This window comes from Sulfobacillus thermosulfidooxidans DSM 9293 (genome assembly GCF_900176145.1).
Classification (GTDB): Bacteria; Bacillota; Sulfobacillia; order Sulfobacillales; family Sulfobacillaceae; genus Sulfobacillus; species Sulfobacillus thermosulfidooxidans.
The window spans coordinates 1430407-1488077 of the sequence record NZ_FWWY01000001.1 but is presented as its reverse complement, the minus strand read 5'-3'; the positions used below and the strand labels follow the sequence as shown (position 1 = coordinate 1488077).

The following is a 57671-nucleotide window of genomic DNA, read 5'->3' as shown; positions in this document are numbered from 1 at the left end:
CTTTCCATCCACTGTGTGGTTAAACGGGGCAAAGCTTCAAGACGTTCCCGAAAGGGTCCCGGGGCGTCCTTCAGCCAATTGACTGCAGGACGCATCACATCCACCATCGTTTTATCACCGATCTGTGCTTTGCCCCGGGTCTCGATGTTGCTCACAAGAGCCTCTATCCATGAAATTACCCCATCGTCATCGATGACATCCTCTTGGCTTGGCAACTCCCCAGCAGCTTTTAACAAGCCCGAACCCCACAAAGCCCCCGATGCACCACCGACTGTACTAAGTAAGGTCATTCCCACTTGTTTGCTCATCTCTTGGAGGTGAGGGACAGAAAGCTCGCCACTAGGCCACAAAGTGCGCACTTTATTCAAGCCGCGGACCAGATTGGTCCCGTGATCCCCATCGCCAATGGCCCGATCGAGATCATTTAATGTGTCGGTATAAGCACTCACTTGATCGGCAAAACACATCCATAGTTGCCTAAATTGATCACTGGTCATGTCTAACCCCCTGCCGCCATGCTGGGGTATCACAAGCTGCCAACAACCACTGTGTCATATCTCCCGTTAATCGCAAAACGCTAAGCGAAGCGCCCGCCATATCAAGGGAGGTCATATATTCTCCCATCATCACAAACTTTGGGTTGACTTGCACTTGGTGAAACCACTGAGCCACATCTTTAGCGAAAACCGCTAACTCCACAAGGGGCGTAGCTCCCATGCCGTTAATGATACATGCTATATCCTCGCCGGGTTTTAACGCCAGATCCGAAGCAATTTGGTGAAGAATCTCATCCGCTAACTCTCGTGCTGGCTTAACCTTTTGTCGGTGCGTGCCAGGTTCCCCATGGATACCAATTCCCATTTCCATCTCGTCATCCGTTAAAGTAAAACTCGGTTGCATAGCCGCAGGAACGGTACACGGGGTGAGGGCGAAGCCCATCGACCGCACATTATGGATCACCTGCTCTGCCCCGTCCCGGACAGATTCTAAGGGAGCACCTGATTCCGCCAGTGCTCCCGCGATTTTGTGCACAAAAATAGTTCCCGCAATGCCTCGTCGTCCCGTGGTATATAAGGAGTCTTCGACCGCCACATCATCATTCACCACCACGGTCTGGGTTTGTATCCCTTCCTCGGCAGCCAAGTCTTGGGCAATCTCAAAGTTCATCACATCACCAGTATAATTTTTCACCACCAAGAGAACTCCTGCCCCGTGATTAGCGGCGCGAATCCCTTCAAGAATTTGATCGGGTGTCGGGGAGGTAAAAACTTCGCCTGCCACGGCCGCATCCAACATCCCATAGCCAACGTATCCGCCGTGAGCGGGTTCATGCCCTGAACCGCCTCCAGACACAATGCCGACTTTGCTGGCACCTTTGGGTTCTACCCGGGCCAAAACATGGGTGCCGGGAACACGCTGAAGATATTGGGGAAAAGCCCACACCAATCCATCAAGTGCATCATCCACAATGTTTTCGACCTGATCCAGGAGTTTTTTCATTGTTTGCCCCCCTATTCGCCATCATTTCCGTCAATCCAGTTTTGGGCCCGGCTGACCGCTTTGTGCCATCCCCGGTATAATCGCTCCCGGGTAGATTCATCCATCACCGGAGAAAATTCCGCATCCAAATGCCATGCCGCAGTGAGAGGCTCAAAACCCGGCCAGACACCTGTTGCTAGTCCCGCCAGAAAAGCGGCGCCCATGGCTGTCGTCTCTGTCACCTGGGGACGTTGCACAAGAATTCCCAAGATATCAGCTTGAAACTGCGCTAAAAATTGGTTGGCAATAGCACCGCCATCGACCCGCAAAGCCGAAATCGAGCGGTGGCTATCTTTTTGCATCACATCTAAAACATCCCGGGTTTGATACGCAATAGATTCCAACGCGGCGCGAACAATATGAGCACGGTTACTACCCCGGGTTAAGCCCACAATGGTTCCTCTCGCATAACTGTCCCAGTAGGGTGCACCTAATCCTACAAAGGCCGGCACCACATACACGCCATCGGTACTATCCACCGACAAGGCCAGGGCTTCGGTTTCCTTAGCCGTATGAATTAATTGTAATTCATCCCGCAGCCACTGCACGACGGCGCCAGTGATAAAAATAGATCCTTCAAGAGCATAAGTGATTTGCCCACCGATGCCCCAAGCAATCGTTGTGAGCAAGCCGTGATCGGATACAACCGGTGTTGTGCCGGTGTTCATCAATAGAAACGATCCAGTCCCATAAGTATTTTTGACAGAACCTGGGTTAAAACAGCCTTGGCCGAATAACGCCGCTTGTTGATCTCCAGCAATGCCGGCAATGGGTATGTTGTGGCCGAACCAATGCGTGCTGGTATAGGCACAAATCCCCGACGAATTGACGACGGTAGGACACATCGAGGATGGAATGTTCAAAATCTTTAATAAATCCTCATCCCACGACAACTCATGAATGTTATACAACAAGGTCCTGGAAGCATTAGAATAATCGGTCACATGCGCCGCACCATCGGTTAATTTGTAAATTAACCAGCTGTCAACTGTGCCAAAAACCAGTTCTCCTTTTGCCGCCAAATCTCTCGCACCAGGGACATGATCTAAAATCCAAGCGACTTTCGTACCCGAAAAATAGGCATCAATAACGAGACCCGTCTTTTTTCGAAATGTGTCACTGAGATTTTGTTCACGCAACGTGTCACAATATCCAGCCGTTCGACGGCACTGCCAAACAATCGCGTTATAAATTGGCTGACCGGTATTTTTATTCCAGACAATCGTTGTCTCCCGTTGATTAGTAATGCCGATCGCCTGAATCTGAGAGATCGGAACTTGAGACTTGTTGAGGCATTCTTGTATGGCTTGCCATTGCGAGTGCCAAATATCATCGGGATCATGCTCCACCCAGCCCGGTTGCGGATAAATTTGGCGAAATTCTTTCTGGCCAACGGCAACAACTTGACCGGCTTGATCAAATAAAATGGCACGACTACTGGTGGTCCCTTGATCCAACGCTAAAACATAGGGGTGATGCATGAAAATTTTATCCTCCTAAAATTCGCTCTTTCTAAGATTCTCTCTTTCCTAGATTCTCTCTTTGGTTTATTCGTAAGTCTTAACATTTTTCGACACAGAGAATTTGCCGGCCGTGGATGACTTTCATCATTCTTTTTTCATCTTCGAACATCTCATATTCCTTACCTTTTAAAAATTCTTTCAATTAACTGATAACTGACCATGCCAACATGAATAACCATGCTTCTCCATGCACATCAACGGGAAGGCATTATGCAATTCAAGTGAAGCAGAGATGAGAAAGAGGAAGTGGCCCGTGCTTCAGCAACAAGAATTACATCAACCTGCCAAACGGAAATGAAGAGGAGCCAGTTCTATCAATACTGAAAAGGACATAAGATTCCCAATAGATGTCATCGTGTGTTGAGATAGAGTTATTATGATTTTGATGTCGCTTCGAGGATCTCCGACAATGACTGTTCGCAATCCATCACTTGAGTCCCGTCATCCGTCTCATAATCTATCGTGACGATGTCATGATATTGGGCTCCGAGCGACAAAACTTGAAGAATACTTTTGCCATTTGCCGTCTTTCCATGACACGACACATGGACCATAAAAGGAAAGGACGCGAATGTTTTCACTAATTGCGCTGCCACTCGGGCAAGTAGAGTCCGATATTGTGTGTAAAAGGGGCTTAAAAATTTCAAAGCCATTGCGTTTCCTTGGTAGATTTGAAAGCGACACAACTCACAAATCTTAGGAGGATCACGCAATGGCTCATTATCAGATTACACTGGATGATCAAACAATCCAAGCCCTAGTCGGACAAAAGGATCAGGCCTTCGCGCTTTTGTTGCAACAGGTCTTAAATCAGGTGTTAGAAGCCGAAGTGACGGAACATCTTCAAGCCGACCGGTACGAGCGGACCGAAGACCGGCGCGGATATCGCAACGGCTCACGGAGCCGGCAACTCACGACGCGCGTCGGCACGTTGACGCTGGAGGTCCCGCGGACGCGGGACGGGGAGTTCAGTCCCACACTCTTTGAGCGGTACCAGCGGCATGAAAAAGCTCTCGTCCTCACTCTGATGGAAATGGTGGTGAATGGGGTGTCAACCCGCAAAATCCGGCGCGTGACCGAAGAGCTCTGTGGCACCGAATTTTCGAAGTCTACGGTGTCGGACCTGGCGAAAGGCTTAGAGGCGGCCGTCCAGCAATGGCGAACCCGATCCCTCGCGGAGACGCAGTACCCGTTCCTGATTGTGGATGCCTTGGTCTTGAAAATCCGTGAGAACGGGGCCGTGCGGCCCCGGAGCGGGTGTGTGGTGACCGGCATTAATGCGGCGGGGTACCGAGAAATTCTCGGGTTTTGGATCGGGGATAGCGAATCGAAGCAGACGTGGACGGCCGTGTTTACCGACCTCAAGGATCGAGGCTTAACGGGCGTCGACCTGGTGGTGTCGGATGACCACCGCGGGCTGCGGCAGGCTATCGAACAGCAATTCCAAGGGGCGAGTTGGCAGCGCTGCCAAACGCACCTCACGCGGAATATCCTCGATGCCGCGCCCAAAGCGGTGCAGGAGGAGCTGCACGGCCGCCTCCGCGCGCTCTTCGAAGCCCCCGACCGGGCCACCGTCGACACCTTGTGGACCAAACTGCTCGAGGACTTTGCCGAGCGGGCTCCCCGCGCCGTGGCGATTCTGGAGAACGGGCTCGAGGACGCGCTGGCGGTGTTGCAACTCCCCGAGTCGCTGCGCCAGCGATTACGCACCACGAATGGCGTCGAGCGGCTCAATGCCGAGATCCGGCGCCGAGAACGGGTGATTCGGATTTTTCCGAACCGGGAGTCGGCGATCCGCCTGGTGGGCGCGCTGTTGCTCGAGCAGCATGAGGTGTGGACCACTGGTAAGCGGTATCTGAATCTCGAGCCTTACTGGCAAGCGAAACGATCTCAAGCGGCGGCGGATGGGCCGCCTCATGCGGGACCAGCGGTTGTCGCCTAACGACTCGCCAACCAAGGGAACGCTTTTACACACAAATTAGGACTTGACCCTCGGGCATGAAGTCCGTCGCTGGCCATTATGGTATATTTTCGTTGAACCATATTCACAAGCACCCCTTATAAAATGTCGAAATCGGAACGATGAAATTATGTAAGATAAGAGTTTTCTTCCTGCCAGTCTCTCGCACTGAAAACCATCATATTTCCGCTAATAAGGAAGCGGTACCATGTTTATGCTTAACCCTTCTCCATTCTATTATGAGGTGAGTTATTGTTCTATTAAGAAAAACACCAAGAATTAATCGTCGAGATCATAGTCCCCTTATCTAAGCCATAGGAAAATCCATGTTAACTATTGACATCATCAAAACAAAACGGAAATCAAAGGAGGAGATGCCGTGCGGTATCATGCCGAAGTGCTGTCTTCAGGTGTCACCCAAGGACCTTGGATGTTTGTCTTGGATACCGTAGAAGAGAGTCAAGCATCCACAAGCTCTGACTGGAAAAAAGCTCATGCCCGAGCTATTGCCACCCTCGAAGAACTCAGCACGACAATAGCTCAAACCCACGAAAAAGACATCATTGAAGCCCAAATACTCATGTTGCAAGACCCTACGTGGTTGAGCCGGGTTGAGGAGCTTTCTCGCACCTTCGATCCCAAGACCGCTATCTGGCAATCGGCCGAAGAATTTGCCTCCTCTCTTGACCAAATCGCCGATCCCTATTTGCAACAACGCGCACAAGATATTCGAGACGTTGCCGTCCTGTGGATCCAAAGCCTCACAAACCATCAGACCGTAAGCATAGAGCCGCAGACAATCGTTGTCACAGACAAGATCACAGTGCAAGACGTTTTAAGCTGGGCACAAGTTCCTGTTCTTGGCATCATTGTCGAAGAGGGAAGTGCTCTCATGCATGCATCATTGATTGCTCAAAATATGGGGATTCCCGTGGTTAAACTGCCTTCGGCAATAAAGATTTTGTCCCGTCAGTCCATGCATCCTCAAATCTTGTTAAATGCCGATGAAGGTTATATCGAGCTTTTTGATGAATCCAGCACCGGTCCTAAAGAAGACCCTCATCAAAATAGTCCTACTCCCCTCTATATTGGTCCCGTCATCATTCAAGGGCAATCTTTTGAAATCATGGCCAATGTATCCTCCGTGTTAGAAGTTAACCGGGCCCGGGATTACGGCGCTGATGGGATCGGTCTAGTGCGCACCGAATTCTTTTTCGAGGCGGCTGACCACCTCCTATCCCTTGACGAACAAGTGGATTTGTACCGGCTTGTGTTAAAGAACAGCCCAGGTCCCGTCATTTTCCGCACCATAGACATCGGCAGTGACAAACCCTTGGCCTTTTTGCCCTTAAAGCCTGAGGCCAATCCTGCCTTGGGCCAGCGGGGAGTAAGAATCTACTCCCAATATCCCGAGTTATTGAAAACACAACTTCAAGCCATGCTTCGAGCACAAGATGGCGAGCAACCTGTTTCCATCATGTTTCCCATGATCAGCACCCTCGAGGAATGGCAATTTTGCTGGAACATGGCACACGAGGTGATCAACGCGTGCAATCGGCCCGTTTCATCCATGCGTCTTGGCATTATGCTGGAAGTTCCTTCTCTCCTCTTTCTCATCCCCGAACTCGCTCAACATCATGTCCAGTTTGCCTCCTTGGGTAGCAACGATCTGTATCAATATGTGCTAGCCAAAGGCCGTGAACAGTCTACTGATCATTCAAGCTCTGGAGCATTCAGCTTTGCCCGCGCCGTGGCTTATGCCAGTGTAAAGGCCCAAGCCCACAACCTTCCCTTAAGCGTCTGTGGGCAACTGGCCCAGGAGCCTAGGTGGGCTTTGTTATTCGCCGGTCTCCACATGACTCGCTTAAGCATGGCAAGTCCTCAAATTCCCCATATTAAAGCATATCTCCGTGATCATATGGCGAACCTATCGGTATTAGAAAGCCAAGTAAAAGACGCTCTATCCTCGTTATCTTCTTTTACAACCTGGATGACTTCGTAATCTTGACCCACATGTCCGGTTTAAAGCATCACCATTTTTATCATATGCGCCGTAAACAGATCCTCTGGCCCGAGTCCTTGGCAATACCCCGTGTCGACTTGTTCGTCGCCGCTTAAGTCGATCAGCCACTACATACAAATCAAAACATATGTTTGTTATACTAAAAAAGGCGATTTTGGCAACCGACCAGGCGCCAATCGCCATTGCGTAGCGCTCAAGGGAACGTTAAGGCGCACTCCGTCTGAATCCCGCCTATGTTGCGGGTTCGATAAGCTGTGGCGATTTTAGAACACCACGGCCATAGTCTCACAATCCGTCGACGAAAGCCGCCGTGGTTCCCCGAGAATCTTTGGCCTTTAACCCTTGACACTTCCTGCCGTCAAGCCCGACTCAATTCGCTGCTGCAAAAACAGCACAATGAGGGCAATAGGCAATGACGCAATCACCACGCCGGCATAAATTTGGCCGTAATGCACGTAGTAGGCATTACGGAAGTTGACCAGGGCTAAGGGGACTGTATCCATATTGGGACTTTGAATAAAAGACAAGGCAAATAAAAAGTCATTCCACGATAACAGAAACCCCAAAATCGCCGCCGTAAAAATCCCCGGCAACGCGATGGGTGCAAAGACTTTCAGAATAGTTTGGGTAATCGAAGCCCCATCCACCATAGCCGCTTCTTCAATGTCGACAGGAATTTGACTAAAAAATGCGGTCAAAATCCATGTAGTTATCGGTAAGGACAAAATAAGATACGGGAGAATCAAACTTTGGTAGGTGTTTAGCCAGTGTAAATGCCGAAAAACTAAAAATAACGGGCCAACCATAGCAATTTGCGGGAAGAATGAGACCAATAACACAAAACCTAAAATCATCGCCTTGCCTTTGATCGGCATACGCGCTAAGCCATAGGCTGCCATAGATCCCAGGATCACGGAGATAATGGTCGTCATTCCGGCTACAAACATGCTATTAAGAAGGGGGCGCAAGAAATTTTCTACCGCAAAAATGGCCCGGTAATGGACAAAAGTCCACTGTTGGGGCAATAAACTGGATGTCGGTTGGTTGAGGGCGATGCTTGATTCCATCGACGACTTGAACACCCAGTAAAAGGGAAACAGCGAATACAAAATGATAAACACGATAAGAAGATTAAATCCCGCCCGTCCGAACCAGGTTCTCATGTCATGAATCCTCCCCGCTGCCGCAAGATTCGCACGTAAAAGGCGGCCAATAACAAGGCCAGAAGACTAATGACCACCGCAACCGCCGCACCAAAGCCAAAATTCAAGGACACCATGTATTTGTACCAGTCATAGTACGCGATGACTTCGGTACTTTGTCCAGGGCCTCCACCGGTCATCACAAACACGGTATCAAAGACCAACATGGCGCTTAAGGTTCGAAAGATCAGCGCCACTAAAATCGCCGGGCGTAAGAGCGGCAAGGTTAAAGCCCAAAATGCCTGCCAACTGCTAGCCCCGTCAATTTTGGCACTTTCGTAGATTTCTTGGGGAATCGTCTGCAACCCAGCTAAGAGCAACAGGGCAATAAACGGGGTGTTCTTCCACATATCACTTAAGATGATGGGAACCCACGCCAATGTCGGCGAGTTAAACCAGACCAGTTGCGATCCCGGCAAGTGCAACGCCCCTAAGGCAAAATCCACAAAACCTGAACGGGTATCAAAAAACATTTTCCACAACAACGCGGAGACGGCGGTGGGAATCGCCCAAGGAATTAATATCGAGGCACGCACCAGGCCCCGGGCTTTAAATTTGCGGTGAACCACCAGCGCCAAAATCATACCCGCAATGAATTCCAGTGTGACGGAAATCACCACAAAAATGCCCGTTCTGAGCAAATCGCCCCAAAAATTTGGGTCGCTCAATAATTGTTGGTAATTTTGGAACCCGATAAAATGCTGGGTGCCTGGTTCTGTCAACACATCAAAACGTGTTGACAGAACCAGGTTATACAGCAAGGGGTAAATCGCAATCAAAGCCAGAGCTAAAACCGCAGGTAACACCAATAGATAGCCGACACGCCGGCGCTTGGCGAGATACGACGTTTTGGCCCGGGATTTGGGAAGATGAGGTTCAGGTTTAACCGCGACTTTAGCTGCCATGACCACTCACGATAGCTTCAACAGCCTTTTGCGCTTGGTCGAGTGCCTGTTTCGGAGTTTCTTGCCCGGAGTATACCGCCGACAAGGCTTCTTGAATTTTCGCCGAAATCTGCGGATATAACGGGGTGACAGGACGAGGCGTAGCGTCGGCATACACCGCCTCTTCTTGTTTAAACCATGGCGCTTGACTGATTAACGAGGATGTATAAGCATCCGTACGAGCTGGCGGGTCTCCCGAAATTAATGCCCGTTGGGTCATGGTTTTAGCCGAAGTCAAAAACTTCACCAGTTCCCAGGCTTGTTTGGGGTATTTCGTGTTTTTGTTAATGACTAAGACATCGCCCCCTAATGAGGCTGTTGGCTTGCCGCCTTGCACTGGTGGCGGAGCAAATCCCACTTCATTCTTTACCGCTGATCCTTTTTGTTCGGCCAAAGGATATAAATACGGCCAGTTCGTGGCAAATACCGCATCGCCTGATAAGAACGCTTGTTGGACATTGCCTTCTTCCCAGCTTGTCACAGCTTGCGGAGAGAGTCCCGTCTTTATGGCATTATCTAGCCATGTCAAAGCGCGGATATTTTGTGGGGAGTTTAATACGGGTTGCCCTTTGGCATTTAAAAATTCGCCGCCAAATCCTCCAGACACATCTTGGAACACCGTCACGGCGCCCTCATATTTGTTCCCTTCAAATGCCAGCCCGATTAGTTTCGGATTCTTTTGCATGGCCGCTTTGGCGTCCGAAACTAATTGGCTAAAGGTTTTGGGTGGTGTTTTAACGAGATCCGTTCGGTAATATAATCCTTCCACATTAATAAACCAAGGAATCGCATAGAGTTTTCCTTGGTATTCCCCGGCTTTCACCATTCCCGGAAAGAAATGGCTGAGATTGGGATGAAATTGATTAAGAGGCAGAATCCATTTGGCCGCAGCAAATGTGGGAGGCCATATCACATCGGAAGTAATGACATCTGGGGTACTAGAACCCGAGGTTAAATCTGTAACCAAGGTCTGATAAGCATCATTCGATGATGCCGAGAGGGTTTCGATCTGCACATGAATATTGGGATGCAATTTTTCAAATTCGTTCACGGCTTTTTGCGTTGCTTGCGCTTCTGTGCCCAGTCCCTGTGTCGCAAAAACGAGATTAACCGTCTTCGAGGCCGTGGCTTGCGATGAACCACATCCAGCCAGAGTTCCCGTTAACAACAAGGCACTAAACACGCCAAGACCTGCACGCCCTACACGTTTGGATGGGACCATATTGCGTTCCTCCTCTTTTCTTGAACGATAATTAAATATTCGTTATTGTCAGTTTATTCACTACAAATCAGGTTTATCGATTTAGTAATTAGTATTTTGAAAACTTGGTGTATTATGGCATACTTTTGGTTATAATTCAATCGTTTCACTGAAACGTTTAACTCTTTGTGGAGGGATCTTATGTCGCAATCCTCGCGGCGGGCACGGATTGGCGATGTTGCCAAGTTAGCGGGAGTGTCTATCGCTACAGTCTCCTATGTGCTAAATAATCAAGGACACTTTTCTCAAGAAACCATCCAAAAAGTACGTGATGCAGCACGGACTTTAAATTATGCTCCGAATGTCCGGGGGCGGATATTAGTCCGGGGAATATCGGAAACCATCGGCATTTTGCCACCTACCTCTCCCGATCCAAATGGCCCCGAGAGCATTTTTTCCGGACTCATGGAAGGCGTGATTGGTGCTTGCCAAGAAAACAATTACCATGTCATGGTCCTATCGCCTGCTGCCGGTGACACTCTTGCATATCTCGAACAGGTTAGCCGCTCGGGACGTGTCGACGGCCTTATTTTATTTGACGATCCCTATCTAGACAGTTACCGCGACATTTTGTCCCGTAATCATGTGCCTTTTGTGGTCTACGGCACCTCTTGCGAATCGGCTCTCTCGTATGATATGGATTTTGAAGAGGCGGCACGAATTGCAACACAATATTTAATTGATTTAGGCCATCAGCGCATTACTCTCATCAGTCCCCGTGACGTGCCGCGCAAAATTGAACGCTACCAGCAAGGCTATGCCAAAGCCATGGCCAAAGCACATCTATATCCCCACTATGCCTTGGCTCGTGAAAAGATGGAGATGGATGCCTATCACCTCACCTATGACCTTTTAACTCAACCATCTCCACCAACCGCTTTAGTGCTCACCAGCGGCCATGATGCACTACAAGCTCGCCGCTGTGCGGGCGATTTGAACATTCATGTCCCCCGCCAGCTCTCCATTATGAGTTTGGAACCTCTGTCCCCGTCTTTCGATATGCATCCGACTCTGTCCAGCATTGACATCGATCTGAAAGAAGCCGGGTATCAAATCGCCACCATGCTCATTGCCTCCATTCAAAATCATCCCGTTTACAGTATGCGGGTCATTCCCCACCTCAATATTCGCGGATCGACGGGCATTCCGGCCATCTACCAAACCCCTAAGACCAATCTCAAAGAACCTGTCCTCAAAACCGGTCCGAGTTTCGCCCTTTTCTCCACCCAGGGCCGCATTGAAATGGACTCCAAGCGTCATGGAATCTACTGCTACGATACACGTATGCTATCCATATACCAATGGCGGATTGGGGAAGAGGTGCCGGATCCTTTACATTTTGATGTCACGCCCAATACTTTAACCTGGCATTATGTTATCCAGCAAGATGGCATCACCCGTGTCCTAAGGCGCCGCCTCACCCTCGGTGCTGACCAGTTTACGGATCACTGGGAATGGCAGCATTACGGACCATTAGCGTCTTGGAACCTGTCACTCAGCATGGATGCCGATTTTACGGATATTTTCGAGTTGCGGGGCACCCCCAAAATCCGATCTGGTGTCAAACGCAAAAAGTCTGTCAACGGCGAATACCGCGTCGAATATGAAGGCATTGACGGTATTACCCGCATGGTCAGTATGAGAGCTGATAGAAATCCGGCGCAGGCTCTTGATGGTGACTGGAAATGGTGCATCGATGCACCCGAAACGCATGGAGAACTAACCGTGATCGTTTCTTGGCAGAATCCGGTGCCAGAAATTCCCCAAGCTTATCTTAAGGCACCCCTAAAGCCGGATACGTTGGGTCCGCGCTTTCATCTTGAGGAATATCCCTGGCATCTAGTCATCTCCCAAGCCCATCAAGATTACCAGATGCTCTTAACCGACTTTGGTTATGGTCCCGTGCCGATGGCTGGGCTTCCCTGGTTTGGCACCTTTTTTGGCCGTGACGCCATCATTGCTTCTTATCAATATTTGCTATGGAATCCGTCCATTGCACAAAACACGTTATACACCTTGGCGGCCTGGCAAGGAGATAAGGTCGATCCCACCACCGAAGAAGAACCGGGAAAAATGGTCCATGAAATTCGGCTAGGAGAAATGGCCCGGAGCCGTCAAGTGCCCTTTGCCCGTTATTATGGTTCGGTAGATGTCACGCCGCTATTTTTAATGTTGCTACTTGAGACATGGAAACGAACAGGCAATCACCATCTGATGGATGACTTAATGCCCGCCGCAGAAAAAGCGCTCCATTGGCTTCTCGGTGCCCAAGATTCCCAAACTGGGTTATTTTCCTTTCAGAATCATGTGGATCATGGACTCATTATTCAATCGTGGAAAGATTCTTTTGACTCGATGGTATATAGTACGGGAGAACATGCCATCCCACCTTTGGCAGTTAGTGAGGTGCAAGGGTATGCCTACCGGGCACTTTTCTTAATGAGTCAGTATTACCAGGCCACAGATCAACCTGACAAAGCCCACGATTTACGAAAACGGGCAATGCACTTAAAACGCCAGTTCCATAAACGGTATTGGTTGGTCGAAAAACATTATTATGCTTTAGCACTAGACCAAAGAGGCCGTCCGTTAGACGTCTTAACCTCGGATCCCGGACAATGTCTGTGGACTGGCATCGTGCCCCAATCACGCAGCCGCGATGTAGCCAAGACGTTAATGTCACCGGTTTTATACTCCGGGTGGGGGATTCGTACCTTATCATCTGACGCCCGCACCTATGATCCTTATAGCTATCACCGGGGAAGCATTTGGCCGCATGATAGTGCGCTCATTGCTAAAGGACTCGCCCAGTACGGCCTTTGGGCTGAAGCGCAAACGCTCTCATGGAGCCTTCTTCAAGCAGCCAGTCATTTCCCTTATGGCCGCTTGCCCGAGCTCTTTTCTGGCGACCCTGCTCCCTCTGGACCCTACCCCTATCCCGCTGCCTGCAGTCCTCAAGCCTGGGCAGCGGGGGCTCCGTTTTTGCTCTTGCAAATTCTATTGGGTATGGACATTGACATGACCCAAAAGACCATCCGCCTGCATCCAGCCGACCTAGGTCCTTTGGGACGGGTCTACATCGAGGGAATTGCCTTAACCCCGGATCACGTGATAGACCTAGAAGTTCGCCAGGGGCGAATTCATATCCACCATCTGCCAGATTCCTGGCAGATTCGCAAGTCTTCCTCAAGCGAGAGACTATAAGGGTAATCCATAACGCCTTCATCTAGCTCCAGTCCGCTATGACTTTGGGAATGGGGTAGAGATGAAGGCTTCAATTTGTGGCCATGCGTTGAGGGCGGTTTGACGACCAATTTCTACAAGGTGATCATAATCATGAAATCCAAAGAAGGGCGTGCCTTCGGTCGGGGGACTAATCGTTAAAACCGGATAGCCCCGATTTTCCACATTCGATAAGTATTGGGTGACAAAGGATTCTGATCGTGACAAAATATCAGCAATTCCCATATGCTCGCCATTGACCACGGTGGTCGGCGCCACATTGACCGCTAACACAGGGGAGGGGCTTAACTGGTAAGCCCAGTCACTCGGCAAGGTATTGGCAATGCCCCCATCAACATACAAATGCGTTCCCCGGCGCACCGCGTCAAATAAGCCCGGCATCGCCATAGTCGCATTTAGAGCCCAGAGTAAATCCGCTTGGGAAATAATCTGCCAACCGGGTTCAGGGGACTGTAAACCGGGAACGGGACTAAATGCCACGGGTACCATGGTGGCAATATCCACGGAAATGATCGTGCACGGCAATTTCCAATCGCTAATCGTATTGATGCCTGGGGCTAAACGAATAAGGCTTTTTAAAAACTTTTCGGGATTGACGAGACCGGTCGCAGGCTCATGATCATCCGGCCAAATCTCCTCGACCAACCCCTTAATATTCAAATCGAAAAAATCCCAGGGATGACTCGTGACATCTTTGGCCCAGGCAATCATGGTGGACACCGGAACCTGAGCAGCGACGAGGGAAGCAACGAGTCCCCCTGCTGAAGTTCCCGCCACAGCGATAGGCTTCACGCCTTTTTCCGCCAAAACCTCCAATACTCCTAAATGCGCGGCACCTAATAAGCCGCCTCCTGACAATGCGAGTGTAAACACCCTATGCCCTCCTCACTCAATCGTCTTGATTCAACGTATTCAGTAAAGAGGGCTCGCGCATCTTGTCTCACCACTGGGAGAAAAATTAAGTCGAGTTGTTATGATATTTTAGATACTTTGGCATATCGCTGGCGACTCCACCAACTCATTAACACAACAGCCAATCCCAAAGCAGGAAGTCCAGCAGCATAAGGCACTTCTGGCAGCTGACCGACAGGCAATGTTCCCACAGTCGTGACACCACTAACAATATCATCGGCAAACGAGGCATCATTACTTGCCCCCATCCGAAAAACGTACTGCGTATTTGAGAAGGCAGACCCAGGTGCCGCAGTATACGGGTAGATTTCCAGCGTGTCTGAAGACGCCGTGTTTTGGGGCATCGTCACACGGTACTGGGCCGTAGCATAAACGGATCCGGTTTCATTTTTATCATACGTAATACCCGTTGCTGGCGTGCTCGAGATCAATGTCGCCGCCAAGGGACTGGTTGCCGTATTATCGACGATATTCCCATTCGCTGTACGCAAGACCAGGTATATCGTAGGAGGAAATGCGTGCACTTCCGTTTGCGTGCTATTGGCTCCCGTCCCGAAATCGCTGCCATCGGCACTAGTCTGAGCAACAGTCAGAGTTAAAGTATAGGTCGTTGATGACCCACTTGGAGTAGCCGAAAATTTTGTGAGTGAAAAATTCGAGCCTGGAGGTGTAGGGGGCGAAGCCGCCAAAGCCATAGACCCTACTGAGAAAACCCCAAGAAATGACATCATGCTAAGCGCCGTGATTTTTATCCCAGGTTGACTGAACATCATTTTCCACCGTGATCTTGCCATTGTTTCAATCCTCCCTCATCATCTTTTACGCAACCATGACCATCCGTCAGACGCACGTGCGTATTGAAGATGAGATTAAGAATATCGCCCTATTGGAATTGATGCAGTCTTTTGGTCGGTCTCAAGCGGCATCTCATGGATTTTTTCGTGGACTACTTAACCTTTCTCACTGGCTCAGTCATCTCTAGGAAGGATTCCCTGCACAGCATGGGTTGTCATGCGGAATCCTCAATGCCTTGCTAACATAGACACCATTTTTTCGTATTTCCTCTACGGTTGTTTGAGAGACACACAGGATTCCCGATGCGTCTATTAATCACTTGACCCATTGGTTTATTGCTCTTCTTCTTGATATTGCCCGGGCAATACCCTAGGCTCTTGATCGGTTGGCACGGCTTCAGAAAAATGCCACGGCCAATAAGCCTTGGTGTTAAGAAGCGTGATGGTAGCGGGAACTAACAAGGATCGCACCACCCACGTATCTATCAACACCGCAAAACTGAGACCAATGGCCAGTGTTTTCATCACTTGCAACGGGCTGATTAACAAGGCCAAAAATACGACGACCATAATCATCCCCGCCCCCGTAATCATCGAACCGGTCGTCGAGATGCCGTGCCGCACCGCTTGGCGTACAGGCTTCCCCTCTTTTAAGGGCTCTTGAATCCGGTGTAATAAAATCACCTCATAATCCATCGACAACCCAAATAATAAGACAAAGATCAACGGCGTAATGGAACTATCCAGCGGTTGGGCTTCAAACCCGAAACGGCCCTGTTGCACCACCAAAACCAGTAAACCCGCCGTTGCTAACGCCACCAGCGCATCAAACAGTACCCCTAAGACAGCTTGAACCACGGATCCGGTAGCCAGAGCCAACACAATCAGGGCCACGGCCAACGCCGTCGCAATAATAGCTGGTAATCTGGCATGGGTTAACTGGTTAAAACTGCGTAAAATCGGGACTTGGCCCCCAACTCCTGCCTTCGTTCCCTTAGGCAGCCACTTGGGAAGATTTTGATTGATGCGGTGGACCAAATCTGAGGTCTTGGGATTATCGGGGCCTGTCGTAGCCGTCACATAAAGCACGACCAGGTGCGAGGAGTCAGGTGCGGTAAAATTGCTCAACGCGGTTTTAAGGGGCTCGGATTGTAAAGAGGGATGTTGGAACAAAAAGGCTAGTTGCTGTGACGTGAGCCCTACTTGGGTTGGAGATGCCACACTTTTCACCCCAGGCAACGACCGTAAGTGCTGGGTGAGGTGAGAAATTTGGGTCCAACTTAAGGGCTGGGATAAAGACGACGGTAAATCAATGACCACCGCCAATGGCGCAATGCTGCCTGGACCTAAGAGTTGTTGCTCTTTATGAATGGCTTGGCGAATGGGGCTATTGACGGGAAGCATGCTAGCCAAATTGGCTGGCGTTTGCATACGAATTTGCGGTCCAAAGAGAGCGAGAGGTAAGAGCAAGACCACACTCACGATAATCGACAAACCGGGTTTGTTGGTCACAAAATCTCCCACACGCCGCCAGAATCCGAATTGCGGAACACGTTTAAGACTGCCCCAATTAATATGCTTCCCCATTACGCTCATAATCGCAGGCAGTAAGGAATGGGTCGCCAGAAGCACCGAGAAAATTGCTATCGCCCCACCAAGTGCCAGACCTCTCCAATAGGCATCTCCGCCAAGAAGCAAAGCGGCCACCGCCAATGCCACAGCAATCCCGGAATACAGGACCGACCTTCCCGCATGACGCATGCTTTCGTGCACAGCATGTGGCACATTTTCACCGCGGGCTAAAGCGAGACGAAATCGGTTGCTAATAAATAAGGCATAATCAATGCCCACACCCAAAGCCAAGAAACTGACAATGTCTGTTAAAAAGACTGAGAGCTGAATGTGCGTTTCAATCACGGACACAACCGCCAATGCCAATTCAGATCCCATGGCCGCAATAATTAAAGGTAAAGCAATCGCAGCCAAAGAACCATAGACAAAAAACAGCAAAACCGCCAAAAAAGGAAGCGCCAAGATCCCACTTAAGGCTAACGTTTTGGAACTGTCATGGGATACCGTCTTGCCTGCGGTGTCCTGCGTTACGTCTTGCCATTGGCCATGGTGTTGTTGAATTATGTGGGTAAACGCATGAACCTGGGCGAGTGAGGTTTTAGGTGCTGGCAGATAGAGCACTTGGCCTCTAGATATTGGGTGAAGGGTTTTGCTAGTAATATGCTCTTGGTGGGCCAAAATAGTTAACTGATGAAATGGTACACCGGTAATCAAAAGCGGCTCCGGTGCTTTTGCCGGATGAAGTCGTGATAACTGGTTCGTCGCCCAAGTGGCATTAGTGCCGGGCCGGTTAAATCCATTTGCCGTTAAATGTTTTGTCACATTTAACGCCAAAGGTAGAGTCATCCCTAAAAGGATAATCCAGAAGGCTATGACAAACCATTTTCGCCGGGTCAAAAAGGCAATCCACCGGTTTCCCATTTGTTCCCACCCCAAATAGCCTGAAATCTTCAGATAAAAACTATGGTATCACAACCCCCACACGCCGTTTCATCGGCCTGTTTCTGCCGACAAGATATTTTCTTCTTGTCCTCATAATGATGCTGATGGGTAATGCACAAATCTGGTGATATTGGTTACACTAGTTTGTGCATGAAAGATTTTCCTAAGTCACGTGATTATCGGGTTAAGCCACATGCTTACTCGATTCTCTTTATGTTCGGCATGAGACACTATGTCGAACCTAGCTTTGTGAGAGTCACAGCTCTCACAGGCCGATAGAAAGAAAAATTCAAGGAGGTATATCTATGGCTCTCGTAGGAAAACCCGCTCCATCTTTTGATATGCCCGCTGTGATGCCAAGTGGCGAAACCGAACATGTCCGTCTCGAACAATACCGAGGCAAATGGCTTGTGCTCTTTTTCTATCCCCATGACTTCACCTTTGTTTGCCCAACCGAAGTCACGGGATTGTCTGAGGCCTATGACCGGTTTCACGAGTTAGATGCCGAAATTTTGGGTGTGTCAACGGACAGTCCTTATGTTCACAAGGCGTGGATGGCACAAAGCCCTGATCAAGGAGGCATTGGGCAAATCCGTTATCCGTTAGCCAGCGACTGGACCCATGATGTATCGCGCCGTTACATGGTCTATGTTCCTGAAGAAGGTGCGGCCTACCGAGGATTATTTATTATCAATCCTGAGGGTATTGTCGAATATGAAGTAGTACATAACCTCAATGTGGGACGTTCGGTCGATGAAACCTTGCGTGTCTTGCAAGCCATTCAGGCCGGTGGTCTATGTCCTGTCAACTGGACTCCAGGTAAACCGTTGTTAAATCCCTAACTAAAGCCAACGGCTTGAACCACTTTTAGTTAAAAGGGGCTGCCCCAAAAGGTCGGATAATTTTCGCCCCCAATCAGTCGCAAAAAACCGCATAAAATCACCAAACCGCCATCCTTGGTACAATATTTGATAAGGAAGCATGTGCTCAAGGAGGCGGTTTTTACCCGATACCCCCCTGTTAACCACCCGATCGTCGAACAAATCGCTTGACTCATCACCATCGAAGAGACGCCGCTTGCCATGCCGAACATGACGGCACCGGGGCATGGGACCCGAGAACCCCAGTTTAAACCGAATATCATCGACCCACTCTTTCTGCCATCGTCTAAAAAGCGTTCCATGTGGGGGGTCACGAGGCGTTGTGCATCTTGAGCGTTCATCGAAAATCCTCCTCCATGAAGAATGGGGAGGGATGACACGGGAGCATCAGGGTGTTTCCATAGAAAAACCAGAAAGGAGTACAGAGCGTCAGGAAGTGGAACAAAACTGTTTCTTTATGGAAACGTACGGAACCGATTACGATATCGAGGAACATCACACTGGAAGAGAACGCATCCTGTTGGAATTATATGATGAACGTCTTGACGTGTTGGAGATAGGCCTGAGCGTCTAGAAGATCCTGATCCGTTGGAATCCATCCGTCATAACGAGCTTGGCGTGAAAAATGTTCCAAAAGTAAATAAGCACGAATCGCCGTCTTGTGGGAGAACCACACTTGGCGCAAGCGTTTTTTGCGTGTCCGGTGGTCGAAGGACGGGGGATATTTTTTTTGCTGGAGTTGGTCTTCGACCCAGTGCACGGATTCATAAAACAACAACGTGATAAACCATTGACGGCTAACATGTCCTAACACAAGATCGACATGGAGAATTTCTAAGTGCTGTGCGAGCTGGTTATTGGCTATCACTTGATCGGCGTGGGATAAAAGTCTTGTCATACGACCAACCGGAGGTCCACTTTTTCAGCATTGGCCGGAACCGTATCCGGCGAGTCCGTGAAATGAATGGTGAGTAAAAAGTCAGGGTCTGTGTCAATTTGCGCGTCAAATACCGCTTCTTCTTGCGGTCGACTGAGATCGTGCAAAACGACCCATACGTGCATATCCGTATCGATCATCATACTATAGAGACTGTCTAAGGTATCTAGCGACGCCAAAGCGTGAGCAAAGCGATACAAGGCCATATGTGCCTCGGTATCTTGACGCATCATTGTTCGCTCCTTCATGATTTTATGATCTCTATCATACCCAAAAAGAGAACTTTTTTCGATAAATCGCGCCGGCTCTCCACAAAAAAAACTCAGAGCATGCGCTTCCGGGTAGACAGATTGAGTCGGGGACCTTTTTATGATCGGGAAAATCATCTCTTTCAAACCCGTTTTAGCGTTCTAAACACCTGAAGTAGGAGCGTATGCTTGGGAGGAATCTGTAGCCTCTTGCCCGGCACCATAATGAACCAAATATTTTTTCGGGCACGGCATCAGGCCCGTAACATTACCCAAGAGACTGGCGTTACATTAGTGAAGCAGGCGCCGAGGTGCAAAGCCTCGGGGACTCGGCGTAGGTATTCGAGGTTCGAAGCCCTTCTTTTGGGACTCTTGTCATGGTCTTCTTGGGAAAGTTCGTGAGGTGAATATCATGCCCAAACCCATAGAGGGTCAGGCACGCTATATGCCCGGCCTTGATGGATTACGCGCGTTAGCGGTATTAGCCGTGATTTTTTACCATTTAGAGTGGCCTTTTGCACCTGGGGGATTACTCGGGGTCAATGTGTTCTTTGTGTTGTCAGGATATCTCATTACGGATCTCTTACTCGCACATTATGAAAAAACAGGGAATCTCAATCTTCGCCATTTTTGGGTGCGCCGGGCACGGCGGTTGTTACCCGCCTTGTGGGCTCTCTTATTGATTGTCATGAGTTGGGTCATTGTGTTTAATCCACATCAAGTCATCGCGATCCGCCAAGACGTGTTGGCTGCGTTCTTTTATGTCAGCAATTGGTGGTATATCTATCATCACGTCTCATATTTTGCACAATTTGGCCCCCCTTCGCCACTCACACACTTGTGGTCCTTAGCCGTTGAAGAACAATTTTACCTACTATGGCCTCTCGTCCTCCTTGGGCTTTTACGTTTTGTCAAAACGAGGTACTCGCGCCTTATCCTGGTCGTTATGTTGGCACTCATCTCATCAGGACTCATGGCTATTCTCTATCATCCCGGGGCTAATCCTAACCGCGTCTATTACGGCACCGATACACGAGCTTTTGCGCTTTTGATTGGAGCTGCGCTGGCATTACTCTGGCCGAGTCGCCATCTACCTACTCTATCTCTAAAACAACGCTACCTAATAGACCTGCTTGGACTGTTAGGGCTGTTAGTCTTTGTGGCCATGGTTCTTTTCACTAATGAATATCAACCGTTCCTGTATCAAGGTGGGATGCTGTTCTTAGCGGTCATGACCGCGTTCTTAGTGGCGGCTCTAGCGGCTCCTTGGTCCTACCTCACCCGGATTGTAGGAAGCCGCCCATTAAGATGGCTCGGTGTGCGTTCCTACGGTATTTATCTATGGCATTATCCGGTTATTGTGTTCACGACGCCTTTAGCCACTATGGGTACCCCCAATATCCTCCGAGGCTTTTTGCAGATTCTGGCGAGTATCGGAATTGCAGCGTTGTCGTGGCACTTTCTTGAACAGCCTATTCGGCAAGGGCGCTGGGACAAAAACTTTCAGCAAATCATTCATCTCTCCCAGTGGAAAAGGCTCTCGTACAAAGTATGGGCCACAGCGATTTTGGTGCTGGGGCTTGTGGTACTGGACACCAGTGCCATGAGTGGCCTTTTATATAAAACCAGTGTTCAAGCAGCAGATCCGGTCACCACTACGCAAATTGTTCCATCATCCTCTGGCCTTACTTTGGGAAACAGTTCGCCTTCGTGGGCGTCTTTATCAAAAAATCTTATCAAGTCTAGCTCCTCATTGAATATGCCGTCATCCTCGGGCTCACCCTCAGCCACCAAGACGCCATCTTCTTCGGCCTTGCCCTCGAGCTCACCAACCTCTCAAGACACCATTACCGCCATTGGCGATTCCATTATGATCGATGCCACGCCCTACCTGCGCCAATTGTTACCGGGAATCGTGATAAGCGCTCAAATCGGTCGGCAATTCATTCAAGCGCCTGCGGTCATTGCCCAATTGCGCCAGGATGGATTGCTTGGACATTACGTTATTGTCGAACTGGGAACGAATGGACCGTTTACCTTGCAACAACTTGACGCGTTGATTGCCTCGCTCGGTCACCGCCAAATTATTTTCGTCAATACCCGGGTTCCGCGGCCCTGGCAAAATATCGTCAATAGCACGCTGGCACAAGGCGCCCAGCAATTCCCGGGCCACGTTCACATTGTGAACTGGTACCAAGCCAGTGCCGGAAAATCTAGCTATTTTTATCCTGATGGCGTGCATCTAAACCCGCAAGGTGCGGCTTATTACGCCTCATTAATTGCTCATACGGTGAAAATGCTCGAAGAACGACATTCGAACCTCTTTCCCCTTCATCGGTCTCATTAAATCGGTGAGGCATCTTTTCCCGTCATGTTCGGGAGAAGAATGCCTCACAGAAATCCCACTCGTGTTATCTTGGTAATGGCAGAAAGTATGGTGGACAATTCCGAGGACATGGTATCCGGCACTTTTTAACGTTAAAACGGTATCGAAACTTAAGGGCATCAGAAATCGCCCGTCATGTCCCTCTATCCTGTTCCCGGCACGAGATTCCCAAGAAAAATTGGCAATTAGGTATACAGCAATAAAGTGGATAACGATAGCGTTTGAGATATGACGCGACTAAGAAGAGACACAAAAGAGCTTAAAAAGAGGAAAAACATGAAGATTCCTTACCGGGTCATGAAAACCCATATCAAAACCTATGATCGACCTTTAATATTGAAGGCTGGCGATCGTCTTAGCGTTGGTGAACGAGATTCTCATTGGCGCGCATGGGTTTGGTGCACCCATGACTCGGGAATCTCGGGATGGGTCCCTGAAATCTTATTGCGTAACGGCCGAGGGTCCCGTGCTGAAATCACGACCGATTATGACGGCACCGAACTGAGCGTTCATGTCGGCGAATCGGTTTGGGGTCTCAAAATTCTTGGCGGTTGGGTATGGTGCCAAAATGCGTCCGGAAAAGAAGGATGGGTACCTCTCGAAAACTTAGCACACGATCCATCTTAGTGAGTCCCAGTGATCCTTATTGATCCATCTTAGTGCTCAGATGAGTGATCATCTTTAGTGAAGGGAGGTATACCCCTTGTTGTGTCAAATGAAAGCCCACGATCAAGACTCCCTTCTGATGTCTCCCCCTGGGAAAAGCATACTACAGACCGCAAGGTCGCATGAGTTTCTTTGGACAAATCCCATTCATGTGATCTGATTTTTCATCGTACGAATTTTGCCTAAACGCTATCAGAAACTGAAACTTCGCTGAATTTCAGTGGAATTATCAGTGAGATGTAATTCCTTCTGCTATTATCGGTAATGCCATACGCTCAGGCCATAAGGAACGACGTCGCGTATGAACATCAAAAAAGGAGCGGATGCTGTGGGCTATGATGACCGGATCGATTCTCGTTTTGTCATATGGTTTACGGGATTGTCGGGAGTCGGCAAATCAACTTTAGCCCAGGGACTCGCTTCCCGACTCAAAACCTTAGGTTACCCGACGACTGTATTAGACGGGGATGTTCTGCGAAGGGGTTTATGCCAAGATTTAGGGTTTTCGCCTCAAGACCGACATGAAAATATTCGGCGAGCGGGACATGTTGCCAAAATTTTAGTGGATGCCGGCATTATGGTGTTGTCCGCCTTCATTACACCATTTGAAAAAGATCGACAAATGCTGCGCCAACTGTTTTCACCCGAACAATTTATCGAAGTCCATGTAGACTGTCCCTTAGAAATTTGCCAGCAGCGGGATCCTAAACACTTGTATCAAAAGGCTCAAGCTGGACTCGTTCGGGAATTTACCGGCATTTCTTCGCCCTATGAACGGCCACTTCGACCCGATCTCCGCATCCCCACCGATAAATTGAACGTTACGCAAAGTTTAGATGTCATTTGGCAATTTTTACAAGATCGATATCCTCTTATATCACCGAAGCATTTTTGAGGTTCGTCTGCGCGCTGGATAGCAGGCAGCATGCGCCCACAAACGAGAGACTTACCTGAGGAGGAGGAAACACCACGGAGCAATTGACTTGTGTCATCGGAATGCACCGCAGTGGGACATCACTTACTGCTCAACTCTGTCATGAACTCGGCTGGCGTGTGACGGGACCTGAAGAGTTTTTGCGGCAAGGAAATCGCTACAATCCACAGGGTTATTGGGAAACATCCGATCTCGTCACGATTAACCGGCGCATTCTTTATGCATTGGGAGGTGACTGGCACGTCGCGCCACATTTTCGACCACAATGGGAAGACGCGCCAGAACTTGTCCCCTTAAAGCGCCAAGCCCAAGCTTTTATTCAGCAGATCCCCACGCCCCAAGCAACCTGGAAAGATCCGAGATTAACGCTCACGTTGCCCTTTTGGAAACCGTTAATCCGTGATGTGCGCTATATCATCTGCATCCGCAATCCGCTAGATGTCGCGTTATCTCTTTACCGGCGTGATCATATGACACAAGAACGCGCGCTGACGCTTTGGCTCCTTTACACCACACAAGCTCTGTTTAACACGCAACAGACCCGCCGTCTTGTCGTCTTTTATGAAGATTTAACGGGCTCGTCGGCCAAGGCACAGCTTGAACGGCTGCAGGCCTTTTTAGAGAAAGACGGTAGCTCAAAAATGCCTTTGCCTGTTATTCATCCAGAGCTCGGCCATGGCCAGTATGGCTTAAGCTCTTCTGGAGCCATCGCACAAATTTCGCCGTTAGCTCACACCATGTGGACTGCTCTTCTAAACTGGCGTAAACAGGACTTCGCCTTAGACCACGAAGTCCTAGAGCTTGCCCGTTCTTTTCAAGTGCCCCACACACCATGGCCCACCATGCAAAAGTACCGACTCAGCTTTTGGATGAGGCTCATCAAAATGCAGTTATGGGAGGGAAAAAGATCATGACGCGCGAAAAGGGAGGGCATTCATTGCCATGGGCAGAAGATAGCATGAAGCATTACGACAGCTCCCCTTTTTCTTCCCTCATGCCTGTTATACTTGATGATCGGACCATCGCAGACTTATACCAAATTGCCACAGGAGCTTATGCCCCTTTAACAGGATTTTTAGAAGAGGCCGACTACCTCTTGGTTTGTTCGGACATGCACCTGACAAGCGGCGCTCCCTGGCCCATTCCCATCACCTTGGCAGTCGACGAAGACGTCGCTCGTCATTTGCATCTCGATCAAGAAATTGTTCTGATTGACAGTCACCACTTAATACGGGGACGGATGACGGTCACCAGCATTTACCGGCCGAATTTGCGCCGTGAAGCCAAATGGGTTTATCACACCACCGACATATCCCATCCCGGTGTCCGCTATTTATTAAGCCGAAAACCGGTCTATATAGGAGGGCCAGTTAGCGTCGATCACATTCCCGAGTTAGCTTATGCCTCTCTAATTTGGCGACCTTCTGATGTGCGCCGCGCTATTTCAGAGCGGGGCTTCAAACGTGTTGTGGGATTTCAAACGCGCAATCCCATCCACAGAGCTCATGAATATATTCAAAAAACCGCTTTAGAAACCCTAGATGGACTGTTGATCCACCCGTTGGTGGGCCCGACCAAAGATGATGATATTCCTCCCGCTGTGCGCATAAAAACGTATCAACGGGTCATTGACAAATGGTACCGAAAAGATCGCGTGCTGTTAGCAGCCTATACCGGCGCCATGCGTTACGCCGGTCCCAAAGAAGCTGTTTTACATGCGATTGTACGCCGCAACTACGGATGTACCCATTTTATTGTTGGGCGCGATCACGGCGGTGTAGGCCAATTTTATGGTCCTTATGATGCCCACCACATCTTTGACCAGTTTCGTCCTGGAGAACTTGGCATTATCCCCCTGTTGTTTGACGATGCCTTTTACTGTCGCCAATGTCAGGGTATGACCTCAGCAAAGGTATGTCCCCATGACGAATCGTATTGGGTTCGCTTATCCGGCTCCGAGGTAAGAAGACGACTTAAAGAGGGCGAACCGATTCCTGAAGAATTCATGCGCAAAGATGTATCCGAAATTTTATACCATTACTATCATTTCAAAAGGCAAGGCCTCTAAAGCCTTGCCTTTTGAACTCTTAAGGTTTGGTCGTAATCGCAAGTCACACGAGCCTATCACGGTTTTAGGGGATTTCGGCTATTTGCGGTGTTGTCGTATTTTCGTCGATTTGCATCAGGCGGGACGCGACACCCCATGGCAAGAAAACGATTAAGCTGACTAACACCACAATGAGGCTGCCTACATCAATATTGATCCATTTTTTGGCGCCGACACTGCCGATATAGGTCATCGCCGTCAAAAACGCAATGTAGGCCACATACCAGATCGCATTTTTTGCCCCTTCATGAACTTTGTATGCCAACCCGAAAATGATGGACGCCGCAATCAGCAAAATGCTGGCATAAGGAACGGAAGGCCAACCGCTCCAATAAACAATTAATGAAGCGGAGGCAAAGGCAATAGCGGCCACAAGACCACCTTGCTGCAATTTTCCTTCGCGACCTTGTTTGCGAAGGGCTAACATGACCACCGGATTCACCGCAAAACCTAAGTAACCGGCAACCACCGCGTCGCTGATCAGGTTATAAATCGAAGGGAGGGGCGCAGCAATATAGGCCACAATCGCACCAACCACGGTAAACACCACAAGGGCCCATACCGGAATGGCATAATGCTGGTTAATTTCTTTCATGCGTGCGCTGACAAGCCCGGTACGGCTCATAGCTAAAAGAATCCGGGTTCCGGCTCCTTGATAAATGTAACCTGTTACAAAAGGCCCAAGAATGGCAATAATAACGGTAAAGGCAATGAGCCATCCAATGTGAGCGCCACTCGCAATCGTTAAAAAGGGATTCCCCGCAATCGAGGAAATGGCACTCCAAGATCCCGCATGTAATTTCAGGGCCACCCAGTTGATGGACGTCAAAAAGCCCACGGCTAATAAGACATAAATCAAGGTTTGCCCCAAAACGACCCAAATAATGGCCCGGCCAATAATTTTGGGAGAACGCACCTCTTCCGCATAATCCGGAATAACCCGAATACTACCAAACGCGAACATTCCGAGCGGAATCGCCGCAAATATGCCTCCCACACCAAAAGGCACGATTCCACCATATGCTGTAAAATTGGAAAACCGGGCAAAAGCAATAAATCCAATGGCTACTAAGATATATAACAGGAGTTTAATCACCCCCAGAAAATCGGTCGATTTGGCAAAAGCGCGAATACCAAAATAATTGAACGGAAAGAAGAGCACCATTAAGATGACGCCTAATAAAGCACCTAAAGTGGTCGGACTGCCAGCCGTGTTAATCAAATGAGGATAAAAATAATTGATTCCCTCCACCGACGCTAAGGCTTCCACAGGGGGAATAAACAGGTACCATATCAAATCCGCAAAAGCGTTAATCAGATTGGTAATCCTGCCATAACTATAAAGACTGTACCGGGACGGTCCTCCGGCCTCAGGATATAAAGCACTTAAATCCACGTAGGTTAATCCGACAAACAAATACATAATAGCGCCGACGATCCACGCAATCACAACACCGGGGCCCGCTAAAGCCGTCATACCTGCCGTAGAAAACAACACGCCGGTACCCACGGCACCGGCGACACCAATGATAATGAGATCTTTCAAATCGAGATCTCGTTTGAGACTATTCATCATTATTCACTCCTTAAGATGTAATGTCACAAAGATGCTGTTCCATGTCTTACAAAGGGAATGAAATGTCTCATAAAGCGGTGACCACTTTAAAAACGACCCTCATCATCCATTGTACAGAATAGTCTGTCTGATTTTCTAGTGCCGGTTTCTAAATCATGGTTACTGAACAAGACAGCATTATTTTTTGCTTTCATAAGCCCAGGGAATAAGATTCATGAATCTGACCTCTGAATCTCGTGATGCATAGGTCTATAAGCCGGAAAGAAAATCTTGGGTATTCGTCACATCTGATGAAAAGCGGGAGTTCATGCCATTGATATGGGGGACATCCCAGCAGCACAAGCCACGCACGAGGTTCCTTGCGTTTATGCTGAGTCCCTAATTCCAGTGGTCAAAGAAATCACGGATCACATAAGCTACTTCAGGATGCGCGTAATGCACAAAATGCCCTCCATTGACTTCGTAGAGCAAAATTGGCAATCCCTTCTCGTCAATCTGTGTTAAGGGAGAATAGTGAGTCATATGTTCAGGAACCACCAACAATGTTGCCGGTTTAAGCCGACTAAAAGCGGTTACCGGTTTGCTCCGGTAAATGCCTAGCAATAAATTTACCGCCAAGGGATTAATCGTGACCAGTTTTCGGGCGGTGTAAAAAGCCTCGCGTAATTCATTGGTTATCAATAAATGCTGATGCTCAACAAATTCTTGAAACTCCTGTTCCCACGTATCAGGCACTGACAAGGCATTTCCAGGAACACGCCTCTCTCCGATCCAACGCGTTAACAGTTTAACGCCACCCAAAGAAGCCAAAATGTTTACGGCGGGGACCAAATAACGAAAGGGTGTGGCGATATCTTGAGGAAAACGGGGAATGGGTTGATAGCCAGCATCCAAGAGAACTAATTGATAAACACGGTCTGGAAAGTGATCCGCATAGGCTAATGCCATAATTCCCCCTAGTGAGTGGCCAATAATACGGACCTGATTCCACTGATGTTGTTCACAATATTGATGAATCCATAACGCTAAATCTTTCCAAGTAGGAATTTTGCTCAAGGGTTCACTGCGGCCTAATCCGGGCAAATCTAAACGGTGGAAATGATATCGTTCTTCCAATACGCTGACCAAAGGCCCCGCGGATTCCGCCGTCCATCCCATGGCGGGTAAAAAAATCACAGGATCGCCTTGGCCACTAACTTGCGCGTATATTTTAATAACAGTCCCTCGCTTCCTCTGACAAAAACCCGCACTTGCCCCGCCTTAAGATTTAGAGTCCTCTAGGGCGGTCAGGAACTATCCTAAGTAAAAATCCATTCAGACCGCTAGAGTAAAAAACATCAATCCCAAGACCTATACAGCCACAGAAAATCTCCCCCGCTCTGTTTGTACCGTATCCATGATAACGAAGTTGTCCGCGACCTGCAGGAGTCTTAAGAAAAAGACCATTGGTAATTTATCCTGTCATTCTTGTAAAAGCCTAGGCCAACAAATTAAGAGGGGATAAGATTTGAACGTCTCTTGATCAAGGTCATCCTTCACGGACGACACATCTAGCCCTCTCCCGTGAAAGACCATAAAGCGTCATCATCGAATAGACATCTTAAAGATTGCACATAGCTGTTAGGTCACATCTTTCTTAAACATTTTTACTGGAAGCCATGCAAAACCTGAAACGATGTGTTATAGGGATGGACAGAAAGATTGATCCGCTTGGAATATGTTACACGGTGCATTTGGCCCTGATATTCACACACCGCTCTTTGGCATTGTCTTTATGAGATCCGATTCATCAAGGAGCGTGACATATTTGGATCAGTTCTGGTTTACCCCGTCCTTTCAAGAAAATCCCATCGCTAAAGATTTTCAAAGCCGTTTGGTACACAGCCTTTTGGAGGCCGGTTTTGCCTTGACATCACAAGTTGAAAACGCCAACGTGGTGTTCCAAATTGTCAACGACAAGACGCGTCCCTTTCGTCGGCAACATTATGCCGTTTATGTCATCGGTGTTAGCTTTGTACCCACATTGGATCCGCATTACGACCTCTTAAAGCAATTTTATTCCACCCATATCCGGTCCCTATCCAATATTCTCATTGTGGTCGCAGGCTCTCTCGATGATCCGACTTTTGTCATTACGACGCTAGAACGAGGCGCGGTGTTGTTATCATCACAGGAGAATACGTTAGAACAACGCTACCAAAAGCTCGTCGATCGCATTGCCCCATTAATGCGCAGCCACTTAATCATCCGCAACCACTTTCACCCCGATCTACAACCCTCTTTATGGAATGGCACACGGCACACCTCTAGCCTATCGCGTGCAGGACAAATTCTCGAAAGTTGGGATCTTCTTCCGGCACCTTTTCCCATGGAAGATTATCTCTCTGCCGAAGACATGGCCCATGTTCGCCGCTTGTTTGGTATTGGCGGATTAAGTTACGGAAATCTCAGTGTGCGGCACGAGGACGGAAGTTTTTGGATGAGTGCTAGTGGGGTGGATAAAAGCCGGCTCCATGACATCGGCCGGGACATTCTTCTGGTCACGGGGTTTGATGTCGCAGATGAAAGCATTCACTTAAGTGTTCCTGAAAACCTCACTCCACGGCGTGTCTCCGTGGATGCGATTGAACATTGGAAGATTTATCAACAATATCCGCAGGTCGGCGCAATTATACATGTACACGCCTGGATGCCAGGCATAGTGGCCACAGAATTTAACTATCCTTGCGGCAGTAAAGAATTGGCGGATGAGGTAGCTAAACAGCTCGCATTCGCAGATGATCCCGCGCATGCCGTGATCGGGTTAAAAAATCATGGGCTAACAATCACCGGTGATAGCCCTGAAGAAATTTTATCTCGAATCCATGACCGTGTTGTCCGCCAGGTTCCGATGCAATGAGGGTCATGGGTCTTCGCTATCATTTATCTTGGCCTCGTGTGTTACGCCAGAAGCTTATTCCTTCTACCAGGCAATGGCGTGCGCTGTCTTCTCTCCACTATGAAGAGGTGATAAAACCTTCTTGGGCTACATCGTCTAACAGTGTAGAGATCCTCCCGCTATTATCGGGTATTTGCGGATCAGATGTCGGGTTGATTCGAGGACATAGCTCTCCCTATTTAGCGCCCTTAACAAGATTTCCTGCTGTCTTAGGCCACGAAGTTGTTGGACGTGTTGTAGAAGACTCGCCCGAGTGGTCCAAGGGGACTGTAGTTGTCGTCAATCCCGCCTTATCCTGCACGTCATTAGGCCTAAAGGATCCCTGTCCCGCGTGTCGCCACGGTCGTCCCGATCTCTGTTATTACCGCGGTCGACACGACATGGGTCTTCTCCTAGGTTTTCATACTCATTTTCCAGGAGGATTTGCGGAACGGATGTGGGTCCCTTCCCATCAGCTTTACCCAGTTCCTCCCAAGATGAGCCCAGAACGGGCCGTTTTAAGTGAACCGTTAAGCATTGTTCTTTATGGGTTGTCTCATATTCAGTGGTCTTCGGTGAAGCGCGTTTTAGTCATTGGTTCAGGGCCCATAGGTCTTCTCACCCTCTTTGCCCTGCGGGAAACGGGTCTGACCCAAGATTTGCTCATGGCCGTTGCCCGCTATCCTCAGCAGCAACAGTGGGCGAAAAGACTCGGTGCTGAGGTTGTATCCAACCTAGAGGCTCCCGCCATAACGGAAATCACAGGGATACCCTATCCCCACATTTGGCATACTCTCCCCTGGCGTCCTCGCGGGTTTGACCTCGTTATTGATGCGGTTGGATCATCGTCCTCTCTACGAGGAGCCATCAGCTGTGTGCGTCCTGGCGGGCAACTCTTGTTATTAGGAGCAGCCAGTGAAATGTCATGGGATTTTACTCCTTTGTGGTCTAAAGACATAACCTTGTATGGGACGTTTGGCTATGGTCCTTCTCCAGACCAAACATTTCAACACGCATTAACTCTATTACATACGACAAGCATTCCCATTGAACAACTGATTACCCACACGTTTTTCTTAGACGAATACCAAAACGCCTTTGCCACCTTGGAGAATAAAAGCCAGGGCGCAATAAAAATATGTTTGAAACCCCGTGCAAGGCGTGCTTGAATTGTTCCTCCTAAGACAGGACATAACGCATCACCCCGCATCACTGAAAAACGCGTGCTGTAATCATTTGCATTTCTCTTCTTTTCGCATCTACTTAAAAGACTATAGAGACTGTTGGATCATCGCCTTGTTATACCGCGCATCAAAGTCCTCATCGGACATGGAAAAGAGGCGAATCGCTTCCACGAAAGCCACAATCATAGGGATAAAGGTCCAGCAAAAGAGAATATAAAGGATGCCCTGGGTCCTTTGACCAAGATAAAATTTATGCACGCCCACAAATCCAAAAAATAAAGCCAAAATGCCTGCGCTGACTTTACTCTTCATAATGAATGCCTCCTGCTCTGGTTTAGGTCTGTCTATTCTCTTTACCCTGTTTGACAGTGATTGTCATTATCAGTATAGAGAAATCGGTTTAGAAGAACTACTATCGAAAAAATGATCAAAACATCTCATTATCCATCCTATCGTTACGTCCATGCTAGAAGCTTGTGCAATGCGGGAAGAAAAAGAGGCACAAATCTTAAAGGCTATCAGAGCATCTATCTTATACTGTATGATCGTAAACAGTGTCATCCGTCCGAGGAAATTCAGCTTATCCGGAGAAAGGGGTTTTGACAGAGCGTGCATCGTCCATTTTTTCGCGTCGTGTTTACAGTAGCGGTATCCTTCGCTCTCTCAGCGTGTGGTTTCAACCCATCCACTGCATCATCCAAGCATTCAGCAAAAGCTCCCGCATCTCCTAAGACGAGCCACCGCCAATCTCCCCAGTCCAAATCCTTAGTACCATGGGGTGCCACAGCGGCCAGTTCGATTTTGCCCGGGGATATCTTAATTGCCGATTCGCATAATAACCGCATCTTACTGGTCACCCCACAAAAAAAGATTGTCTGGCAGTATCCCAAACCGGGACAACCCTCGTTGTTACATGATGATGACGACGTATTTTTCGGTCCCCATTTTGACGAAATTATTACCAATCAAGAAGGCTACAATGTTATATCCATTATTAATTTTAAAACCCGGCAAGTCGTTTGGAATTATGGTCACGCAGGGGTACCGGGAAGTCTTCCCGGATATTTGAATACGCCTGACGATGCCTTTCTGTATGCTAAGCCTAAAGGGGATATCATTACTGTCGCCGACATTCGAAACCAGCGTATTCTCTTTATTTCACGAAAAACCCACCAAATTCTTAAACAATATGGGCAAACCGGGGTCATGGCGGTTAACCCTCCCGCAACGTATTCCGCTCCCAACGGAGATTTTCCCGCTCCCCATGGAGGAATGCTCGTGACCCAAATTAATGGCAATGATGCGATGTTACTTAACCGGCACAATCAGGTGCGCTATACCGTGCATTTCCCGTCATTCTTGTCCTATCCCTCCGATGCCAATTTCACGCCTCATGGCAATATTATCGTGGCTTTTTATACCAATCCAGGGGCCGTTGTGGAGATGAGTCCGACGGGCAAAGTCCTATGGTTATACCGTCCGTTAAGTGGCCCTGGTCGTCTCGATCGCCCATCTTTAGCCGTGAAATTACCTAATGGTTTGGTCCTCCTCAATGACGACTATAACGATCGCGTGATTGTGATTAACCCCAAGACCAATCAAATTGTCTGGCAATATGGACATACAGGCATCCCGGGAACGGCCCCAGGCTATCTCAATATTCCAGATGGATTAGACTTATTGCCCCCAGGCATTGTACCAGGAGGGCACAATCCCATTGGCCATCACCTGTGGAGTTATCCCCATAACGGGTATTAATGTCAAAAGAACTTTAGGCAACCATTACACACCCTAGCACGTCGAGATATGGCAGTATTAAAGATGGGTGAGAACAAGCGCCTTTATGTTTTCGTATGATCCTTGGGCTGACGCAGCGCCGTAATTGACAGCACGGTCGTGGAAAAGGTGCAAGAAGGTTTCGTGCACACCATTTTGGATCCATTGGCATCTTTCACGACCTGCAAAGGGCTACCGCAAACAGGGCAACGCCCACTCGCCACGTCTAAACTGTTGCCCAGATCCCGCTTGCGGCGGCCAATTCTGCCGAGCCAGCTATGTTTAATGGCCCGTCGGCGTTTCCATTGCAGTAATGTCCGAATCACATATTCCCGTTGTGCGGGTGAGAGCGGTTGAGGCACACTGGCATTGGAGCGGGTAATAAAATCGACCAAGTGAGAAAACTGGACAATATAGGCACCCGAGATTTCTTCAATATAAAGTTGCAAGGAATTAGGCACCGCAATTAAGGAAAACCATACATCTTTCGGTAAATCGGGGAAGGCTCGGCGTAAGGTCTTGATATGCGCCGCATTTTGGCGGTGTGGGGCATAAATCCGCCGTTTCTGCATCCCCACCACGTGGGTCCAGTACACTTCGCGCCGCTTACCATGCAAAGCCCCTTGGATATTCTTGGTTTCAATCACAAAAATAGCGGAGGGTCCTACCACAATATGGTCAATCTGACAAATGCCTGACGCGGTCGAGGTACAAGGCACGATAATATCATGAAACACGTCATATTCCAGGGGATCTAAAAGCCGTAAAGCACCTTGGACAATGATTTCTCCTTGCTTTCCACGGACATAAGCGTTAGGTGGACGCAGCGCGAGAACCAAAATGGTTACCGTAATTAAAATCAATGTTCCCGCAAATACAACCCCCATACCGGCCTGCCTTTCTCGCTTCCTACGCCGTTGGCGCGATCTGTCATTTCTTACTATAACTTATTATAAGACAACGGAATTTTCACTTAACATGTTTTTTAGAGATATTAAACGGCTGAAAGTCGTGTGACGCTTTTCAACCAGGCTTTCCCCCTATTCTCATCATACTCAAACTATTTTCACGCCAGGTATTATCATCCTATATACCCATGCGTTATCTTTACTGGCTTGCAAGCTCATGACTTTGAACGCATGTTTTCTCCCCTTCATTTCTTTCGTCGATTCCGGTCTTGAAAATATTAAATCCCGCTCTTCTCACGTTGGCCAAGAGCGGGTAAGCTAACTTTTCGGGATGGAACTTACGATTTGAGAAATTTAAATCCCCTAAGATATCAATGGTGAAAGGCAATCGAAACTATCACCAACGCTAAAATTACCCCGATCATCAGCCAAGAAATGGGATGAGCAAAATTTAATGTCCATCCTACACCAAACCGTTTGGTTACCAGCCATTTGGGATCGGACGGATTATAGTACCACAAACCAGCTTTCCATTGCGCATCATCATTGCGGTGGCGATAGGGTGTGTTATCGTGAGGGGTGACGGCAAGACGACTTCCTTCTTGACCCGTGACAAACGTGATCGCCATGACAGCTAAAACCGCTAATAAGGCTGGCCCCGTCAAAATAATAGACGAAGGATGTTTAATCCATCCCCACATACTAAAATCCGTTAGTCCAAATGACAGAACAATGCCAAATTGCACAATGCCTAGGGCATGAAGCATGCGCCGAACAAAGAGAAAATATTGCATCCGCGATGCCTGAGGATTGTGAGGATCAATATCAGGGCGCAGGTGGCTCAGCAAATATATCTCAAAAAGACTGATTCCCACCATCACCACCACCAAGGTGAACAAAGGTTGCAATACGGTCCACCACGTTTTAGACACCCGGTTCTCAACAAATCCCTGAGATGACCAGTGAATAGGAAGCGTTTTGGGCAAATGGGGATAAACACCAATGGTTATCACAGCTAAAAGAAAAACGAAGAAGGCGTTCACGATTAACCACAAGGTGAAAGGTTTTCGTAGGGTTTTGACATCTTCTGGCTCAATGATCGCCATCATGGCCTCAGGATATCCTTGATACCATTGTTCATGCTGTTTTCTTCTCTCAACCCGTGTATGAGCGATTTCATAGTTTCCCATGAGTAATACGAAAAGGACACCAAGTGTGATCAGGAATCGAAAATTTTCAGTCAAGGAATGGGTGTAATGATTAATCCCTATCGTCATCAGCAAGACGACGAATAATCCTATAAAGTAATCGCGCCGCACTTGCTGCAAAAAGGGATCTGGTTGTCGTTCCTCAGGAATTCGCACACCAAAAGCGAGCGTCTTGGGTGTCAAATAGGGCATAAACGCATAGGTCAATAGCACCAAAAATGCTATGCCATCACTTAAGAGATTGGGTCCCATTATTGTGCCTCTCCTTCCCCAACACTTGGAAATCTTGTTACTCCTCTTCCGCACGTGATGGGTGAAAGCAGAGGAATTTATCCCGAGGGTCTCGATGGCACCTGCGTGTAAATCGTGTCTGTGAAACCCAAGGCGGCCAAAATGGCCGCTACCGGCTGGGTGTGAACCGCCGGGACAAAGAGTTGACGGGTCTGAGCATCGAGGGGCATGACAATGAGTCCACGCAGATGATGTAACACTTCCTGCCCGGTGGGCCGCGCCAATAGACCACGGGTTGGCGTGGGAAGGGGCGGGGCCTGCCGAGCCCGGCGTTCGATGAGGCTGAGCACCAATGCGGCGAGCAAGAGCACATAGCCTAAGGCCTCGACCCGTTCCGGCTTTTGCACATAGAGCGCATCCACAAAGGTCGGATCTTTTAAAAAGCGAAAGCGTTGTTCAATGACCGTCTGCCCTTTGTATTCTTCGAGCAATCGGCGGGCATCAAAAGGCGTGGAGGGCAGATTCGTGATGAGCACAAAGGTCGCTGCGCGGTCCTGTGCGGCCTGCACGCGTTGCGCATCGACCGCCCCGATGGTGGGACGGACCCGGTATACCGTGGTGGTGGCCGGATCGGGCGCATCGTGGCGAGGACGCCCGCGAGTCGCGCGTTGGGTGACTTGTGTTTCCGCGACGACCGTCGCTTCGACATGATGCCATTGCGCGGTAGCCTGCCAAGCGGCCACGGCCGCTTCGGCATCATGAGCACAGGCAAACACGGTCCCCGCGAGGCGAGTCGCTGCCCGGGTTAACTGATCATAGGCCCGGTCGATCTGGCGGGCGATGGTGTGAGCTTTTCGCTCAGCCAGATGATCGGAACGATAAACCACAAGGCGATAGGATCGACCCTCAATGTGGCCGGTCTGTTCTGCGGCCGCATAGGAAGTGGCATCGGTACGCTCCCCGATTTTGCCGAGGGGAACCCAGGCGTTGGCCGCCAAGGCGGCCGTTTTCGCCTCTTGCGCCGCCCGAAAGGTATCCGGACAACGCGAGAGAAAGCGGAGCGAACGATCAGCCATCGCCTTTAAGTTGGGGCCCGTGACGAGAGCGGAATCGGCCACATAGACGAGTTGTTGGAGTTGCTGGGGCGAAAAGTAATCGTCTAAGGCCGCAATCATCTCGGCATTGAGGGTTTTATCACTCAGATTCCCGTCTTGCACCGTGCCCACCACGGGAATGCCTTCCCGGGTCCCCAATAGCGTCAGAAGAATTTGGCGGAGATCGGGACGATGATCCTTGGAATGGCCATAGGTGGGATGCACTCCGCTTGCCGAGTCAGGGTCCGGATACGTGCCATAGACCGAGCGAGTCGTACTATCCCAGTGGACAAACACCGGATGATCGGGCGTCCACACGTGGTCGTGCACGAGGGCTCGCGTTGCGACGGCACTGAAAACGGTGGCACCGCCGGCCGCGGCGACTTTGTCCAAAGCGCGTCCGAGCGCGTCATCGGTAAAATCGGCCGCGGTGCGGCCGGATCCAAATAATAAGGGCACATCGGTCAACTGAAATTGCTCGTGAACGCGATACAGCGGTTGACGAGCGGTGAGCAAATTGACGATAAGCGCGAAAATCCGTTCACCGGGCGACAGATGGCAACGCTGCGCATCCCACGCCACGGTCTGATTCACGGCCTCGACTAATCCGATTTCCTCACAGAGGGCCCGGATGACCGGTCCGGCTCCCACAACGAGCGGTGTAGGCATTGGTGTGTTCATAAGAGATTACTTCGCCATGCAAGGCACTATCTCCTTTGCGATCAGCCCCAAAAAAATAATTTTTTGTTCTCACCACGTGCGGAAGGTAAGTTGTTAGGATTTCACGACAGGCTTCAATTATCGCCATATCGTCCATACTAAAGGCGCGAGCTTCTGCAAGCACCAAAGTTAATCGTTCCCGCCAGACCAGATCAAAATCGGATGGCGGTTTCGGCTTAATCACCCCACCACTGCGTCTGGTCAGCACAATATAACCGTCTTGCTCTAAGATTTGATACGCCTTATTTACCGTGTGCAAATTAATCGCCAAGAGCTCTGCCACGGTGCGAATCGGTGGCAAGACATCTCCCGGGCGTAATTCGTTTCGCGCTATCGCCTCAACCACCTGATTACGAAGCTGCATATAAAGTGGCTCATTACGATGTTCATCCACCACGAAAATCATTATTGTGTCACCTCTGTTATATTACAACTATAACAAATATCACACATTTTCCAAGAGATCATTTTCCATGTCGTGTGACGATCATTGAGAAATGCTCGCTTACTAAACCCAAACATGTCGTTATCCATGGGGAGGTTTTGGGATATTTTGGGGTGTTCCCAAATCAAACAGAAAAACACAACGCATCACGGAAATTTTCGTTCCTCTGCTTGGGTCATCAAGCGTCGTGACCACCGCCCGATGATCTTAAGATGTGGCAACTGATTGTAGATAAGATGATATTATCGTTATCACAACGCGAATATGGAAAAGGATTGTTCCTCTTTGCCACTGACATTATCCCAAAATTGCACTTTAAGGAGACGATGACCATTCATCCCCTTATCGCCCATGAATTTTGTTTATAATGAGGTGGTAACATTATCCTTAAATAGAAAGAATACTCACAAAATTTTATTGTGATGTTTTCTCTTACGGAGGTGCCTACCATGAAATCCCAGCATGCCATTTTACTGACATCGGCATTAGCTTTTAGTCTCACCACATTGTCGTCATTTGCGCCTGCAACTGTCAATGCCTTTAGTCTGCCGGGTCCCATTTATAAACTGGCGGACAAGCCCACAGTCTATATCGAGCGCAATGGAAAAATGCATGCCATTGCCAATGAAACCATCTTCTATGATTTAGGCTACCAATTCACAGAACTCCATGTCGTAAACACTTTACCCGCTCCTATTGGCAGTGCCGTCGATCTTTTTAAATTACCCAACAAGCCTCAGGTTTATTGGTACTCTCAAGGGACATTACACTGGATTGCTTCCGCTCAAATATTTGTGGCTCACGGCTTTCAATGGGACAACATTTATACGGTTTCACAATTACCGGCCCCTATAGGCAGTCCCATATCAGCATCCTCGACTCCTCCCTCCACGATCCTCCCCTTAGTGGGATTTCCAGACGTGATTGTGGGTCAGACCAAAGACATCATGATTGACGGGTTAACATCGTCTTATCAAGTGGACCAATCCTATTCAGGCAGCATCCCCGTGACCTTGTCTGGTTCGTCCCATAACTTTTCCATTTGGAATGGATCATCATGGGTCAGTTCGGGTACCGTCAATGTTTCTCTTCACGACGGTACAGGAATCATCCAGGTGAAGAGCGGAAATACGCCTTGGCAATCAGCAGACTTGATTTTCGGATCATCTGGTAGTCAAGATACGCAACAACTGACGAGCGTGCCCGATACAACAAAACAGGTTGGATGGCGTGTGTTTACCGATAGCTCCCAACCTTCACCCGTATCCGGGGAACATCCTGCATATCCCAACGGATCCTCGACGTTTTTGATTGAACCCGTCAATGCCCACGGCCAAATTGTACCCGGGACTTTAGCAGATAAGGTGGATGTTGCCGCCGATCCCCAGGTCTACATCGGTGGATGTGACTTTTCTTGGCCCTATTGCGATATACTGAGTTCCCCCTATGTCAGTACAAAAGGCATCGCGTTTACTGATAATCAGGCTGTGCTTCCGTCCTCTACTCCCGTTGTATTTGCTTTGAGTCCACAAGCCCCAGTGCAAGCCCTAGTCACAGCCGTCACCCCCAAAGGCTCCTCATCGGCCATCACCCCAAGCGCCTTAGTGAAAACATCCAGCGGGGACATTCAGACCGTTGGGGGTATCCTACCCAATCATTCCTATGTCATCCAGTTACAACTACAAACCTCATCGGGGCAGCCTATTTTAGGCCTGCCGGAATTAGGCTTGACGACCAGTACTCAGATATCTCTTTACCAAAATAAGCGTTCGACTCCATCTACCTTGAGCTTCGAAAAGGCGGGAGAGAACCATTTGTATTTCCTCTATAACAGCGGTTCCAAGGACAATAGCCCGGACGTTTTAGCCTTATTCGGTTCTCCTCCCGGCAATAATCTTCCACCTGTAGACCAAAGCATTTTTCTCGAGCTGATTACCAATAGTTTCTAAAGGCCCTGTGACTGTGACAGCAACGTAATCACAATTAAACTAAGAGCACCAGAGAAACACTGACCACCGTGCAAAGGAAATAAATCCCTTGCACGGTTTACATTTTTCGCTTCGAATTCATAATAGTAGTTCTTTGATTTATCCATCAAAACTGCGTCTGGGCACAATTAACGACACAGGGTCCATTTTTCTCTCTAACCAGCCTGTTCACAGCCTGGGCACCACCATGTTCCCCATGATTCGCAGATTAATCCGTCAGTATTTTGCGAAAATTTCAGGTTCCCAGTTCTTCACATTAACTGGGATATGCCTTAAGAGGTTTGATACGCCTCCCTCTGGACAGCCGGACGCCGCCTACGGCGATGAGCCCGTTTTCTCATGCCATCAGGAGTAATGTTATAGACAATTAGACCGTCAACATCATATTTAAATTCAATCGTACATGTAGAGCAAAAGAACCAGCCGGGAGCGGTTAGCCTTCCAACCCAACGGTTGCCGCATTCAGGACAAACGGGATACGTCACTCGCATAACCATTCTCCTTTACTTGCTTTTATATTTACCATAACGTCACAAACGAGTTGTTGGTAACAAGAATTTGAAAAATTTTTATTGGTTATTTGCACAATTCATTTTTCCTTATCGTCATTTCTCGTTGTCTTTCGCCATATTACACGTGATTTTATGGATAGAGAAAAATTTTCCACATAAATTTCCCGTGCTTATCCCTTACTCCGACAAAAGCAGACCTTAAGCCATTGCCATAAAAACCGCCTTCTTTAAAAGAACCGAAAGAAGGCGGAACAAATGTCGTGATTCTTTATGGAAATCCATCTTAGGTCTCTCACACCGGGTCCGATGCATATCCCATTTATGGTGTTGGGCTCATCACCATATGCACGAATCGTCCGAGAAGAGCCGTCATAAACTGTAACCCTTTTTGAACATCGGGGTCTTTCATCATCGCCATCATGCCGCGGACCCCCCCAAATGTGGATGTCTTTTTTTGAGTTTGTTCAGCCACGTCTTTCACCGTTTGAATAATCCCGTCCACATTAAATTGGCCTTCTGTCGTCCATAATCCGGGGAACAGTTCCTTCCATGGGATAGCTGTCTTTAAGGTCTCAGCCATCCCAAGCGCTTGACGGACCAGATCCCATCCGTGCTGCGCATCGATAAATTGCAACACTTCGGTGCCCACTTTCAACAGTTGTGTCAAAGTGTTTTGAGGGACATCTTTAATGACCTCTAAGGCGGCAAACAACATTGCAACGACGTGACTTTGACTCGCCAAGGCGGTCAATTGAATGAGGTTTTTCCAGTCAGTGGAGCGCATGGATTCAATCACATGATTGTCATTAACCCAGCGGAATATTTGATCGATAGTTTCTCCGGGAGGCAATATCTCCGTCAGTTCATCCAAATAGTCCAACGCTAAGAGTAAATCATCAAAAACTCCACGCTCATTAGCAATTTCTAGCGCGGTGAGTAGTTTTGGCAAAGCATCAAGCATTGCAGGATGGGTCATATCCTCTGCCACACGCACCACAGAGTCGACCGGAAGATCACTCGTTATTTTACCGAGTCCCTTCAGCAATGCCTGCACCTTTTTAGGATCCTCAATCGATTCAATAGCCTCCGCCAAATTCATTAGCGGATGGGCAATACGATCTTCACTCATCAATTGTGTCAACTTCATCAAGTTGTCAGGACGAATACGCAGGGCGTTCTGAATGAGCTCCTGGTGCGATTGATACAAAGATCCCACTTTATCTGATAGCTGATCGGTATCAATGGCATCAGGATACATGCCCATAAATTCCACCAATGTCGTCAGCATATCGACGATTCCACTGTCATTAAGAATTTCTAGTGCCTTCAGCAATTTAATCGCGGCATCTAAGACTTCGGGTTGTTGGGCTTCTTCCAAGAATTCATCCATTAACACATCCTGATCGATCGCGGGAATACTCTCCAAGTCTTTCATCGTACCTCGTTCGTACCTCCTTCGTGATCACAAGGAATCGACGTCCTGTTGGGTCTTACAGCAGAAGACGAAACAGAACATCGTTTCTTTAGTGGATTGTGCAGCACATTGTGATGATTCTCAGTCTGAAACCTCCTTGGCATACTCACTAGGAGCTTTTGACCCAAGCCTCAAGGGACCGTTCGTTCCATATTTCTTATTCTCTGTTCAGTTCCGTAAAGGGAAAACGACATAAAGAAAACGATAGTGCTATACCTGACCACGAATAGAACGCTACTAAACATTTTCCGGTTTAGGAAGTTCAGTAAACATAAGAAGCGATGTCGTGACATCCTCAAAAACCGAGAAATTCTCGATAAGCCGGCTACTATGTCCTATAGAAATGTTGATTCATTGCGCCTGTGGAACAATCATAGTCGAATCTTGTCATTTTTAACAAAAAGCACCGGATTTATCGAAAACGGATTTATCAAGTGGTTCGAATTTGTAATGAAGAGTATCATGAATATGCATAACTTATCCTTATTTTTGGATATTCATGTTAATGGTAAAACATTCTCGTTTGCCACTAGCGTTCCCTTAAACACTGTATGAATTAACAGATGAAAAGAAAGGAAGCGATGGTTTTGCATTTATCTTTCCGCACTTTATCCCTTGTTAGCGTTAGCGTTCTTCTTCCTATTGTAGCGGGGTGTGGAGCATCAGTATCGTCGAAAAGTCCTTCCCCAAATTCTTCGAAAACCGTCGTCATTGCTCTACCCGTACAAACGGCACCCAATTGGTTTTTTCCTGTCTTTTCGACCAATACATTTAGTGCCGTGAACATTGAACTCGACGCTCTTTTATACAAACCGTTATTTGATGTAACGCCGCACGATACTATCGATTTTTCTCATTCGTTAATATCCAAGGCAACGTGGAATAAGACAGATACCGCGGTGACCTTAAACATCAATCCACGTTATCATTGGTCCAATGGACATCCCATTAGCGCATCCGATATCATTTTTACGTGGAACTTGATGAAAGCCGCGAGTGGCAACAGTTCGTCGCTTCCATGGAATTATGGTGGAGCTGGCAGTGGTGGGGTGCCCAATGATTTTAAATCCGTCACCGCGATTAATTCACAAACAGTGAAAGTGACACTAAACACGGCGGTCAATCCACAATGGTTTCTTCTAAATGGACTCGGACAAATGAATCCCGTACCCGCATCTGTCTGGGACAAATATCCAAACAACATCATAGAAGAATTGACCTATATCAAGAATATAGCTAATAATCCCACCGCATCCGTATTTCGTGTAGTCGATGGTCCGTATATGTTCTCCCAAGTCAAACCTAATGAGTCGTGGAGTTTCGTTGCCAATCCCCACTATGGAGGAAAAAAATCTCAAATCAAAACACTAATTTTTCAATATGAAACATCGAGCGATAATGAATTCGCGGCCCTGAAAAAAGGAACTATCACCGTAGGATACTTACCTCTCAGTCTCTATAAATCGCGTCAACAACTGGCTAATATCGATACCATTATTCCAGGGTATGTGTGGGGCATGAGCTATCTGCAACCCAATATGCATCACAATGCTCCCAATGACATCGGGTCACTATTTAAAAAATTATATATCCGTCAAGCTTTAGCATATGGCATTAACCAACCTGGGATTATTCAGTCCTTTTTCGACGGCCAAGGGATCTCTGAAAGTGGCCCTATTCCATCACGTCCAGTCACGCCGTATTTCGACCAGCAGTTAAAAAATCCTGTCTATGCATTTAACCCGCATACAGGAAAAGCCCTATTAATAGACCATGGCTGGAAAGAAATTGACGGCGTCATGACCAAAAACGGAAAAACCTTGTCCTTTACGTTAAACTATAATGCAGGTAGTCAGACCGTCACAGATATTGCTGAGTTACTAAAGAGCGATTGGGCACAGGAAGGCATTAACGTCAAATTAGTGTCCACGCCCTTTGACGAGCTCATAGCTCTGCCCAATGATAAGTGGTCAATGATTTGGTTAGGTTTGGGTAGTTGGATTTATGCTCCCGACTATTATCCAACTGGGGGTGCACTATTCAAAACGAATGCCGCGCTCAATGGCGAAGGCTACAGTAATTCCGAAATGAATCATTTGATTAATTTGACTTATTCCCCCTATCAGTCTACAACGCAAGAAATTCAACGACTTGATCAATACCAAGAATTTGCAGCACATCACATTCCGGTGATCTGGATGCCATATGCCGCAAACTTCTATGTGGTAAACAAATCTTTACATGGATATAAACAGTCTATGAATTTGGTTTCTGGTCTGATCTACCCTAATTACTGGTCTTTACAATAATTCTCTTGTCACTACAAAATCCTGGGAAAATGGGCTAATCGGAAACACCGCTCAGCCTATTTTCCACAGGGGTTTATTCATGTCGTTTTCTTGCCTTAGAATATCTGATAATTCCACAAAATCTTCAACCCGTTATTATTAAACGCAGAAAATCATACCGACGAGGAAACAGAATTCTTGACAGCGTCAATGTAGGAGGCAGATGCACAAGTCCAACTTTTGGCAAAGATATCTCTATCATGATGTTGGGTTCAAAATCAATCATGTCGTCCAGACTTATACAGTTCCTTCCACATCGCCTGAAGGCAATAACTTTGTGTGGCATTTAAGCAATCGAGTGTAGATTCTACCCGTATTTTTGTATGGACGATGGTTCAGACAACGTCAAGAGTCCGGGGTCCATGACCACAGAGAATTTTTTAGACGATATGCTGGAATATAGACAACCATAATAGGCAGACCCACAATGGGTTAAAGACGATTCGTTAATCTTTCTTATTTCGCGTGGTTAGGTTGGTCGAATCGCTGATAATTACTGGATATAAGCTGGTTTAGACATCACACCGATACTACTGTGTCCCACATAAAAATAGGCGTCCTCTCATTTTGTTTTTCTATCAGCCTTTATTCGGTAACCCCAAAGGAACCACAACCGTTTTGATAGTAAGAAAGAGTCTATTATTTTGCTGAAAATAGAACGGAAGTAGGGCCAATGAATAAATCACTCATCACCGCAATTACCGCATGTGTTGCCACAGCAGGATTTCTAGTCTCCTACGGCAATGGGGATAGCACGCAGGGGCATCTCCACGCACCAGGGGCCTTCGACAACTACAAAATTGCCGAAGCGCCCAATATTTCCGGGATCAACCAAGGTACTCCCAGTTTATCGCTAATTTCCTCGACAACAATTGCAGCCCTCATCAATAGAACTCTTGTATTTACTAACAACAACGGCAAGAGTTGGACTACCGAGCTTCTGCCACCGCATACGAATCCAGAGGCCATCGACTTTGTTAATTCGCATACTGGCTGGCTCTTGGCTTGGGCCGGTACCTCTTGGAATCACCCCACGATCTACAAGACCCGTGATGGAGGACGGCACTGGCAGAGACAATTTGAGGCCCCTCGTGCCATCGGTCAAGGGACATTGGACATGATCTCGGCTGAAAACGGATGGGCCATTTTAGCAAACCGCCCATATCATACCCGAGACGGAGGCACCCACTGGACTCAAATCCGCTTACCATCCGGAGATATTCCAGTGGGATTGGATTTCGTGAACTCAACAAAAGGCTGGGTTTCCGCCCGTAGCCCACGCGCCATCCCAATAGAGTCTCTATTGGCCACGAATGACGGCCTTCACTTTCATACGATCCTCACCACTTCTCATAGCATTATCGCTATGAGTTTACAATCACATGGTAGCGGTGAAGTTCTTGAAGGTGCACCGGGAGGCTATATGGCATTTGGCCCCCTACTGAAGACAACCAATGATGGGAAACAGTGGTTGACCATCACGCCCAGCACCCATTTCAGTCAACTCCATGTTTTCGGATATGCATCAGCCATGGCTTTTGATGGCGAGACGGGATGGATCGGGACAACCAATGGAGCGTTAGGATTTGTACCGGATGGACTTATGGTCACGAACAATGACGGCAAAACCTGGCATTTTGCAAAAAACCAAGACGGCTGGGCAATTCAGGCCATAAAAATGACGGGGTTAGGAGAAGGATGGGTTATCTCCCATGCCGCTTCGGGTGTTGATTTTTTAGCCCACACGGTAGACAATGGCCAGCACTGGACCATTTCGTGGCCTCCGAAGACGCCTAACTCGCTTGATTTTATCACGCCCCAAATCGGTTATGACATGGGTGTTCCCAGTGATAATAAAGCTATCGTTTTCACCAAAGACGGCGGTCAACAATGGACCTGTCAAACTTCAACAACACCCAAAGCTTTCAACGCCTATGCATTTTCTTCCACATTAGGGCTAGCCGCTTTTGATACCAATGTTGGACCCCAAGCAGAACAAGTCGCGCAGCTCTATGCATCCCATAATGGAGGACGGACATGGCAAAAGTCGAGTTCGCTTCCTCATCTCACCGTACTCGCTATACAATATCTCGGAAAAGGAGTCTGGATGATGAGGGTTCAGACAAATATGGGACTCTCCAATCAGCTTGAGTTGAGTACAGACAACGGCAGACACTGGACACGCCTAAAACTTCATCTAACCTCGGCTGACATGGTGAGCATGGTAAACCCTCATCAGCTCTGGATATTTTCCCCTCCCACCAAAAACACATCGGCCACTACGAATTCGTTGGTACTGGAAACGACGACAGGTTTCATCCAAAACACCGCACTCACTTTTCATTCCTCCCACCGGATTACATACGTTGTCAACGCTATTGATTTTCGCAATACCCAAAATGGGTGGGTCATAGTCACCAAATTTGTGAAGTCATCCAAACTCATCCACAAACCCGGTCCCATCAAAAAATTAGTCCATGCAGCACCCAAGCTCTATAATCTTCTTTACGAGACCACTGATGGTGGTCGATGGCGGCCGGTATCATCCGGACACACCCACGACCAAGGTAAACCGTCTCTTTAGCAACTCAGGTGATTATTATGAGGAGAAGCGTCTTAAGCTGTCTTAGACAGACATCGCTTTCAGAATGTCATGGTGCAATGAACAGCTACAGCCTTAAATAGCCTTACGGGATACCAAAATTTTTTAATCCGTATCAAAAATATCGTATTCTTCGTTATCATAACGAGTAATGAATAGCTACTGTCCAATGATGGGTTGTCAACTGTATCCATTCTCTCGCCATTTTTTGGCGTGTTAAAAGAAAGGTTTGTACTGATTTGGTTCATGTCGAGGTTAATGACCTGTCCGTCAAGTATGGCAGTTATCAAGCCTTACAACACGTGTCTTTGAATATCCCCGGGGGCGAATATTGGATATTGCTCGGAGAAAACGGCGCGGGCAAATCCACCCTGTTACGTTGTTTAGCGATTTGGATGCGTCCTACTGAAGGCTCGATCGCGATTGACGGGTATAATACAGAACATGACGAACGGATCTTGCGCTCACGTATTAAGTTTGTCCCGGATACGCCAGCATTTTATGCAGAATTAACGGCATGGGAACATGCCGAGCTTGTCGCTACCCTACATCATCTAGAAGACTGGAATATTCACGCTCAAAAGCTTTTTCAGCTCTTTTCTCTCGACCAGCATAAAAACGCCTATCCTGCGAGCTATTCTCGCGGCATGCAATATAAACTCGCCTTGCTGCTCTCATTATTAGTCAAACCCGATCTTTTGTTATTAGATGAACCCTTTGGACCTCTCGATCCCGCTTCTCAATCGCAATTAGCAACAGTCCTAGGCAGATTATGCCGCGACGAACACATGACCGTCATTGTTAGCACGCACTTACTGCCTGAATCCATTCAGCCTGATCACTTAGTGTTTCTAAACCAGGGACGTATTCTTCTAGATCAGTCATGGGATATGGTCATCGAGAAGTATCCCGGAGCGGTGAGCAGTTTACCATACCGGCTAACTTACAGCCTTTTAGAGGATAGCGCAGGTGCGGAGTTTTCCCATGAATAGGATGTATTCCAAAACGGGCTGGCAAGTACTGGGGGAAATTTACTGGCGGCGATTTAAAGCCCAAAGTCTTTATTGGTTACGCAGTATCGGCATTGATCCCAACAACCGGGATATTTTTTCCCGTCTCTATATTGTCTACATTTTCATCATTGTAGGGATTTGGGTCGGGGTGAGTTATTCGGGCCTTCTGACCTTAGCGTGGCACCTGGGCCATACCCTGCACAAACCCCTTGGGGCGATTTTGCCTCCCATCGCCATTCTCGCTGCCGTGCTCAGCATAACCCTCACGGTCGCTCGCTCCCCGCTATATCTTACCCATGGCGATATCGAGTGGGCGTTATCGTCGCCCATTTCTCCCCGCCTGTTTGTTCCCTTTTATGTTATTCCCAGACAAATCCGGCTGTTTCTTCTGTCGTATTTAATCGTCTCTTTAGCGGCTCTATTCCTTCATACTCCACATGAAGCAGTCTTGGCTGTCTCTTTCGCCTTGTGGATGGTTACAGCAAATAGTTTAGGATGGATTATCGCTGCCATTCATTATTCGCGGCATGCTAAGCCTTACCGGTATTTTTGGGTGGCCGTTTTGATTTCTCTCCTCACCCTTGTCTTTCTCTTTCACCAAGACCTTATTATCGTGGCGCAAAGGGTTGAGCCCTACCCCTCTCACTTTGTGGAGCTAACACTCCTCTTAGGGGGACTGTGGTTTTTGGGGTTCTTGGTCGCTTCGCACATCAATCTCTTAAGCGTACAAGAGGCCAGTGAACTTTATGCGGATATCGCAGATTTGGGAATCATTTATTTACCCAACCGCGATCTGGTTCAACAGATTCACACCCGAAAGCGTTTAGCGAAAAAACGAGTAATTGGTCGTCTTCCCTCGTGGCCAAAGCCCTATTTCGAAATCGGACGTTTTGTCATCACGCTTTCACGTCAACCCCGTTATCTGTTGACGCTCGTGGAACTATCCCTATTATTCCGAGCAGGCATTGTGCTATTGGCTAAAACATCTAATCACTGGGCCTGGCTGTTTTGGCTATTTATCGCCTACCGGTTTCGCCGTGGGCATCTATCCCAAATCTTCATCGAGGATGTCACAAATCCCTTTCTTTATCAATTTTGGCCCGATTCCATCGTGCTTCACTTTATTCAAAGCAGCATACTACCTGTCCTTATCGTATTTCTCCTCACGACCGGATTTTGGTGGATTTTGCCTTTGAGTATCCCCTTGACAGGCATGCATCTGCTCTTTGTCACTTCTTTAATTTTGTCATGGGTATTAGGAGAAGCAACAGCCCTGATGAAAAGTATCCAAAGTAAAACGGCAGGGGACAACTATCATGTCGCCGCCGTGATGGCTTCTGGATTGGTTCTGCTGTTAGCCACCGTTCTGCATCATATTGCGTGGGCCCCTTTGATCCCGTTAGTGTTAATGACCTCGTTATGGAGGCAATATCAAACAGAAAAACCACCCTTACGTGCTCATCTAGGAAAAAACTAGTCTCGCTGATATGAGATAAATTTTCCTATTGATGAAAGATCATAAAATAAGAAAATCGGTTTTCAACGGCTAAGAGAAATGCTTTCCTGGGAGCTGCTAATGGGTGATCGAAAATGACCAGGGCCTAAAATTCCTATCTGTCTCGATGTTAGGCTTAACGTATTCAGATATTTTGGGCACGGAAATCCTTCCTGTCAGGACAGAAGAGTTGACCTTCGCCATGGAAATTTGATAAACACCAACCACATGTCGTCCCCAGATAGCATTTCTCCCCTGAAGAGCCCCTTCGAGTACATGTTGCGTCTATGAGGGATGATGGTTTATGCAGAGGTATAAACGGGGTGGTCCATAGCATGAACGAAAAACCATCTCTTTAGCCTGTTGGAGAGCAGTGCGAAGAGTGATGAAATCCATGCAACAAAAGAACGCCAAAACGTACCTAAGTCGCATCCGTTTGGCAGTTGACGGCAAAGAGGCATTCCCAAACAGATTTAGATATACGCTCAGCTCAAACGGGATGCTACGATCGCTGATGAACTCATAGTTTTTTGCTAATCCAAGAATCCTATTAACCACTCTAAAACCCGGGTGCTGTTTAAGCCTTTTCATCATACCGTCTTTTGCCTAAGCACCTCAGATAATCAAGAGCTTACGGCTGCGAAAGTCGATTATTCCCTTCATATATTTGACGCTTTTGTTTAGCGAAAGGTCTTGACGTCTTATTCGTTGTTCTTTTTAAGCCACTCTAAGAGTAATTCATTTACGACCTGGGGCTTGGACAAGTTGGGGAAATGGGCGACACCCGGCATGCGGATAATGTTGACCCCCGGCAAAGTCTGTTCGAAATAGTTAGTCACCGCTAAGCAAAAAGCCGTATCATGATCCCCGACAACGACCATAACGGGCATGTTGAGATTTCTGGTCGCGCCTGTATCATCCATATCCCGGTACTGGGGAAATTCCCCATGTTTCCTAAGCAATTCCCGGTACATCAAGCGGAACAACTCGCGATAAGGCTTGGACACATGCTCTTCACGACCGCTGATGCCAATGAGCCAAATGGCCTCGGCCAAATCGACAAGTCGGTCAATATCATGGTTTGCTAAAGCCGCTTCATATTCCTGGTAGATAGTCGGCTCAGGGGTATTGAGCACGGGTTGAAAGCCAAAGAGTCCGGTACCCATCAAGACGATCGATTGGATGCGACCAGGGTAACGGGTCGCTGCATGGATCGATATTGAGCCGCCCATGGACGATCCCACCAATGCCACCCTATCCACCTTCAAATGATCTAAAAGCGCGAGAAGCGTATCTGTGGGATCGTAATCGTCAGGGGCATTGTCGCTCAATCCCGATCCCAACAAATCATAGGTAATACAACGGTAGCTCGGGGACAATGCATTAACTTGATCGCGCCACTGTCTGTGATCAGTAAGAGCAGAATGGAGGAACAGCACACTCGGCCCATTACCCGTTACCTCGTAATAAATCGTCCCCTGCCGCGTGATCAATTCACTCATCGTCCCAATGATCTCCTCTCTGCCATCGAAACTATATTCTATTTATCCGGTAAACTGACCGTTAACAACACCCCAATCGTTACGATTTTAGAGTACACCAACACTCATCATTGCTGCCTACCGGAACAAGAAAAATCCTCTTCGGGAAGTCGGACCGACATCATCCTGTCTTCATCTGGCACTCGTTATCAATGACCTTCACTTGACGCACAGCATTATCCCAACAGGGAGTTCATCATTTAAACCGGAGCCGACCATGAAGATGTGATAGGCTTAGAGCAAACCCAACAATTCATGATAAATGAAGTCAACTTCTGATATGGGAAAGGGGATATGGTGTTGGCAGTAAAACCTTACGGATCATGGAGTTCTCCCGTCAGCACAGAGATGCTTACGCAAAACACCGTGACGTTCGATCAACCACAATTCGATGGGGACACGCTGTATTGGATTGAAACGCGTCCTCATGAGCAAGGACGTAATGTCATTGTCCGTTTCAATCCGCTGACCCAAGAGATTCAAGATATGACTCCCCCTGGCTTTAACGCCCGCACCAGGGCTCATGAATACGGTGGACGAGCATACGTGGTTCATGATGGGGACATCTTCTTTTGCAATTTCCAAGACCAGCGTCTTTACCGGCAAATTCAAGGAGGAAAACCCGAACCCATCACGTCTGATCTCCCCATCCGCTATGCCGATATGATTTTTGATACGCATCACCACCGCATTATCGCTGTGAGGGAAGATCACCGAATTTCCGATATTCAGGCGACCACCACGATTGTCAGCATCAACCCCGAAGGGGATGAATGCGGTACCGTGTTAGTGTCTGGTCATGATTTCTATAGCGATCCCCGTCTTTCTCCTGATGGTCAACAGTTAACCTGGCTGGCATGGAATCATCCCCAAATGCCGTGGGACGGAACAGAACTCTGGCTCGCCGATTTAAACCATGAAGGATACCCCACCAATTCACAACGTCTTAAAGGGTCAAGTACGGAATCGATTTTGCAACCCCTGTTTTCTCCCGCTGGCGTCTTAACATTTTTGTCTGATGAAAGTGGGTGGTGGAATCTCTATCAGTGGGTCGATGGCACCGCCCAAGCGATTTATCCCATGGCGGCCGAATTCGGGACGCCACCTTGGGTATTTGGCATGACCACTTACGGGTATTTAACCCCTGATCAGATTGTGGCCGTGTATATGGAAAATGGTTCACGACATTTAGGGCTCATTGATCTCAAAAAACATACCTTGACAGAGATTAAAACGCCCTACACCTATTTTGCCTTGCCTGTCACTCATCACCACCATGTCGCGATGATTGCTGGATCCTGGCAAGAACCCGCTGCCCTCGTGACATGGCAGGGGGAACACACAGAAATTCAGGTCATCAAACGATCTCAAAACGTCGTCATGAATCCTGAAGACATTAGCGTGCCGTCGTTTATCACTTTTCCTACGGCCCATAACCAAGAGGCCTATATGCATCTTTACCCTCCTAAAAATCATGCGTTTACCGGTGTGCCCGGTGAAAAACCACCGCTCATGGTCATCAGTCATGGCGGACCGACCAGCAGCGGAACCCCTTTATTTCATCTCGCCATACAATACTGGACAACACGCGGATTTGCTGTAGCTGATGTGGATTACGGTGGTTCAAGTGGTTATGGACGTGCCTACCGTCGCCGCTTAGAAGGGCAATGGGGCGTTGTCGATGTGGAAGACTGCACCAATGCAGCCCTATATTTAGCGCAACAAGGACTCGTCGATCAGAACCGCATGGTCATTCGCGGGGGAAGTGCAGGAGGATTTACCACCTTGGCCTGCTTAGCCTTTCGCAATGTCTTTCGGGCCGGAGCCAGCTATTTTGGTGTCAGTGATCTCGGGGCCTTAGCCAGGGAAACCCACAAATTTGAATCACGCTATATGGACAGTATGGTCGGTCCTTGGCCTGAAGCGGAAGCGTTATACCGTAAGCGCTCGCCTTTGTTTCATGCGGACCAGATCAAAGCGCCGGTCATCTTTTTTCAAGGCCTCGATGACAAAATCGTTCTCCCTAATCAAGCCGAAATGATGGTAGAGAAACTGAAGGAAAATCATATACCCGTAGCCTATATCGCGTTTCCCGAAGAAGGCCATGGATTTCGTCAAGCTCAAAATATCAAACGCGCCACCGAAGCCGAATTATATTTTTACAGCCGTGTTCTCGGATTTTCGTTGGCCGAGGCCATTGACCCCGTTCCCATCGAAAATCTTGCCTAACTTCTTGACCATATGACCGCGGGCAAACTGATATGAGAATTTTAGCAGTTGCCCGCGGTTCATCCTTTCAATCAGTCGTCTATCTTTCCGCATGGTAGGCCAAACCTAGCGCCATAGTCTTATAGAATCTTTTCCCCATCTACCGCAATAAAGGAAATTTAGATACAATAATGCATAAATCAATCACGACAATCTGCGTTCGTAGGCCGACCAAGGTCTTGTTAGGGGTGGCGCCGACAAGGTCGGCGTAAGAGACGTTCCCAATTCGGCGGAAATCCCATGGCACGAAGGTCGATAATCCCCTGATATTCATCGCATAACGTTTCTAGTGCTGTCACAAAATGACTCCAGTCGGTCCACGGTTCATAGAGATGTCGTGCGGCCATCAGAACCGAGAACCATGACTGAGGTTCTGGAATATCTGGGCGATCATCATGACATATTTTGGGCTGAAACGTAGGAGTCCGGCGGTACAGACGGGAAAAGTGCGCGCAGGAATTCCGTACCGTCACCAAACTCAAAAGCCATTGAGCAATGACTTTTTCGTTGAGACCATAATGGGATTTAGCAATGTGTTGGCGATGGCTACGAACCAAATTGCCAAACACCTTGGATACCGAGCCAAAGGACATCATTTCGACTGCCACCCAAATCGGAAAAGTTCCTCCATAGTATTTTCGGTAATGATCAGCAAATGGTTCGCGACTCCGCTCAATCGTCATATCTATCACAGTCAATTGAGCCGTATGTTCACTTGGATTTACAAAATGTTTTGGGTCACGATATGCTAGGGGATCACAAGCTACCGCAAGGTACTGCGCAAGCTTCGTCCGAATAGAAATTTCGATAGGTTCGATTATCGCTAACAAAAGATTCCGAAAGCGGCGATCAAACTCATAAATCGCGTAAACGGTTGACAATTGGGTCCCTGGTATGTAGGTGTTATCTGGCCGTTTGAATTCCACAAGATATCCTGAAAGCCGGTAGTAACTGATGCGCTGTAAAACCGCCTTGGCATCAACCTCGTCGGCAATTATCAGGCCTCGACTTTTAAGGAGAGTAACTTGCTGATCAATGGTGGTGGCCGGCTTCGCACTATTTGCCATAAATATTCCCCAATATAAAGCAAATGGCTCACCGATTTTCGCATCGCTTATGCGCTAGGCGTGGTGAGCACTGTTAATATAATAATATAGAATGCTGTTGTTTCCGTCAATTCTTTATCTCTCTGAGACAGGAGCACGACCACGGTAAAGATGGTATCTAGATACTATGACCGTCTCAATAAAACCCAAGTACCATACCTGTTGTCACATTTCTCATGCCACAAATAGCAAATCCCCATAAATTCTACAAAAAGTCCGTGTTTAGCGTTTGTGCTGGTGCACAAGCATATGATTATATCTTAAGTATTATAGAGAGATGATCCATAAGAAAACCGCTATGTGGTTGCTCCACGCCAAACTTCTTGTCCCAATCCCATTATTTAGTGATAGGATAATGATATTCACGATGACAATTTTAAAGATTATTCTATCTGCCTTTAATAAGAAATCCTCTAACAAATGGGTTCACAATCTTTTGACAAAGGCGGTGAATCGATGAATGATCTACGCGGCACAGAAGTCATCCCGCAATATTTGCAGCATTGGCTGAGCCACAAGCCCGATGCCTTATATCTTGTCGATCACAGTTTAGAACGCGAAGAAGTGATATGGACCTACCGCGAATTTGCTGATAGGGTCCACGCTGCAACCCTTGCCTTATATGATGCCGGGGTTCGAGCGCACGATGTCGTCGCCGTGCAATTACCGAATAACTGGGAATTTGTCGCCTTAACCATCGCAACCTGGCAATTAGGCGCGGTCATTTGCCCGATTATGCCGATTTTCCGTGAACATGAAGTGCGTCAAATCCTCGAAAAAACTCATGCTAAGTTATGGGTTTTGCCCAAGACTTTTCGCCATCTGACATTTACCGAAATGGCCGAACATTTGGCTGGCGAATTTCCTCACTTGACCATTTGGATGCGGGGTGGACAAGACTTTCCAGCTCTCGAACACATCCTAGGTCAAACATCAGGAGTCAAGAACGTTCCCCTTAGTCTGCCTGCACTGGATGACTTAGCAGAGATCGTGTTTACCTCAGGAACTACCGGTCGTCCGAAAGGGGTCATGCACTCGCACAGGACACTCTTAACAGGCCTCCTGTTGCAAAAGGATTTCCTCCATTTAGGTGATAGCGACGTCATCTTTATGCCATCCCCCTTTGCCCATCAAACGGGATTTTTATATGGCGTTTTATTTCCCCTTCTTCTAGGCATCCCTGCTGTCTACCAAGATATTTGGGATCCGGAAGTTGCCCTCTCGTTACTCTCCCGCTGGCGGGTGACGTTTTCGATGGGTGCCACGCCATTTTTGAGTGATTTAACCACCCATTACCGTCCTGGTCAGCATGACTTATCGGCGTTGAAGATTTTTATTAGTGCCGGCGCCCCTATTCCCCGAATCTTGGTTGAAAAAGCTCACACCCAGTTTGGCGTCCATATTTTAGCCGGATGGGGTATGTCCGAAAATTCCCTTGTCACACTCGTTCGCCCCGAAGACGAATTGGAGAAAACCTATACGACCGATGGACGGCCTGTGCCCCAAATGGCCTGCCGTATTGTCAACGAAGCGGGTGAAATTTTACCCTCAGGAACAGAAGGCGAACTGGAAGTGAAAGGACCTCAAAACTTCATGGGCTACTTTGATGACCCAGACACCACACAAAGTCTTTTTAGGCCAGGAGGATGGCTTCGAACCGGGGATCTCGCCATCATGGATGATGCGGGGTATATTCGCATTACCGGCCGAGCCCGGGATATGATTAACCGCGGTGGGGAGAAAATTCCGATTGCCGATGTCGAAGAATTATTATACCGCCATCCTGCCATCAAAGAAGCCGCACTGGTGGGAATCCCTGATCCCCGTCTTGGACAACGGGCGTGCGCTGTGGTGGTTTTGCAGCCCGGAGCGCATTTGAGCTTGTCAGAACTCACCCAATACCTAGACCGCTGCCGGTTAACCAAACAATTTTGGCCTGAACGCCTCGAAATTATCGAAGAAATGCCCAAAACCCCAAGTGGTAAAATCCAAAAGTTTCGACTTCGTGAGTGGCTCAATGAGGGCGGCAGCAAAGAACTTCTCCGTAGCCGAGACTAACAGGCCAACCCTCATTGGGAAATTGCAATGACCAAAGAAGCATTTTGGCCTCCAAATCCAAACGCATTGACCTGCACGGTTTTAATGTCCTTGACCCGGGGCTCACCTAACACAACATCAAAATTGACCTCTTCATCGAGTTCCCGGGTCCCTAAAGTGTGCGGAGCCCTTCCCTCGTGCATGGCTTTGATGGCAGCAATAACGGACATAGCCCCTGAAGCGCCCATACTATGCCCAATATGCCCTTTAATTGATGTCACAATGGGATGAGCATGGGCATAGACCTGCCCGATGGCTCGAATTTCCGCCTGATCGCCCACGGGAGTACTGGTGCCGTGCGCCATCACCAGATCAATATCCCAAGGGGAAAAGCCCGACGATCGCAGGGCCTTATTCATGGCCATGGCTTCCCATTGCCCCGAAGGCTCGGGTGCTGTCACATGATAGGCGTCGGCCAATGATCCATAGCCGTGAACATAAGCCAAAACGGGAACGTTTCGAGCTTGTGCATGGGCTAAGGATTCGAGGATCACGACAGCTGCGCCTTCCCCCATGACAAAACCGGTACGGTGTTGGTCAAACGGCATGGAAGCTTCCTCAGCGCGCTCACCTTGTGACAACGCATGGGCATGCCACAAGCTGGCACTTACTACCGGTGTGAGGAGATTTTCCATTCCCCCGCAAATGGCCACATCAATCACCCCAGCGGAAATCAAAGAGAATGCCATTCCAATACTATCAATACTGGATGCACAAGCTGTGCTGAGTGTCAGTTGTGGACCATGCAGCTGATATCGCATCGCAATTTGCGATGCAGCCATATTGGGAATGACGGCCGCCATGAGTCGCGCGGGCACCTTATGGATTCCCTGACTATCATAACGGGCTTGAGCGTCAACGAGTTCTGGAACACCACCCATTGACGTACCGAAAATGACGCCTGTGCGCTCGCTATCGAGTTCTTCTAAGCCCGCGCCTTTCAGTGCCTCCGTTGTGGCCGCTAATGCATACAGACTAAAGCGACTGGCATTGCGTAACACTCTCGGATCGCTGACAAATTCTTCGGGATGAAAAGCCGTACCAACAGGAGATTGCCAGATGGGTGAGGATTCTCCGAGAATAAACGCCGGCTC

43 protein-coding genes (2 of these 43 only partly in view) are annotated in these 57671 nt (G+C 48.2%); 19 read left to right on the top strand and 24 right to left on the bottom strand.

Going from position 1 to position 57671, the window contains the following annotated elements; all coding sequences use genetic code 11:
- From dhaL to B8987_RS07515, 4 genes are all read right to left on the bottom strand, one after another.
- Positions 1-497, bottom strand: the 5' portion of a protein-coding gene (gene dhaL, locus B8987_RS07530; RefSeq protein WP_084661176.1) for a dihydroxyacetone kinase subunit DhaL. 136 nt of this gene lie to the left of the window's left edge; the window shows 497 of its 633 coding nt (coding positions 1-497); its start codon is at positions 495-497; its stop codon lies off the left edge, out of view.
- Complete coding sequence (gene dhaK / locus B8987_RS07525; RefSeq protein WP_084661175.1) at positions 487-1500, bottom strand: dihydroxyacetone kinase subunit DhaK; 1014 nt, start codon at positions 1498-1500, stop codon at positions 487-489. The genes dhaL and dhaK overlap by 11 nt, the downstream gene beginning before the upstream one ends.
- Positions 1501-1511: 11 nt before the next feature.
- A complete protein-coding gene (gene glpK / locus B8987_RS07520) occupies positions 1512-3020 on the bottom strand; it encodes a glycerol kinase GlpK (RefSeq protein ID WP_084661174.1) in 1509 nt (502 codons plus the stop codon).
- Between the two features lie 416 nt (positions 3021-3436).
- A complete protein-coding gene (locus tag B8987_RS07515; protein ID WP_084661173.1) occupies positions 3437-3715 on the bottom strand; it encodes an HPr family phosphocarrier protein in 279 nt (92 codons plus the stop codon).
- A 59-nt stretch (positions 3716-3774) separates the two neighbouring features.
- On the opposite strand from B8987_RS07515, the gene B8987_RS07510 reads away from it, so the two are divergent.
- A complete protein-coding gene (locus B8987_RS07510; protein ID WP_084661172.1) occupies positions 3775-5004 on the top strand; it encodes an IS256 family transposase in 1230 nt (409 codons plus the stop codon).
- 397 nt (positions 5005-5401) lie between these two features.
- Positions 5402-7024 (top strand): putative PEP-binding protein, encoded by a 1623-nt coding sequence (locus B8987_RS07505; RefSeq protein WP_084661171.1) that lies wholly within the window; start codon positions 5402-5404, stop codon positions 7022-7024.
- Between the two features lie 356 nt (positions 7025-7380).
- Here B8987_RS07505 and B8987_RS07500 read toward each other — a convergent pair whose 3' ends face one another.
- The 3 genes from B8987_RS07500 to B8987_RS07490 are packed head-to-tail and all read right to left on the bottom strand — an operon-like array spanning position 7381 to position 10413.
- A complete protein-coding gene (locus B8987_RS07500; RefSeq protein WP_020375464.1) occupies positions 7381-8208 on the bottom strand; it encodes a carbohydrate ABC transporter permease in 828 nt (275 codons plus the stop codon).
- Complete coding sequence (locus B8987_RS07495; RefSeq protein ID WP_139793495.1) at positions 8205-9152, bottom strand: carbohydrate ABC transporter permease; 948 nt, start codon at positions 9150-9152, stop codon at positions 8205-8207. The genes B8987_RS07500 and B8987_RS07495 overlap by 4 nt, the downstream gene beginning before the upstream one ends.
- Positions 9142-10413 carry an ABC transporter substrate-binding protein gene (locus tag B8987_RS07490; RefSeq protein ID WP_020375462.1) on the bottom strand — a complete coding sequence of 424 codons (1272 nt, stop codon included), beginning with the start codon at positions 10411-10413 and terminating at the stop codon, positions 9142-9144. The genes B8987_RS07495 and B8987_RS07490 overlap by 11 nt, the downstream gene beginning before the upstream one ends.
- 180 nt (positions 10414-10593) lie before the next feature.
- Between B8987_RS07490 and B8987_RS07485 the strand changes: the two genes are divergently transcribed.
- Complete coding sequence (locus B8987_RS07485; protein ID WP_084661170.1) at positions 10594-13656, top strand: glycogen debranching N-terminal domain-containing protein; 3063 nt, start codon at positions 10594-10596, stop codon at positions 13654-13656.
- A gap of 36 nt (positions 13657-13692) precedes the next feature.
- On the opposite strand, the gene B8987_RS07480 is transcribed toward B8987_RS07485, so the two are convergent.
- The 3 genes from B8987_RS07480 to B8987_RS07465 all read right to left on the bottom strand — a co-directional run bounded on the left by B8987_RS07480 (position 13693) and on the right by B8987_RS07465 (position 17894).
- Positions 13693-14568 (bottom strand): patatin-like phospholipase family protein, encoded by an 876-nt coding sequence (locus B8987_RS07480; protein ID WP_076005963.1) that lies wholly within the window; start codon positions 14566-14568, stop codon positions 13693-13695.
- A 98-nt stretch (positions 14569-14666) separates the two neighbouring features.
- Positions 14667-15401 (bottom strand): hypothetical protein, encoded by a 735-nt coding sequence (locus B8987_RS07475; protein WP_084661169.1) that lies wholly within the window; start codon positions 15399-15401, stop codon positions 14667-14669.
- Between the two features lie 333 nt (positions 15402-15734).
- Positions 15735-17894 carry an MMPL family transporter gene (locus B8987_RS07465; protein ID WP_084661168.1) on the bottom strand — a complete coding sequence of 720 codons (2160 nt, stop codon included), beginning with the start codon at positions 17892-17894 and terminating at the stop codon, positions 15735-15737.
- Positions 17895-18220: 326 nt separating this feature from the next.
- On the opposite strand from B8987_RS07465, the gene B8987_RS07460 reads away from it, so the two are divergent.
- A complete protein-coding gene (locus B8987_RS07460) occupies positions 18221-18757 on the top strand; it encodes a peroxiredoxin (RefSeq protein WP_020375456.1) in 537 nt (178 codons plus the stop codon).
- A gap of 29 nt (positions 18758-18786) precedes the next feature.
- On the opposite strand, the gene B8987_RS07455 is transcribed toward B8987_RS07460, so the two are convergent.
- The 3 genes from B8987_RS07455 to B8987_RS07445 form a co-directional block, all read right to left on the bottom strand.
- Positions 18787-19137: a hypothetical protein gene (locus tag B8987_RS07455; RefSeq protein ID WP_020375455.1), complete on the bottom strand. Its 351-nt coding sequence runs from the start codon at positions 19135-19137 to the stop codon at positions 18787-18789.
- 185 nt (positions 19138-19322) lie between these two features.
- Positions 19323-19694 (bottom strand): hypothetical protein, encoded by a 372-nt coding sequence (locus tag B8987_RS07450; RefSeq protein WP_084661167.1) that lies wholly within the window; start codon positions 19692-19694, stop codon positions 19323-19325.
- A complete protein-coding gene (locus B8987_RS07445) occupies positions 19691-19966 on the bottom strand; it encodes a hypothetical protein (RefSeq protein WP_139793494.1) in 276 nt (91 codons plus the stop codon). The genes B8987_RS07450 and B8987_RS07445 overlap by 4 nt, the downstream gene beginning before the upstream one ends.
- Positions 19967-20393: 427 nt before the next feature.
- On the opposite strand from B8987_RS07445, the gene B8987_RS07440 reads away from it, so the two are divergent.
- From B8987_RS07440 to sat, 5 genes are all read left to right on the top strand, one after another.
- Complete coding sequence (locus B8987_RS07440) at positions 20394-22328, top strand: acyltransferase family protein (RefSeq protein ID WP_084661166.1); 1935 nt, start codon at positions 20394-20396, stop codon at positions 22326-22328.
- A 315-nt stretch (positions 22329-22643) separates the two neighbouring features.
- Positions 22644-22994: an SH3 domain-containing protein gene (locus B8987_RS07435; RefSeq protein ID WP_020375451.1), complete on the top strand. Its 351-nt coding sequence runs from the start codon at positions 22644-22646 to the stop codon at positions 22992-22994.
- A 340-nt stretch (positions 22995-23334) separates the two neighbouring features.
- Positions 23335-23928, top strand: a complete 594-nt coding sequence (cysC, locus tag B8987_RS07430) for an adenylyl-sulfate kinase (RefSeq protein WP_020375443.1) — start codon at positions 23335-23337, stop codon at positions 23926-23928.
- 83 nt (positions 23929-24011) lie between these two features.
- The gene (locus tag B8987_RS07425; RefSeq protein WP_139793493.1) at positions 24012-24881 is read left to right on the top strand and encodes a sulfotransferase family protein; all 870 of its coding nucleotides are present in this window, start codon (positions 24012-24014) and stop codon (positions 24879-24881) included.
- Positions 24878-26035, top strand: coding sequence for a sulfate adenylyltransferase (sat, locus tag B8987_RS07420; RefSeq protein ID WP_084661165.1), 1158 nt, complete (start codon positions 24878-24880; stop codon positions 26033-26035). The genes B8987_RS07425 and sat overlap by 4 nt, the downstream gene beginning before the upstream one ends.
- Positions 26036-26099: 64 nt before the next feature.
- Here the strand turns inward: sat and B8987_RS07415 are convergent, their stop codons facing one another.
- On the bottom strand, positions 26100-27650 hold the full coding sequence (locus B8987_RS07415) for an APC family permease (protein ID WP_242940644.1): 1551 nt from the start codon (positions 27648-27650) through the stop codon (positions 26100-26102).
- A gap of 378 nt (positions 27651-28028) precedes the next feature.
- Complete coding sequence (locus B8987_RS07410) at positions 28029-28826, bottom strand: alpha/beta fold hydrolase (protein ID WP_051350987.1); 798 nt, start codon at positions 28824-28826, stop codon at positions 28029-28031.
- A 622-nt stretch (positions 28827-29448) separates the two neighbouring features.
- Between B8987_RS07410 and B8987_RS07405 the strand changes: the two genes are divergently transcribed.
- A complete protein-coding gene (locus B8987_RS07405; protein WP_242823774.1) occupies positions 29449-30549 on the top strand; it encodes a class II aldolase/adducin family protein in 1101 nt (366 codons plus the stop codon).
- A gap of 5 nt (positions 30550-30554) precedes the next feature.
- Positions 30555-31736 (top strand): zinc-dependent alcohol dehydrogenase, encoded by a 1182-nt coding sequence (locus tag B8987_RS07400; RefSeq protein WP_176213187.1) that lies wholly within the window; start codon positions 30555-30557, stop codon positions 31734-31736.
- 102 nt (positions 31737-31838) lie between these two features.
- On the opposite strand, the gene B8987_RS07395 is transcribed toward B8987_RS07400, so the two are convergent.
- Positions 31839-32063: a TM2 domain-containing protein gene (locus B8987_RS07395; RefSeq protein ID WP_020375436.1), complete on the bottom strand. Its 225-nt coding sequence runs from the start codon at positions 32061-32063 to the stop codon at positions 31839-31841.
- A gap of 297 nt (positions 32064-32360) precedes the next feature.
- Here B8987_RS07395 and B8987_RS07390 point away from each other — a divergent pair, with 297 nt between their 5' ends.
- Complete coding sequence (locus B8987_RS07390) at positions 32361-33509, top strand: NHL repeat-containing protein (protein ID WP_084661162.1); 1149 nt, start codon at positions 32361-32363, stop codon at positions 33507-33509.
- Positions 33510-33592: 83 nt separating this feature from the next.
- Here the strand turns inward: B8987_RS07390 and B8987_RS07385 are convergent, their stop codons facing one another.
- The 4 genes from B8987_RS07385 to B8987_RS07370 all read right to left on the bottom strand — a co-directional run bounded on the left by B8987_RS07385 (position 33593) and on the right by B8987_RS07370 (position 38094).
- Positions 33593-34414, bottom strand: a complete 822-nt coding sequence (locus B8987_RS07385; protein WP_020375434.1) for an NERD domain-containing protein — start codon at positions 34412-34414, stop codon at positions 33593-33595.
- A gap of 392 nt (positions 34415-34806) precedes the next feature.
- Positions 34807-35895, bottom strand: coding sequence for a DUF1648 domain-containing protein (locus B8987_RS07380; RefSeq protein ID WP_084661161.1), 1089 nt, complete (start codon positions 35893-35895; stop codon positions 34807-34809).
- Between the two features lie 77 nt (positions 35896-35972).
- Positions 35973-37637 (bottom strand): IS1634 family transposase, encoded by a 1665-nt coding sequence (locus B8987_RS07375; RefSeq protein WP_176213264.1) that lies wholly within the window; start codon positions 37635-37637, stop codon positions 35973-35975.
- Positions 37585-38094: a GntR family transcriptional regulator gene (locus tag B8987_RS07370; RefSeq protein WP_084661160.1), complete on the bottom strand. Its 510-nt coding sequence runs from the start codon at positions 38092-38094 to the stop codon at positions 37585-37587. Before B8987_RS07370 ends, B8987_RS07375 begins: the two co-directional genes overlap by 53 nt.
- Before the next feature lie 488 nt (positions 38095-38582).
- On the opposite strand from B8987_RS07370, the gene B8987_RS07365 reads away from it, so the two are divergent.
- Positions 38583-40082, top strand: a complete 1500-nt coding sequence (locus tag B8987_RS07365) for a hypothetical protein (RefSeq protein ID WP_084661159.1) — start codon at positions 38583-38585, stop codon at positions 40080-40082.
- Positions 40083-40952: 870 nt separating this feature from the next.
- Here the strand turns inward: B8987_RS07365 and B8987_RS07360 are convergent.
- A complete protein-coding gene (locus B8987_RS07360) occupies positions 40953-42068 on the bottom strand; it encodes a helical membrane plugin domain-containing protein (RefSeq protein WP_084661158.1) in 1116 nt (371 codons plus the stop codon).
- 626 nt (positions 42069-42694) lie between these two features.
- Here B8987_RS07360 and B8987_RS07355 point away from each other — a divergent pair.
- The 4 genes from B8987_RS07355 to B8987_RS07340 all read left to right on the top strand — a co-directional run bounded on the left by B8987_RS07355 (position 42695) and on the right by B8987_RS07340 (position 49547).
- Complete coding sequence (locus B8987_RS07355; RefSeq protein ID WP_242940643.1) at positions 42695-44416, top strand: peptide ABC transporter substrate-binding protein; 1722 nt, start codon at positions 42695-42697, stop codon at positions 44414-44416.
- Positions 44417-45128: 712 nt separating this feature from the next.
- Positions 45129-47039, top strand: coding sequence for a WD40/YVTN/BNR-like repeat-containing protein (locus B8987_RS07350; RefSeq protein ID WP_084661156.1), 1911 nt, complete (start codon positions 45129-45131; stop codon positions 47037-47039).
- 257 nt (positions 47040-47296) lie between these two features.
- Positions 47297-48049: an ATP-binding cassette domain-containing protein gene (locus B8987_RS07345; RefSeq protein WP_051350989.1), complete on the top strand. Its 753-nt coding sequence runs from the start codon at positions 47297-47299 to the stop codon at positions 48047-48049.
- Positions 48042-49547, top strand: a complete 1506-nt coding sequence (locus B8987_RS07340; protein WP_139793492.1) for a hypothetical protein — start codon at positions 48042-48044, stop codon at positions 49545-49547. The genes B8987_RS07345 and B8987_RS07340 overlap by 8 nt, the downstream gene beginning before the upstream one ends.
- 719 nt (positions 49548-50266) lie before the next feature.
- Here B8987_RS07340 and B8987_RS07335 read toward each other — a convergent pair.
- Positions 50267-51067, bottom strand: a complete 801-nt coding sequence (locus tag B8987_RS07335; RefSeq protein ID WP_084661154.1) for an alpha/beta fold hydrolase — start codon at positions 51065-51067, stop codon at positions 50267-50269.
- Positions 51068-51400: 333 nt separating this feature from the next.
- Between B8987_RS07335 and B8987_RS07330 the strand changes: the two genes are divergently transcribed.
- Positions 51401-53335, top strand: a complete 1935-nt coding sequence (locus B8987_RS07330; RefSeq protein ID WP_084661153.1) for an alpha/beta hydrolase family protein — start codon at positions 51401-51403, stop codon at positions 53333-53335.
- Between the two features lie 221 nt (positions 53336-53556).
- Here the strand turns inward: B8987_RS07330 and B8987_RS07325 are convergent, their stop codons facing one another.
- A complete protein-coding gene (locus B8987_RS07325) occupies positions 53557-54441 on the bottom strand; it encodes an Abi family protein (RefSeq protein WP_084661152.1) in 885 nt (294 codons plus the stop codon).
- Positions 54442-54936: 495 nt separating this feature from the next.
- Between B8987_RS07325 and B8987_RS07320 the strand changes: the two genes are divergently transcribed.
- Positions 54937-56538 carry an AMP-binding protein gene (locus B8987_RS07320; RefSeq protein ID WP_176213186.1) on the top strand — a complete coding sequence of 534 codons (1602 nt, stop codon included), beginning with the start codon at positions 54937-54939 and terminating at the stop codon, positions 56536-56538.
- 11 nt (positions 56539-56549) lie between these two features.
- On the opposite strand, the gene B8987_RS07315 is transcribed toward B8987_RS07320, so the two are convergent.
- A protein-coding gene (locus B8987_RS07315; protein WP_176213185.1) for a beta-ketoacyl-[acyl-carrier-protein] synthase family protein crosses the window boundary here: on the bottom strand, positions 56550-57671 show its 3' portion. Its footprint extends 99 nt past the window's final position; 1122 of the gene's 1221 nt are visible here — the last part of the coding sequence; the start codon falls outside the window, past its right edge; the stop codon is at positions 56550-56552.

Bases quoted from the DNA above. Each gene is read 5' to 3' on its own strand.
- dhaK (WP_084661175.1), bottom strand. From the start codon at position 1,500: ATGAAAAAACTCCTGGATCAGGTCGAAAACATTGTGGATGATGCACTT.
- glpK (WP_084661174.1), bottom strand. From the start codon at position 3,020: ATGCATCACCCCTATGTTTTAGCGTTGGATCAAGGGACCACCAGTAGT.
- B8987_RS07515 (WP_084661173.1), bottom strand. From the start codon at position 3,715: ATGGCTTTGAAATTTTTAAGCCCCTTTTACACACAATATCGGACTCTA.
- B8987_RS07510 (WP_084661172.1), top strand. From the start codon at position 3,775: ATGGCTCATTATCAGATTACACTGGATGATCAAACAATCCAAGCCCTA.
- B8987_RS07500 (WP_020375464.1), bottom strand. From the start codon at position 8,208: ATGAGAACCTGGTTCGGACGGGCGGGATTTAATCTTCTTATCGTGTTT.
- B8987_RS07495 (WP_139793495.1), bottom strand. From the start codon at position 9,152: ATGGCAGCTAAAGTCGCGGTTAAACCTGAACCTCATCTTCCCAAATCC.
- B8987_RS07490 (WP_020375462.1), bottom strand. From the start codon at position 10,413: ATGGTCCCATCCAAACGTGTAGGGCGTGCAGGTCTTGGCGTGTTTAGT.
- B8987_RS07485 (WP_084661170.1), top strand. From the start codon at position 10,594: ATGTCGCAATCCTCGCGGCGGGCACGGATTGGCGATGTTGCCAAGTTA.
- B8987_RS07475 (WP_084661169.1), bottom strand. From the start codon at position 15,401: ATGGCAAGATCACGGTGGAAAATGATGTTCAGTCAACCTGGGATAAAA.
- B8987_RS07465 (WP_084661168.1), bottom strand. From the start codon at position 17,894: ATGGGAAACCGGTGGATTGCCTTTTTGACCCGGCGAAAATGGTTTGTC.
- B8987_RS07460 (WP_020375456.1), top strand. From the start codon at position 18,221: ATGGCTCTCGTAGGAAAACCCGCTCCATCTTTTGATATGCCCGCTGTG.
- B8987_RS07455 (WP_020375455.1), bottom strand. From the start codon at position 19,137: ATGAACGCTCAAGATGCACAACGCCTCGTGACCCCCCACATGGAACGC.
- B8987_RS07450 (WP_084661167.1), bottom strand. From the start codon at position 19,694: ATGACAAGACTTTTATCCCACGCCGATCAAGTGATAGCCAATAACCAG.
- B8987_RS07445 (WP_139793494.1), bottom strand. From the start codon at position 19,966: ATGATGCGTCAAGATACCGAGGCACATATGGCCTTGTATCGCTTTGCT.
- B8987_RS07440 (WP_084661166.1), top strand. From the start codon at position 20,394: ATGCCCAAACCCATAGAGGGTCAGGCACGCTATATGCCCGGCCTTGAT.
- B8987_RS07435 (WP_020375451.1), top strand. From the start codon at position 22,644: ATGAAGATTCCTTACCGGGTCATGAAAACCCATATCAAAACCTATGAT.
- cysC (WP_020375443.1), top strand. From the start codon at position 23,335: ATGAACATCAAAAAAGGAGCGGATGCTGTGGGCTATGATGACCGGATC.
- sat (WP_084661165.1), top strand. From the start codon at position 24,878: ATGACGCGCGAAAAGGGAGGGCATTCATTGCCATGGGCAGAAGATAGC.
- B8987_RS07415 (WP_242940644.1), bottom strand. From the start codon at position 27,650: ATGATGAATAGTCTCAAACGAGATCTCGATTTGAAAGATCTCATTATC.
- B8987_RS07400 (WP_176213187.1), top strand. From the start codon at position 30,555: ATGGGTCTTCGCTATCATTTATCTTGGCCTCGTGTGTTACGCCAGAAG.
- B8987_RS07395 (WP_020375436.1), bottom strand. From the start codon at position 32,063: ATGAAGAGTAAAGTCAGCGCAGGCATTTTGGCTTTATTTTTTGGATTT.
- B8987_RS07385 (WP_020375434.1), bottom strand. From the start codon at position 34,414: ATGGGGGTTGTATTTGCGGGAACATTGATTTTAATTACGGTAACCATT.
- B8987_RS07380 (WP_084661161.1), bottom strand. From the start codon at position 35,895: ATGGGACCCAATCTCTTAAGTGATGGCATAGCATTTTTGGTGCTATTG.
- B8987_RS07375 (WP_176213264.1), bottom strand. From the start codon at position 37,637: ATGCCTACACCGCTCGTTGTGGGAGCCGGACCGGTCATCCGGGCCCTC.
- B8987_RS07370 (WP_084661160.1), bottom strand. From the start codon at position 38,094: ATGATTTTCGTGGTGGATGAACATCGTAATGAGCCACTTTATATGCAG.
- B8987_RS07365 (WP_084661159.1), top strand. From the start codon at position 38,583: ATGAAATCCCAGCATGCCATTTTACTGACATCGGCATTAGCTTTTAGT.
- B8987_RS07360 (WP_084661158.1), bottom strand. From the start codon at position 42,068: ATGAAAGACTTGGAGAGTATTCCCGCGATCGATCAGGATGTGTTAATG.
- B8987_RS07350 (WP_084661156.1), top strand. From the start codon at position 45,129: ATGAATAAATCACTCATCACCGCAATTACCGCATGTGTTGCCACAGCA.
- B8987_RS07340 (WP_139793492.1), top strand. From the start codon at position 48,042: ATGAATAGGATGTATTCCAAAACGGGCTGGCAAGTACTGGGGGAAATT.
- B8987_RS07335 (WP_084661154.1), bottom strand. From the start codon at position 51,067: ATGAGTGAATTGATCACGCGGCAGGGGACGATTTATTACGAGGTAACG.
- B8987_RS07330 (WP_084661153.1), top strand. From the start codon at position 51,401: ATGGTGTTGGCAGTAAAACCTTACGGATCATGGAGTTCTCCCGTCAGC.
- B8987_RS07325 (WP_084661152.1), bottom strand. From the start codon at position 54,441: ATGGCAAATAGTGCGAAGCCGGCCACCACCATTGATCAGCAAGTTACT.
- B8987_RS07320 (WP_176213186.1), top strand. From the start codon at position 54,937: ATGAATGATCTACGCGGCACAGAAGTCATCCCGCAATATTTGCAGCAT.